Consider the following 57671-nt stretch of genomic DNA (forward strand, 5'->3'; position numbering starts at 1 on the left):
TACTTTAGCAGAACCTGTACTATCTGTATGTCCTTCAATAGAGAATTTCGCGTTTGGATAGTTTTTAAGGATTTCTTTAATAGCGTCTAATCTAGCTGGAGTTTCTTTGTCACCAGTTTTGAAAGTAGCTTTTCCTGAGTTAAAGTAGATTGCTCTAGCTTGAACTTTAAGATCTTCTAAAGCTTGAGAAGATACTTCAGGACATCCTCTGTTACTAGCTGGACCAGCAACTGTAGGACAATCGTCATCTTTATCTAAAACACCATCTTTATCAGCGTCTAAGAAAGGACAACCACCATTTTCTTTAGGACCTGCAACTGTAGGACATTTATCGTCTTTATCAGCGATTCCGTCTCCGTCAGTATCAGGACAACCTTTTAATGCAGCTAAACCAGCAACATCTGGACAAGCGTCATCTTTGTCAGCAACACCGTCTCCGTCTCTATCAGGACATCCGTTTAATGCAGCTAAACCAAATTCATTTGGACAAGCATCAGAAGCATCAACGATTCCATCTCCGTCAGTATCAGGACATCCGTTGAATTGCTTTAAACCAGCAACATCTGGACAAGCATCATCTTTATCGTAGATACCGTCACCGTCTGTGTCTTTACCACCAAATTTGAATACAAGACCAGCAGTGTGTTGGAAGTGAGATGGAGCGTCTGGAACACCAGCAGCATCTTCTCTATCTCCACTTACAGACCATTTGTATTTCGTAGCTAACTCAAGACCAATAGCATCAGTAAACCAAAAAGTAATTCCAGCACCTGGATTTACAGTTCCGTAGCTGCTATCTCCGAAGAAAGTATAACCTCCACCAACAGATAACGAAGGATCAATCACTTTAGATTTGATTAATTCTTGGAAGCTGTATTTGATAGTAGCATCAATTCCGTAGTACATTAAATCACCAGGGTTTCTAACAACTAGACCTCTTGCATCGTGATCAGCAGCAGTTGGATCAAAAACAACATATTTGTCAATTTTGTTTACAGATCCTTGTAAACCAACTGAGAAACCGCTACCTACATATCTAGACACACCAATGTAAGATAAAGAAGGAAGAATATTCCAGTTGTCTTTTACAGCAAACGGCTGAGAAAAGTGTGCTGGGAAAAAGTCAACATGATCTGGACTTGCACTAGTCCTTGTATCCACAGCATTCACCCCAAAAGAGATAGCCCATGGATTGTTACTGTCTTGTGCGTGAGAGCTTAAACCCATCACCATCATTACAGCAACTAAAAGTTTGTTAAGATGTTTCATACTTAATTTTTTTAATTACAATTTAGTTAATTACAAGCAAAAGTAACACCAAATTTTTTAAATACAAAATCAAATGTTAAAAAAAACCTACAAAAATTACACTAATGTGGTAATTATATAACTTTTAACATTTTACCTGTTAATTTAAAAGCTTCTATTGCCTTGTCTAGATGCTCTTTAGTATGAGCAGCAGAAAGCTGGACTCTAATTCTGGCTTTATCTTTCGGAACTACCGGAAAGAAAAATCCTATAACATAAATCCCTTGTTTTAAAAGTTCATTAGCCATAGTCTGCGATAATTTCGCGTCATATAACATTACAGGTACAATCGCAGAATCACCATCAATTATATCAAATCCTGCTTTTTTCATCCCTTCCTTAAAGTAATTAGTATTCCATTCTAATTTATCCCTAAGTGTTGTATCCTTTTCTAATAATTCGAAAACCTTTATTGAAGCTCCTACAATTGATGGCGCTAATGAATTAGAAAATAAATAAGGCCTAGAACGCTGACGTAAAATTTCTATTACTTCTTTTTTAGCCGTTGTGTATCCACCCATTGCTCCACCTAATGCTTTTCCTAAGGTACCTGTTATAATATCAACACGTCCCATTACTCCTTTTGCTTCAAGTGTACCTTTTCCTGTTGCACCAATAAATCCAGCAGCGTGGCATTCATCCACCATAACTAATGCATCATATTTATCAGCTAAGTCGCAAATCTTATCCAGAGGAGCAACTAATCCGTCCATAGAGAAAACCCCGTCGGTTACAATTAGTTTAAAACGAGTTCCTGCTTCGGTTGCTTTGATTAATTGCTGTTCAAGATCTTCCATGTTGCTGTTTTCATAGCGATAACGAGCTGCTTTACACAAACGAACCCCATCTATAATAGAAGCGTGATTTAAACTATCTGAAATAATTGCATCGTTTTCTCCTAATAAAGGTTCAAAAACTCCACCGTTTGCATCAAAAGCTGCAGCATATAATATGGTATCTTCTGTACCATAAAAATCTGCAATTTTTTTTTCTAATGTTTTATGAATATCCTGAGTTCCACAAATGAAACGTACAGACGACATTCCGAAACCGTGTGTATCCATTGCGTCTTTTGCAGCCTGAACTACTTCTGGATGTGACGAAAGACCTAAATAATTATTGGCACAAAAATTTAAAACTGTCTCTCCTGTCGAAATTGTGATCTCTGCACCTTGAGCAGAAGTTATAATTCGCTCCTTTTTAAAAATTCCATTTTCTTCGATTGTCTGCAGCTCACTTTGCAGATGCTCTTTAATTTTACCGTACATTTTTATCTATTTAAAACGTTAAAAATTAACAACTTAACCCGTAAAAAGAGTAGTTATTTCTTTAACATCTGATTAATATTTTCACAAATTTACCACTTCAATTTCCGATCCTATATATACCAAAACCTTTTTTAACACTTTGTATCCTAAATCTTCAATAGCATCTTGATATTCTTGAATTTGTTGCTGATATTTTGAATTAATTGCACCTGTTTTATAATCCAGCAAATAAGCTTCCTTATTATTAGTTAATACAACGCGGTCTGGTTTTAAAATTTTCCCTTCTTTTTGAACTATAGTTTGCTCATTCAAAACCTTATAATTACCATCAAAACAAATATTTAATTCGTCATGATTTACAATTTCATTAAGTGTTCTTAAAACCATTTCAGATTGATCAATCGTTATTAAACCATTTTCAAGTGCTTTTACAACGGCAAGATCAACATCTGACTTATCTTTTATGAAAGCCAAAATCTCGTGCACGATATTTCCATACGAAATCGCTTCCTGCTGGTGCGTTCCCCACATTAAGGCTTCACGCTGTGCTATTTTAATATTTTTAGGATTTAAAACTTCTTTTACTGTCGGAATTATCTTTAATGTATCAACAGATTCTTCAGATTTAGAAAGTTTAATTTTATTTCCAAATTCATATTCCAGCTTTTCAGAATCAAAAACTCCTTCATGCATCAAAAATTTAATAAAATATGAAGCCATATTATTTGGAAACTCACCATCTTTTCTTTCTTTTAAAGACTGAGAAATAATATACAATTGTTCTTCTGCACGTGTTAAGGCAACGTATAGAACATTAATATTATCTAGTAATTCTTCCTGTTTTTTTAAATTAAAAACTACCGAAGCACTTTCACCAAAACCTTCAACTGCACTGCTATTATCAATTAAAGCTTTTGGAACACCTAAATCAGATTCTTCAGTATCGAGCCATAATTTATCTTTTGGCTTTCTGTTATAATCTTCTTCTGCAAAAGGCATAATCACAACCGGAAATTCCAATCCTTTTGATTTATGGATCGTCATGATTCGAACTGCATTATTTCCTTCCGGTGATGGAATACTGAATTTCTCAGAATTTTTATCCCAGTAATTGAGGAAATCAGCAATTCCAGCTTGATTTCGAATATCTCTTTCTAAAACAATATCCAGAAAAAACTGCACATAAGCATTTCCTTCTGACGGAGGTATAAATTTTGAAATGATTATTTCTACAGCTTCATAAAGCGATTTTTTTCGAACATTTTCAAAAGACAGCGAAACATCAAATGTCAAAAGCCATTTTTCAAAATCTTCTTCAAATTTCTGCGACATTCCCTGAGCAATAAAATCATGAATTGGCATTTCGATTTCCTTATTTTCAGCTAAAAAATGAAGAAAATAGGCTTTCGATTCTAAATCGGCATTGTTGTTTAGATATCTCAGAAGATTAATTATCAAACGAACTTCTGTCGCATTTTGAATCATTAATGTTTCTGATGATAAAAGTGGGATATTTTGTTCCGTCAAGTAATTTGCAATTGCAATTCCCTGATCTCTTTTTCTAGTTAAAACAACAATGTCTTTATATTTAAAACCTTCTCGAAGTACTTTTTGAATTGTATTTAAAGTTGCTAAAACATACAAATCTGATTTTTCGACAACTTCTTCCTCATCAGCAAAATCATTTTTTTCGATTATTGGAAGAAAAGAAATATTTACATAACCGCCTTTTTTTGAATTTGTATTTTGAAAACTATGATTTTCATATAAATCTTTATAATCTTCATTTATAAATTCAGAAGAAATCAATTTAAAAAAAGCATTATTAAAATTAATAACCTCGCTATAACTTCTGTAGTTTGTATCTAAATGTTTCAGCACTTTTTCATGACTAAAAAAAGAAACTTCTTCTTTTCCTAATTCAATAAACTGCTCAGCTTTTCCTCCTCTCCATCTGTAAATAGATTGTTTAGGATCACCTACAATCATCAAAGTTCCTTTATTACCATAATCATCTTCACCAGAAAGTGAGTTATGGATTAACGGAATTAAGTTCTGCCATTGCATTTCTGAGGTATCCTGAAATTCATCAATAAAAAAATGACGATATCGCTCTCCTAAACGTTCATAGATAAATGGCGCCGGCTGATTCTGAATTTCACGATGAATAATCGCGTTGAATTCTGAAATGGACAAAACATTTTGTTCTGACTGAATTTTTGCCAATTCATTACTTACTGTATTTAGCAATGAAAGCGGCGTAATGTTTTTTAGAAATGCTTTATAAAAATCTCTTTTTTCGAAATTCTTATAAACCTTAACCAAAATTTGAAGCAATTCCGGAATTATATTTTCAATTAATGATTTGTCTTTTGCTGTTTTATTAATGGCAATATCATCGAATTCATGAAAGGTTTTATTTCGCGGATTAAATTTTCCGTCCCGAATACTTTCTAAGTGATTTGGAAATGTTCCTCTCGAAAATGATTTTAAATCAATTCCGTTTTTATCAATTAATGAAAGCGCTTCTATTGCAAATTGCTCGTTTTCTGACTCCAGATCTTTACATAATGCGAGCATTTTCTTTTTAATCTCAACAAATTCCTCGATTGTTTTATCGTTAAAATGAAGAATTTCATTTCGATTATTTTCATTTAAAACCAAGCGTCCGGTTTCAAGAATTTCTCTGGAAATATCCCAACTTTTATCGTCGTCGGTTTTTTCCATTGTAAAATCGATAAGCAATTTAGTCAGCGTTTCGTCCTGACCGGCCTGTGCAATAATAGCATCAACAGCTTCAACCAATAAATTTTCGGTATCCAGAGTGACTTCAAAAGTCATGGGAAGATTTAAATCGTGTGCAAAAGCACGAATCACTTTATGCGTAAATTTATCAATGGTAGAAATATCAAAAGCAGCATAATTGTGAATTAAATGCTTGATGATACTTTGCGCTTTTACTTTAATCTGAATAAGTGAAAGTCCGATGTCTCGAGATAAATCTTCCATTAAATCAACAGCTTTTGCGGAAGGCTCGTCTTTTGCAAATTCAGATAAACTCCCCACAATACGGCTTTTCATTTCATGAACTGCCTTATTTGTAAAAGTTATAGCTAAGATATTACGGTAAGCATCGGGTGTTTTTGATGAAAGAATAATTTTTAAATATTCTTTGACCAAAGTATACGTCTTTCCTGATCCTGCAGAAGCATCATAAATGGAAAAAGACGGACTTTGCATAGGTTTGGTTTTTTTGTATTGTAAAAATAGCACAATAATATCAAACCTCAATAATGTAAAATTTTCAAATTCTAAAAAATAAAAATTCCAAATTCCAATATCTGCGTGCAATGAACACTTCAAATATTGGAATTTCTTTTTTGAATTTTAAATATAATTTATTTAGTGTTTTGGAAATGCTCTTTTATTAAAGACTAACAAAATTCCAACTCCTGTAGAAATCGCCATATCGGCAACATTAAAAATAGCATTGAAGAACATAAAATGTTTTCCTCCAAAGATTGGTAACCAAGATGGAAGATCACCTTCCCAAATAGGAAAGTAAAACATATCTACCACTAAACCATGAAACCAAGTTCCGTATGGATGTGGCGAGAAAAGTGTTGCCAGATTATGTGTGCTGTCATCAAAAATAACTCCGTAAAAAACAGAATCAATAATATTACCTGCGGCTCCGGCAAAAATTAAAGCTATTGAAATAATCAAATAAGTGGAGTGACGTTTCTTAACGGCATCAGCAAGCCAGTATCCAATTCCGAATACGGCAAAAATTCTGAAAACGGTTAGAATCAACTTTCCGTATTCTCCCGGAATTTTTGTTCCCCAAGCCATTCCTTCATTTTCAATAAAATGAATTCTAAACCAGTCAAAAAGCACCACTTCTTCACCTAGAACGAAGTTTGTTTTTACATAGATTTTAGAAAGCTGATCGACAATTAGAACTAAAAATATAAGGAAATACGCTTTTCTTAATGACATTTTATGATTTTTTGATGCGCAAAAATAACAATTAAATCAAAAAAAACGCTCCCTTGGGAACGTTAATTGTTTCGTAATAAAACTTAAACAAAATAATTTGCTTCAATTTTAGTTTTTGGATCTATCTTTTTGCAACGGCATTTGCCGGGCTGTCTGTAAAGAATTCTGAGATAGATTTAAAAATGCCTTTACTGGGTTTTCCTGCGGCAGCTCTCTTGGCTTCTGCCTTTTTAACTTCTGCTTTAAATTTAACGCGTAATTTTTCAAATTCCTTCATTCTGTGCTCAACATCGGAATTTACATCTTTGAATTTCAATACTTTAGCCATAGTGTAAGTTTTTTAAGTAAAAAAATAAAATATTTAACGATTTGGTTCTACAATGATACATAATTTAATTTATATTTGTTAACAATAATTAACAATTGTTTAGGAATAATCACAACTATATTTGATAATAGACACCAAAAACGAATTAATTTTAACTCTTTCCTCAAATCTTACAAAACTATGAATGAAATAACTACTATTTTAAACAACTTTTTGGTCGAAACAAAAGCTAGTGCAGCTTTAATTTTAAACGGTAAAGGAAAATTGATCACTTCTCTTAACCTTGACTACAGCGACAGTATTGCGGCTATGAGTGCTGGAATTTTATCTATGAGCGAAAAATTCCTAATTGATCTGGAAAAAGGCTCTTTAAAACAACTTTACTTAAAAAGTTCCGATGGGGTTGTCGTCGGAAATAAGATCAGCGGTTCTAACTTCGTGATTGCATTTTCACGAGAAGGAAGCAACCTTGGTATCTTAATGCATTCTACCGATGAATTATCTGTAGAACTCAGCAAAAATTCTCTATTAAAATAAACATACATCTATTAACCACAAACCCCAAGAACTATGAGTAACGATTTTTTAAACGTGTTTTTAAATGAAATGAAAACTAACGTAAACGGCTTTATAGCTGTAGCTGTAACAGAAATTGAAACAGGATTAAGCTTTGGCAACATTACCGTAGATTCAGCTTTTGATCCTGAATTGGCTGCCGCTTATAACCTGGAAGTTGTAAAAGCAAAATTGAATGCCGTAAAAGCGTTAGGTTTAAATCAGGATATCGAAGATATTTTGATTACACTTTCAAACCAAATTCACATTATCGACATTTCGCCTAACAAAAAATTTATGATTTATCTTGCCGCAGATGCAACTAAAGCAAATCTTGGAATGACAAGAGCGGTGTTAAGAAAACACAAAGCAGATTTAGAAAAAAATCTGGCGTAACAATTTTACTTTAAAAACCGCACCAATAAGGGCGGTTTTTTTTGGGGTCTATTCTGAAATTTCTTAGGTAGTTATACTTGTTTTATTCTTACAAAAAAGTTTGTTTTTAAATCAATTTATTTTGACTAATTATAAATAATTTCTTTCAACCTATTGTTTCCTCAGCAAAATCGAACAGAACAAAACATTAAACAAAAAAAAACGCCCCTAAAAGGAGCGCTTTATTTATTATGTATTTTTGATTATCTCTGCAAATTTTTAGCTTCGATACTCATTGTTGCATGAGGAACGATTTTAAGCCTTTCTTTGCTGATTAATTTACCTGTTACTTTACAAATACCATATGTTTTGTTTTCAACACGGAATAATGCGTTTTTTAAATCGCGAATAAACTTCTCTTGTCTAATAGCTAACTGAGAGTTTGCTTCTTTTGACATTGTCTCGCTTCCTTCTTCAAAAGCTTTAAAAGTTGGAGAAGTATCGTCAGTTCCGTTATTCAAATCATTCATATAAGCACTTTTAATCAAATCAAGATCTGCTTGTGCTTTTTGTATTTTGTTTTGGATTATTTCTTTGAACTCTGCCAAATCAGCGTCAGAGTACCTTGTAATTTCATCTATCATGGTATTATACTTTATTTTGAAATTAATATCAATGTTTTAATATCATCAAACTCAATTTCTGTGCCGTTTTCTAAAGCGTCAACAAAAACCAAATTATCTGTTAGTGTCTCAGACTTAATATAGTCTTCATTTTTAGAAACTGCTTCCTCTAATGGGCCGTTTCTTTTTATTTGTACTTTGATCTTATCAGTAACTTCAAATCCTGAATCTTTACGGATATTCTGAATTCTGTTTACTAATTCTCTCGCGATACCTTCGTTTTTCAATTCTTCAGATATTGTAATGTCAAGCGCAACTGTAATTCCATTTGAATTTGCAACCAGCCATCCTTCGATATCCTGCGATGTTATTTCGACGTCTTCTAGTGATAAAGTTACATTATTTCCAGCAATAACAATATCTAACGTTCCCTGCTTGTCTAATTGGTTGATCTGATCTGCAGAAAAAGCTTGTATTTCCTTAGAAATCAATCCCATATCTTTTCCAAAGCGTGGTCCAAGAGCCTTAAAATTAGGCTTAATCTGTTTTACCAAAATACCCGAATCATCGTCTAAAAGTGCAATTTCTTTCACGTTTACTTCGGCTTTTACCAAGTCAGAAATCGCTTCGATTTCAGCTCTCTGATTCTCGTCAAGTACTGGAATCATTACCTTTTGCAGAGGCTGGCGTACTTTTATCATCTCTTTTTTACGTAATGATAAAACTAAAGATGAGATCGTTTGCGCCTTCTGCATTTTGCTTTCCAACGTTTTATTAACAAAGTTTTCGACAAATTTTGGAAATTGAGCCAAGTGAACACTGGCAAAATCCTCAGTTCCTGTCGAAGCTGTCAAATCTCTGTATAATTTATCCATGAAAAAAGGAGCTACTGGAGCGCTTAATTTACTGATTGTTAACAAACAAGTATAAAGCGTTTGGTAAGCTGCAATTTTATCATGAGCATATTCACCTTTCCAGAAACGACGACGACATAAACGAACGTACCAGTTACTTAAGTTTTCCTGAACGAAATCAGAAATTGCTCTTGTTGCTTTTGTTGGTTCGTAATCTTCATAACATTCATCTACAAATTTGATTAATGAATGTAATTCAGAAATGATCCATTGATCGATTTCCGGTCTTTCGTTTAACGGAATTTCTGCTTCAGCGTATTTAAACCCATCGATATTAGCATATAACGAAAAGAATGAATACGTGTTGTATAGTGTTCCGAAGAATTTACGGCGAACCTCAGCAATTCCTTCAATGTCAAACTTTAAGTTATCCCAAGGATTTGCATTTGAAATCATGTACCAACGTGTGGCATCTGGACCGTATTCTGCAATTGTTTCAAAAGGATCTGTTGCGTTTCCTAGACGTTTAGACATTTTTTGTCCGTTTTTGTCCAGAACCAAACCATTTGAAACTACGTTTTTATACGCTACTTTATCAAAAACTAATGTTCCGATTGCGTGTAAGGTATAAAACCATCCGCGAGTTTGATCTACTCCCTCGGCAATGAAATTTGCAGGGAAATCTTTATTCTCGTCAATTTTATCTTTGTTTTCAAAAGGATAATGCCATTGTGCATAAGGCATTGCTCCAGAATCAAACCAAACGTCAATTAAATCACTTTCGCGTTTCATTGGCTTACCAGAAGCCGAAACTAAAGTAATTTGATCAACTACATTTTTGTGCAAATCAATTAAATCATAATTTGATTCAGACATGTTTCCGATTTCGAAACCTTTAAATGGGTTTTCTTTTTGAAAACCAGCTTCGATCGATTTTTCGATCGCATTGTATAATTCTTCAACAGAACCAATCAGAACTTCTTCTTTTTTGTCTTCCGTTCTCCAGATTGGCAATGGAATTCCCCAATATCTAGAACGAGATAAGTTCCAGTCGTTGGCATTTTTCAACCAATTTCCAAAACGTCCTTCACCAGTAGATTTAGGTTTCCAGTTGATAGTTTCGTTCAGGTCGAACATTCTATCTTTTACATCGGTTACTTTTATGAACCAAGAATCTAGTGGATAATATAACAACGGCTCATCAGTTCTCCAACTGTGTGGATAACTATGTACGTATTTTTCAACCTTAAAGGCTTTATTTTCTTCTTTTAATCGAATAGCGATTTCAACATCTACTGATTTCTCAGGAGCTTGTCCTGCATCGTAATATTCGTTTTTAACATATTTACCAGCTAAATCACCTAAATGAGAAGTGAATTTCCCTTGTAAATCAACTAACGGAACTGCATTCCCTTCTTCATCTAAAACTAACATTGGCGGAACTTCCGGTTTTGCTTCTTTTGCTACTTTAGCATCATCTGCACCAAAAGTCGGTGCGGTATGCACCACTCCTGTTCCGTCTTCTGTAGTAACAAAATCTCCGGCAATTACTCTAAATGCATTTTCGGCATTTTCGTATGGCAAAACATAAGGCAATAATTGTTCGTAACGAATTTCTACTAAATCTGCACCTTTTGCTTCGGTTAAGATTTTATACGGAAGTTTTTTGTCGCCGTTTTTAACGTTGTCAAAATCAGCATCGTCTTCACTTAAGAAAAATCCTTTTCCAAATTGTTTTCCAACTAAGTTTTTAGCTAAAACAACATTGATTGGTTCAAAAGTATATTGATTGAATGTTTTTACTAAAACGTAATCGATTTTTGGCCCAACTGTTAAAGCTGTATTCGATGGCAGTGTCCAAGGCGTTGTCGTCCAAGCCAAGATGTGAATATCTCCAAAACCTTGTAAAAAGTTTGGCAGTGTTTCTGGCAAAGTTTTAAACTGTGCTACAATTGTAGTATCTGTAACATCTCTGTAAGCTCCCGGCTGATTTACTTCGTGAGAAGATAATCCTGTTCCTGCTTTTGGAGAGTATGGCTGAATCGTGTATCCTTTGTACAACAAACCTTTATCGTAGATTTGTTTTAAAAGCCACCAAACAGATTCCATGTATTTTGGTTTATACGTTACATATGGATCTTCCATATCTACCCAATAACCCATTTTTTCGGTCAAATCATTCCATACGTCGGTATAACGCATTACGGTTTTTTTACACGCTTCGTTATATTCTTCGATAGAAATTGTTTTACCAATATCTTCTTTTGTAATTCCTAATTCTTTTTCGGTTCCTAATTCTACAGGTAAACCGTGAGTATCCCAGCCTGCTTTTCTTTTAACCAGAAAGCCTTTTTGAGTTTTATATCTGCAAAAAATATCTTTAATCGCACGCGCCATCACGTGGTGAATTCCTGGTAATCCGTTTGCTGAAGGCGGACCTTCAAAAAATACGTAAGGCTCTGCACCTTCGCGAGTAGTTACACTCTTTTCAAATATATTTTCTTTCTTCCAAAAATCAAGAACTTCCGACGCTACAGTTGGCAAGTCAAGTCCTTTGTACTCAGTAAATTTTGTACTCATTTTATCCTTTTCTTAAACGAGGTGCGAAAGTAAGGAATTTTGAATTATTGTCCATCAATTTCTTTAAATTTCACAAACTTTTGTTGAGATAATGGGTACAAAAACAAAAGAATTGGTCAATTTTTGGCAGTAATCTCAAAATTTTGAGTCCACATTCCAAAAACTAACCAATTCTAATTATTTTCTTCAGAAGAATAAAATCTTATTTAAATCCTCCGAAATAGACTTCTTTCATGAAAATTCGGTTTCCAAAAACAGGATTTATTTCTACTTTTTCACGGACTTCCTGATAAATGGTTTCTCCGTTAAAATCTTCAATTTCGTAATTAATTTTATACGGGATTTTTCCTGAATTTAATGCTGCCGTTGGGCGGTAATCTCCATAAAGTCTTTTTTCGAAAAAGCTTTTATTTCCATTGTCAAATTCTGTTTTTTCTGTAGAAACGATATTGTAGTTTTCTTTATCAATAAAAACATGATAATCTGTTTTAGGAATTGTTCTGTTTCCTGTACTTAAGGTTTTTTCAAAATAGTTCAAATGATAACATAATTTTCCTTCGTACATTTCATCTTGCAAAACTTCAAAATTATTCCACAAATCCAGTCTTAAATCTGTAAGGAAATTAATTAAATCAACATTCTTAGATAAATTGTTGTAATCATAAGTTGTTGATTTTGCCCATTTGGCATTTAAACCGCTTTCGCGATCGTCATGACTCCAGGCTTCGGCACCATTTACAATTTCATAATAGGTTTCGGGCATTTTTTTCTTCAAAAGATAATTTGTGCTTGTTGCCCATTTTTCTTCCGTTTGAGGTATGTTATTTCCTTCTATTGAAAGTTTAGAAAAATAATGTGCTTTTTCTACTTTTTTCAAAGCCTGGCTTCCGCCTAAATTATCTACTACTTTTGCCAGTAAATTAGCATTTGACTGATATGGAATAGAATCTAAAAGATTAAATCTTTGGGTTTTTCCTTTTTCTAAATAGGCTTCACGGCGTGCTTTTTCACTTTCCCATTCGGCATCTTGCTGCTGAATTTTTTCAAAAAAGGCTAATCTTTTTTCTTCTTTTTCTTCTGCAATTTTAAGCCCTAGTTTTTGAAGATCGGCAAAACGTGTGGTGTGGCTTCTTATTTTTTTATCGACAAAAAAGCCTCTATTTACACTTTTAACGATAGAAGTTCCTCTAGAATCTTGTTTATCATTCTCAATAAGTAAATTAGCGTACAATAATGCTTTTTCTTTATTTTCAAGTAAAAAATAAGTTTCTGCTAAATTGTTTGTTACTATAAACCGGATGTTTTCGTTTGCAGGTGAAGGCGGATATTTTACTAATAAACTTTCCAGATATTGCAAATGCGGTAACAACAATTTTTCGTCTAAACCTTTTTCTAAAGTTACTTTTGCCATTTGAGCTGTAATTTCGTTCTCAAATGCCAGCATCTGGTTGTATTCTGAATGTCCTTTAGAGGTTACAAATTCAAACTTGACCTTATCTTCGCCTGTTTTGTACCTTAATGTGTAGTTAAGATATCTTTGTATTGCTTCAACAGAACTGTAAATCACTCGGTCTAATCCTAATTCTGCAACTGTATAATTATCATCTTTCTCTGCTTCAGCAAGTTTTTTATTGTTCATCTCAACTGCACCTTTCAAATTGTCTTTTTTAGAACCAAAGGCAAGTAAATAAGATTCTACAGTATTGAAATCCTGAGTTAATAGAAGTTTGTCTGCACATTTTGCTTCCACTTTTATTTTTACACTATAATTAGAAAAAGCCTGAAATACCCAACCGTTCTTTTCTTTATCAAATGTACTGTCAATTTTTGTTGCTTTATATTGTGGCAGTTCAACGGTTAAATAAATTTTTAGTTTTCCGTTTGCAGGATCTTTTATAAAGCCTTCTATATTAAAGAATTTTTTCTTCAATATAGGCTCTTCTTGTATCAACTGCTTATCCATTTGATAAAAAGTGGTCTGCGTTAACACATTATCCAGAACAGGAAATTCTGAATACTTAATTACGGGTATATAAAATTTCTTCTTTTTTGAACTTATTTTTTCTTGTGCCTGAATTGAACCAATTACAAGCAAAGTAATTAAGAGTAATATTTTTTTCATAGGCAAAAAAAAAAGCCACCAGAAATAAATCCTGATGGCTTTAGGTTTTTATTTTTCTTATTTTTTATTAAAGATCTGAATAGATTTATCTGAAACATAAAAAATGTTTTGTGTTGCAGGATCTACTTCATAAATCGGTTTATTATTGTTGAAAATAATTTTATCAACTTCAAGACCGTCAACTTTACTCACTTTTACAAGGATTTTTTCTCCAGTTTCTGCTTTTGCAAAAATATAAGAGTAGTCTCTGTTTTGTTTCATAGCATTAAAACGAGAATTAAATTTAGCAGCTACTATACCTAAAGCCGCTGATCCAGCCGCATACGTTTTTGCCTGATCCTTATTTGTCTGATCTCCTTTTGCAACTACAGTTCTCATGTTACCGTCAGTATCACGATATGTCATGGTCAAATCAGCACCTTTAACTGAACTTACTGCAGAACCAACACCTAAACCAATGCTTCCAACAATAGCAGCACTTTTAATAAGACGTCTTGTTCCTTCTCCAGGCTGTGAATAAGTAAGGTGGTATTTAACTGTACCATCCATATTAACCCCCATAACTTCAAGTGGTCCTGAAAGCACAACTCCCCAAGGGAATAATTCGATACTGTTTAATTCTTTTTCTTTTTTGATATTTACTTTAGCAAATGGTTCTGGTTTGTCGCTAATGCTTGGATCAAATTTGTACAATTTCTCGTCATTATAAACTAAGTAAGAATTTGTAGCTTCGTCATAAGTAGGCAAAACCGGACGGTCTTTGTCAAACGAGATATTACGTTTCCAAAGTTTAACTCCTGTTTTATAATCTACCATGTTTCCATAAGTTCCTGTAAGATACATTACTTTTTCTCCTACTTTACCTAAGTAATAAATTGGATCTTCTTTATCATCAGAGATTTCGATGAATTTTTTCCAAAGTTTTTCTCCGTCTTTGTTGATTAACATCATTTCGTTTTCTGCAACGTATAAGAAATCCTGATCGATAGGGATTACTCTTTTCAATCCGTCTCCACGAGCATCTTTTTTCCAGATTTTTTCTCCTGTTTTTAAATCAAAAAAGTTAAATCCACTGTAATGAGCTACTAATATTTTTGTTCCCCAATCTTCCAGATAAACAACTCTTTTTGTTTTGATAGATTCTTTCCAGATACTTTTTCCTGTTTCAGTATTCAATACATTTAAATATTGTTTATTTGAAAAAGTTCCAGTGTTATTTACTACAACAATGTTTTTATCATTTTGAGTTAAAAAGAATTTTGAATAATCTTCTTCTCCTTTCCAGTTTAACTTTCCTGTCGCTCTGTCAAAAGAATATAATTTTCCGTACAGTAAATAATAAATTACTGATCCGTGTACTGTAGCAACGTTTGTGTTTACAGATTCTTTTAAAGAAAAGCTAAATAATGATTTTGCTTTGTCTACCGTAGTAGTCCATTTTAATTCGCCAGTCGTCATATCCAATAATGCAATTGCCATGTCGCCATCTTTTTTCAAAGTAAGTAAATACTCATTTGTTTCAGGAATAAAATCTGATTGTGTTACCCAAAAAGATTCTTTTGATGAATTGTAAACCACTTTTCCAGTATCAGTATTAATGATAAGATACTTGCTATTGATGTAAGCTTCAACATAAGGACTTCCGGCAACGTTTGTTAAAGTGCTTTTATCATCAAAAAGTTTTGTAAGATCTGTGTCAGCTATGATATCCACTGCAGATTTACCTCCAAAATCCTCTTTGGTCAAAGTCCACACCACTTTTTTAGTTTCTGGATCCAAACCTTTTACAGTTCCGCCTTCTTTAAAAACAACAATTCCTGTAATTCCGTTTTGTACTAAATCCTGTACGGCATTCTCTGTGTTAACAATTTCGTCGTATTTCCTTTGAGAAATGGCCGAAACGCTGACTAATAAAAGCAAAATAATCGAAAAAGTAATTTTCTTCATAGTGATTGATTCATTAAAAAATTAATATTTGTTTGAGGCTTATCGTTCGCAAATTAACTTATTAAAATAAAAATTAAGATTATTTTAATAAAAATTCGCTGCACAAATATATAAAAATAGGAATCAGTTTTTAAGAAAATATTTCTTTCAAAACTTCTAGTGATTTTGGCTTCTTGAATCCCTCTAAATGAAAGCTGTAGTAATCAATTAGAACCTTCAATAAAATTTGTCTTTCGACTACGTGAAAGATTTTTTCAGTGTTGTCAAACTTTAAATCGATTAGCTTTTTGAGTAAACTGGTTTCGTGTTCAGAAAGTACATTTCCTTTATTGAAAAGTGTAAAAACACCATCATTCATTTCAAAATGAGGAAGATCAATTTCTGAAGTATCGGGGTAAAAACCTAGGTATTTTGTGATTTCTAAAAGTAAAATCAAATGGAAATTAGAAATTTCATCGTGATTATCAAGCCATGTCAAGGCGGTTTCTAAAAACAAAAAAAGGGATTCGTTTTTTTCTTCTTCCTGAATAGAATAATGAAGTGTCTCTGAAAGAAACATGACCATTGTACTTTTTACAATATCAGTATGAATGGTTTGAAAAGGAATTCCGTTTCTTATCTCTTTAAAATTTTCAAGAGTGCCTTTGTTTTTATGAACGGCTTCTATTTCTAAAATCGACAACGGCTGGAAATAAGCAATTTTCTGATTGGCTTTTCTGCTCGAAAAAGCATCGCGTACAAAATAAGATTTCAGTCCGCTTGAAAGTGTAAAACATTTTACAATCAAGCTTTTTTCCTGAAATTTTAAAGATGAGATTACTATTGCTTTGGTTTTAACGAGCAAAATTTTAGATTTTAGATTGTTGATTTTAGATTGAAGAAATCTAAATTAAAACTGAAAACTGTGACTGCGACTGAAAACTATCGAATAATCATAACTTTCTTGACCTTTGTTTCCCCGCCGTCTTGTGCAGAAATAAAAACCATGTATACGCCAGATGCTACTTTATATTTTCCAAAAGCGGTAGTGTCCCATTCTATAGTTCCACCTTCTGAAGTGGTTTCGTAAACTAAATTCCCTTCGATATCGGTAATTTTGATATTCGCTTTATCAATCAAACCAGCTACTTTCACGGTTCCGGAATAATTTGGACGAACCGGATTTGGATATACATAAACATTATTTAAATTATCGTTTGCTCCGGTTGCAATTCCTTTAAACGAAATCATTCCTTTATTAGTTGCTATGAAAACTTCTCCGGTTGCACTATTAATTTTGATATCGTTTATAGTATTGCTTGGTAAAGGTGAATTGTTAATTGTAAAATGATATTTGGTTTCCTGACCATTTGGCGAAACCATAAAAATACCCGAATCAGCCGTACCAATCCATTTATTATTGGCACCATCAACCACAATCGAAGTAATAAACTGTTCGTACATTAATTCCTGAGCCAGATTATCTTCCAGAATAATTATTGGATTTGCTTTTAATTGAGTCTCGGTCTGGAAATTTCCAACGTTCGATAAAACTCTTAATCCTTTTGTAGTTCCTATCCAAAGCTGGTTTTTGGTATCGATTGCAACAGACCTAACATCCGCAATTGGTAAATTTCCTGCATCGGTACCAAAAGTCATTTTTTTGAAAGTATTAGTGCTTTCGTTAAATGCAATTACGCCTTCATTACTTGTCGAAATCCACTTGATATTATTTTTATCAATAACTATATTAGCATAGCTTGTACTTTCGGCATTACTTAAAATTGTACTTGTGGAATAACTCTGCCATTGACCATCGGTTTTTAAAACTTTCAATCCGTTTTTAATTCGGCTGTTAGTTACCCATAAATTTCCTGTTCTGTCAAATGCCGTTCCGTTAATACGAACATCAATATAATTTGGACCTTCATAGGTCAAAGTTTCTAATCCGCTGTTTTTTTCATTGTATAAAAAATTCGGAATATCATCTTCAATTCGCAATAATCCAGAGAAAAAAGAGCTCGCATAAACTTGTTTTTCATTGCTTGGGTTTACAATAACACGAGTAATTGACTTTGCATCATAAACTTCTGAATATGGGATATTTAACCATTTTGAGTTATTAAGTTTACTTATGCCATAACTATCTAAGTCATAAGGATTGTAATTAAAATCATAATCTCCGTATACTGCCCAAAGAGAATTTGGTGTAACATCAAGTGAAAAAATATTATTTCGTGAAGGGCCCGCCGGAGTATTATTTTCGAAAGTTCCAATACCCGAAATTGCACCAGAAAACAATCCTTTTTCTTTTGTTCCGATGTAAATTATATCACCAACTGCCGATGCACAAGAAAAAGTCAGATTAATATCCGGAAGCTGTGTATTAACTATCGAACGAGTTAAAACCATTTGGCTGTTATATACGTAAACCGAAGTGGAAGTTGTAACAAGCAAATTGTGATTTACTGCTCGCATATCAACTGAAGGCTGCGGAAGCTGCAAGAAACTAGCAAAAGTATTCGAATTATATCGATGAATATTTCCAGTTGAATTAATTGCGATAAGTTCTGTATCTAGTGTTGCAACACTTGCCCAATTTCCTGTGTTTACCACAGTCCACTGGCTAAAATCAATTAAATTTGGATTAGTAATATCGGCTCTTCTAATTCCGCTGGAAGTGGCTGCGAAAATAAATCCATTAAAAAAAGCAGTTTGTTTTGTGCTGATTTCGGCACCATTATCTCCAATAAAATAAGTATCTCCAAATTGTGATGTTGTCAAATTAAACTGCACAATCCCAAAGTCGCAGGAAACATACAATAATCCGTTATGCTCCATTAAATGGTTAATCTTTTTAAGACTTGCCGATAATTGTTTATTAATGATATCTACTTTTTTTATGATGCTTCCGTCTGTTTCATTAATGATAATCATCAAACCATTTTCATAACCAACAATTGTTTTTTTGAAGGATTCGCTATGATATACTGCAGAAATTGTCTGTCCCGAAAGTCCGTCGACAGTTGTTGTTGTTTTTGCTGTATTTGAAGCTGCATTTTTAGAAAACAAGGCATTTTCTGAAGCAGTAAAAACTGTTGTAGAAGATTCTGAAATATCTTTTATTTCATTAAACGAAAAATAGCCTTCCCATGACAATTGACCTTGTGCAAAGCCAGATTGAAACAGTACTAAAAATAAAACGTAAAGAAACTTTCTTGTCATTGTTTACAAATATCGGATAGACAAATATACTACAAACGAAAGTATTTGATTTTTCTTCTTTAACTAAATAAAAAAATGCTCCCGATTTATCCTTATGAGACAAATGAGAGCATTCTTCAATTGTAATTAATCTTACACTACACCTTGCGCAAGCATAGCATCGGCAACTTTAACAAATCCGGCAATGTTAGCTCCTTTTACGTAGTTTACATAACCATCTTCTTCTGAACCGTATTTTTTACATTGGTTGTGAATTCCAACCATGATATCTTTTAATCTTAAGTCTACTTCTTCGCTTGTCCAGTTTAAACGAATAGAGTTTTGTGTCATCTCTAATCCAGATGCTGCAACTCCACCCGCATTTGCTGCTTTTCCTGGAGCAAATAATACTTTATTATCTAAGAAAAGTTTAATTGCATCTAAAGTTGATGGCATATTAGCCGCTTCAGTCACACATAAAACACCATTGTCAATTAATTTTCTGGCATCGTCTCCGTTCAATTCGTTTTGAGTAGCACACGGAATAGCAATATCAACTTTTACTTCCCATGGACTTTTCCCTTTATGGAAAATTGCATTTGGATATTTCTCTAAATATCTCTCCGCTCTGTTATCGCCAGTTGCTCTCATTTCAACCATATGCTCAATTTTTTCTCCAGAAATACCTTCTTCATCCAAAATATAACCATCAGGTCCCGAAATCGTAACTACTTTTCCTCCTAATTCATTTACTTTTAATGCTACACCCCAAGCAACGTTTCCGAATCCTGAAATAGCAACTCTTTTACCTTTAATTTCGTGACCAATTGTACGAAGCATTTGATCTGTAAAATAAACTACTCCATATCCAGTAGCTTCAGGTCTAATTAATGAACCACCGTAAGCAAGTCCTTTTCCGGTTAAAACTCCGGTAAATTCATTTCTAATTCTTTTATATTGACCAAATAAATAACCAATTTCTCTGGCACCAACTCCAATATCTCCTGCAGGAACGTCTAAGTCCGGACCAATATGACGGCATAATTCAGTCATAAATGATTGGCAAAAACGCATGATCTCTGCATCTGATTTTCCTTCAGGATCAAAATCTGATCCTCCTTTACCTCCACCCATTGGAAGTGTTGTTAAACTATTTTTGAAAACCTGTTCAAAAGCCAAGAATTTTAAAACTGATAGGTTTACAGTGTGATGAAATCTGATTCCGCCTTTATATGGTCCAATCGCTGAGTTCATTTGAATTCTAAAACCTCTGTTTACGATTATTTCTCCTTTGTCGTCAACCCACGGAACTCTAAAAATTATAGATCTTTCTGGTTCAGCAATTCTAAGAAGTAAATTTTTACCATCGTATTTTTTTCTTTCTGCGATAAATGGAATTACCGTTTCTGCAAATTCCCTAACGGCTTGAAGAAATTCTGGCTCGTTTGGATTTTTTGACTCAACAAGAGCCATAAATTCATTTATTTTTTGTTCCATTTTATAATAAATTATTCAAATAATAGTTTTAAACTTAATCAATTACATAAGAAAATACGTTTTAAGAAAACGTTTTCGTTATAACATACAAAGATATAGCAAAATCAACATGATTTGTTATTTTTTTTTGTTTTTGGAGAAGAATTGTGTATTTTTTAAACAATCTTAAAAATACAATTTTACACCTCCGATTTTACAGCAATTTACCGTCTTTAAAGTCAGAAAATTAAGTGTTTTGTTATTAAATTTTTAATAGAAGTATATATTATTTTGATTCGACTATGTTTTTTTTATATTTGCCAATATTTTGAAAGCCCCAAGAGATGTTTAAACACCTATATTTCACAATTTTCGCCCTATTTGGCATTACCACTATTGCCAATGCTCAGTCTAATCTAGCACAAGAAGTAGGAATTATTTTCGGCCCTGTAGCATTTCAGTCCGATTTTGGAGAAAGACATAATTTCGATACCAATGTGGGAAACACCGGTTTTGGTGTAGGAATTGTTCACTTCATTAACTTTTCTGCAAATAACAACAGAGAAAGTTTCTTCACAGAACATTTTAAAGTTAGATCAGAATTATCTTTTAATACCACAACTCTTAACCATTTTGGTGGTTATATTGAAACTGCAAAAAACAAATTGTACGTTTCGCAGCTAAAAGCAATGAGTGGTAAATCTACTTTATTAAATCTCGGAGCTCAGTTAGAATTTTCTCCATTTATGAAAATTCATGATTTCGAAAATACAGCTGGCGGTTTTAGTCCGTATTTTAGTGTCGGATTCCTGGCAACTTATTATACTTCAAAAGTAAGCTCAACAATGGGTGAATTAGGACTTCCGTCAACAACTTTCCCAAAATATTTAACTCCTTCAGATGGTCATCAATATGGTTTTGCAAGTGAAAGCGGAGTAGCTTTAGCGGCAACAGCTGGTGTTGGATTCCACCTTAAATTAACTCAAATGAGCGATGTAATGTTTGAAACTCGTTTTCAAGCTTTTAGCTCAGACTGGATTGATGGTTTAAACCCAAACAAAGATCTTTATAAAGAAAACAAAGCTAATGACTGGCAGGTTTGGTTTAATGTTGGATACATCTATTACTTAGAATTCTAATTCTGAAGAAATATCACAAATAAAAAAAATCCCAAATTCCAAGATATTAATGGAATTTGGGATTTTTTATTTGGGTTTTAATTTACGCTAAAGCCTGCTCTAAATCAGCAATTAAATCTTCTGCATCTTCAATACCAACGCTTAATCTTACTAAGTCGTCAGTAATACCAACTTCTGCTCTTTTATCAGCAGGAATCGAAGCATGTGTCATTAAAGCCGGATGATTTGCCAATGATTCTACTCCTCCTAAAGATTCAGCCAAAGTAAATACTTTCAATTTCTCTAAAAATGCAATAGAATCTTCTTTTTTACCTGATTTGAATGTAAAAGAAACCATTCCGCCAAAAGCTTTCATTTGCTTTTTTGCAATTTCATGAAATGGATGACTTTCTAATCCAGGATAATAAACTGTATTTATTTTTGGATGTTTAGTCAGGTACTCCACTACTTTTTCTCCATTTTCGCAATGTCTCTGCACTCTTAATGCCAAAGTTTTAATTCCTCTTAAAACTAAAAAACTGTCCATTGGTCCTAAAGTTGCTCCAGTTGCAAATTGTTGAAAATGTAATTGTTCTCCTAAAGCAGCATCTTTTACAATTAAAGCTCCGGCAATAACATCAGAATGTCCGCCTAAATATTTTGTAGCCGAATGCATAACGATATCTGCACCTAAATCAAGAGGTTTTTGTAAATATGGCGTTGCAAAAGTATTATCTACGGCAAACCAAATTTTATGTTCTTTAGTGATTTTTGCCACTTCTGCAATATCAGCTAATTTCATTAACGGATTTGTCGGCGTTTCTACCCAAACCAGTTTTGTATTTTCATTGATTAATGATTTCAATTTTGCAATATCCGTCATATCAACAAAATGGAATTTTATTCCCGAATCTTTATAAATTCTTGAAAACATACGGTAAGTTCCACCGTATAAATCATCCATTGCGATAACTTCGTCACCTGCTTTAAACGATCTTAAAATACAATCTGTAGCGGCTAAACCAGAAGAAAAAGCCAGTCCGCGTGTACCGTTTTCAATACTTGCTAAAGCTTCTTCAAGAGCTGTACGAGTTGGGTTCGACGCTCGGCTGTATTCATAATCTGCCAAAGGTTTTCCCGGACTTGTCTGAATATAAGTTGACGTTTGATACACCGGCGGCATAACCGCTCCTGTACTTGGATCATGATGCTGACCACCATGTATTACTTTTGTATTGAATTTCATATAGTTATAAATTTTAAATCCATAATTGTCGCACAAATTTACCGCTTAATTTATTTTATCCTGATACAACTTCTTACCTTTGTAGATAATTAACACTTTTTGATATGAAAAATTACATATTTATAATCTTTTTGTGTTTGATTTTTACAAGTTGCAACAAAGAGCTTTCATTTGAAAATGAAACGTTTGAAGAAAAATCTACTATTCCGTGCAAAAATGATTGCCCGAAAATCACAATAGAAGTCCCAATTGCCAAAAATAAAAAGATCATCGCTGACAGTATTAATAAAAAAGTTTTCAATGTAATAAAAGAAATTATTTATTTCGGCGAAGATTCAACAAAGGTCAACGATTATAAATCATTGTCAAAATCTTTTATTGCTTCTTACGAAGAAATGCATAAAAAATTTCCGCACGATACTTTTGGCTGGGAAGGAAAAATAACGGGAAATGTCGAGTTTGAATCAGAGCAGATTTTAAACATCAAAATAGATCATTATACTTTTACCGGCGGCGCACATGGCTACCAAGGTTTTAGATCTTTATTATTTAACCAAAAAACCGGAAAAGTTATTTTTAACGATCAATTGTTTAAAAACAAAAAAGAGTTTAAGGCTTTCGCCGAAAAAGAATTCAGACTTAAATATCAAATTCCCGAAAATGCCAACATAAACGCAACAGGTTTAATGTTCGAAAATGATAAATTTCAATTGCCTCAGAATATTTTCTATACTTCTGCAGGATTACTTCTTTATTACAATTCATACGAAGCCGCATCTTATGCCGATGGCCCAAAAGAGATTGTATTCCCGTATGATAAAGTAAGTAAATATTTGAAATTTCAATAAGAAAAACAATCAAACATCAAAAAGAAATCTTTTTCTTACTTTTGTGGTTGTTTAAATTTATTTTTCATGTTAACTTTTAATCATTCTGGTTTATTAGTACCAGATAATAAAATCACTTCTACAGTACAAGAGTTAGAAAATGAGTTTGTATTAAAGATTCCTTCTATAAAAAGAAAAGAAATTTTTGAAGCTTATGTTAAATATAATGAAGATTTCAAAAAAGTATGTAATTTAGACGAACTGCATCAATGGCTTAACGGATCATATGTAACAAAAAAACATAATCCCGGAGATATTGATTTAGTAACATTTTTAGATTACAAGATCGTTTCTCAATTAGGCTCAAAACTTGATGCATTCAAATACCCTAATTCAGAAATTATTTATGGTGTTGATGCCTATATTATTGAAGTTTATCCCGAAAATCATATTAATAATTTTAGATATATAAGCGACAAAGCATATTGGCTCGACCGATTTACAAAAACAAGAAGAATTAGAGGAAACAGGTTATCAAAAGGTTTCTTGGAAATAAAATTTTAATCTGCAGCAAAATGAAAGACAACAAATTATACCATATTCTAGATCTAATAGAAGAAATAAACAAAGTCAATAAAATGCTTATTTTACATAAAGATTCAGATTCTACTTTGATGTCAGACCAGTATAAAAATCAAAAGCTAAAACTAAGTAATTATTTGGTTAAAGAACTTTTAACCAATAGTGATAACAGAACTGAAGTTATGTATATTATTAAGCTTTTTATAGAGAAATTCTACAATAATGAAATAAGTCATTTACATTTTGAGGAAAATGACAGCTTAAAAAAAATTGAGAACGTTTTTATTGAAAATTACGCTTAAGAAATCTATTGAACATCATACTTCATCTTTCTCAAAATTCGTAAAGCTTCTTTAAAAGATAAATAAGCCTGCCCAAAAGGCTTTAAAAGTAATTTTGCGTCAATTAGTTTTTGCTTGGCATCATCAAAACCATTCAAATAGCAGATCATAAAAGTTGAAGGAAGATTTTCAAGATCTATTAATTCACGACCAGATAAAGAAATCCCTCTTTGCAATTTTTGGAGCAATGCAATATTTGCATTGTAAATATGAAATAACATTCGTTTATTGAATTCAGGCGGTTGAAAAAGCATTTTGCGGTCAATTTTATAATAACCATTATCGAAGAAATGAATCGTTTGTTCTTCCAGCGGATAATAACTTGTTTTATCATTTAATCCAAGTGGAACATATTCTGTAATTGTAAAAGTATCATCATCAAAGAAAATCGTAACCACATCCTGCGCCGAATAAAAAAGCTTAACTTGTTCGTTAATCAGCTCAATATCTACACGGGATAAAAAGGTTTTATCTCTTGATTTTTTTGGAACTCCTGCCCAGCAAATCACAAACAATTCTTTAAAAACATTGTATTTTGGCGACATGTCTTTATGCCTGAAATTCATAAAGTCGATTACGCCGTCCAGTGTATATTGAATACTGTTTCGGGAACTATTTTCGATCCCAATTACGGTTTCTGTATTCTGATTATTTTTTTCGACTTCTTCATGTTCTTCCACAGGAATGGAATTGCTGCCGCGCCTTATAAAAACGCTATTGGCAAGAATGGTATGAATCCCTTTTTTAAAATAGGAAATTTTGCTTTTAGGCTTTATCGTAACCAAGCCAATTACTTTATCTTTTGGAAGATTTGGAAATGGTACGTTTTCGTATTGAATTTTTGGTGGATTTTCCAGAAAAGCATTTACAAGATTTTGAATTCGGCTGTCATCGAAGAAATCATCGCCGACAATTTCATTATCCTGATCTTCTACTCCAACAACGATATAAGAATTATTTGCCGGATTTGAATTTGAAAGTGCGCAAATGTGTTTTAGAAACTTTCCTTTTCCTTCTCGCGAATGTAGATTCAACTGCCTTTTTTTATCATAAAAACTGCTCTCGTCATTGTGAGCAAGTAAATTCTTTATCAAAAGGCGTTTATTAATCATAGTCTAAGTCTTTTTGCCACTAATTGCACTAATTTACACTAATTAAAACTTGTAATCACTTTACTTTCAATTCTATTACTTTAAAACGTAAAAAAGACGCACTGCCGTGCGTCTCTACAATAAAATCTTATCAAATATTTTTCTTGACAATCGTTGATGATGCCTGCGCTGTACTCATTACGACTAAATCAGCAATATTTACATGATACGGTCTTGAAACTACAAAATGAATAATATCTGCTATATCTTCTGCCTGAAGCGGATCAAATCCTTTATACACATTTAAAGCTCTTTCGGTATCTCCTTTAAAACGTACTTCGCTGAATTCTGTTGCGACCATTCCTGGATGAATGGCTCCAACTCTAATTCCGAATGGATTTAAATCGATTCGCATTCCTGCTGTAATCGCATCAACGGCATGTTTTGTTCCGCAATATACATTTCCGTTTGGATACACTTCTTTCGCAGCAGTTGAACCAATATTAATAATATGTCCGGAATTTTTAGCTGTCATTTTCGGAATTACCGCTTTTGAAACATATAAAAGTCCTTTTACATTAATATCAATCATCGCATCCCAATCGTCTAAATTTCCCGTTTGAATCGGATCTAAACCATGCGCATTTCCGGCATTATTGATTAAAACATCAATATCTGAAAATTCAATTGGCAAAGCACCAATTTTTTCAAGAACATCATTTTTATCACGAACATCAAAAGAAAGCGAATGAACTTCGGTAAATGCCGAAAGCTCTTTTTCTAATTCTTCTAAACGATCTTTGCGTCTTCCGCAAAGAATAATTTTATAGTTATTTTTAGCTAGAATCTGAGCGGTAGCTTTTCCAATTCCGCTTGTAGCACCAGTAATTAAAACTGTTTTTTTCATTTTTAGGTTATATTTTGGTACGCGGACGACACGGATTATTACGGATTTTTCTCTTTTACTAATTAAATAAATCTGCGTCAATCTGCGTCTTTACGAAGTAAATCCGCTTCATCTGCGTTCTATTTTTACAAATATTTTAGAGTTTTAACTGAATACTGAACATTTAAAAATTAAGCCACATCGTCACCCATACTTTCTGTCCAGATGGCAAACCAATCTTCTTTGTCCATTTCTAATTCAGCCGCTTTTACTAAAGATTGAATTCTGGCAACGTTAACTGTTCCCGCAATTGGAATAACTGCTGCTGGATGTTTTAAAATCCACGCTAGTAAAAGTGTATCTGCACCAAGATGATATTTTTCAAGCAGTGTAGAAAATAACTTTTTCAAACGACGTGTTTTCTTAGTATCTTCTCTAAAAACAGTTCCAAGCGGATTCCATGATAATGGACGAATTCCGTGTGTCTGCATGTAATCTAAACTTCCATCAACCATTGGTTCAAAATGAGTTGCAGAAAATTGTACCTGATTATAGCTTACTTCTGTTTTCTGACGAATTAACTCGGTTTGAGAACTTGTAAAATTCGAAAGTCCGAAATCTAAAATTTTTCCTTCTCCTTTTAATTTTTCAACTGCTTCTGCAATTTCATCTGCCTGCATTAACGGACTTGGTCTGTGCAGTAAAAAAACATCAACATAATCTGTTTTCAGTTTCTTTAAAGATTCTTCAACAGACCAAATGATATAATCTTTAGAATAATCGTAATGTTTGATTTTGTTATTACGGCTTTCTGTTACAAGCTGAATTCCGCACTTTGTAATTAATTGTAATTTTTCACGCGAAATTTTACTAGCTTTGAATGCTTTACCAAAATCGGCTTCGGTGGTATAATCTCCGTAAATATCGGCGTGATCAAAAGTTGTGATTTTGTTTTCGATACAAATTTGTATCATGTTTTCCATTTCTTTTGGCGAAAGGTTTTTATCCCAAACACCCCAATTCATAGTGCCCGAAATTATAGGCGATAATGCTGTTTTGCTCATGGTTATATTGAGTTATTTTTGCTAATAAATATGCTTTTGTAAAACATAATCACCAAAGTTCTTAAAAATATAAAAATAGATTCACAATTCGTCCTTAAAATTAGGTGATTGGTCGAAGTTTTAACCATTCTTTAACATCTTACTTCTTAAAAAATATTCAATTTGCACTCTCAAAAATTAGGCGTAAAAATCAAGGTTTTAAAAATATTTATATGGAAGAAAATACAACGACTTTAGACATTAGAGCGATAAATGAAAAAATTGAGAGAGAAAGTGCTTTTATAGACCTTCTTACAATGGAAATGAACAAAGTTATTGTGGGCCAGAAACATATGGTCGAGCGTCTGTTAATTGGTCTTTTAGGTCAGGGACATATTTTACTTGAAGGAGTTCCTGGTTTAGCAAAAACTTTGGCCATTAATACATTGTCACAAGCGGTTCAGGGTTCTTTCAGCCGTATCCAGTTTACGCCGGATTTACTTCCTGCCGATGTTATCGGGACCATGATTTACAACATTAAAGCAAACGAATTCTCTATTAAAAAAGGGCCAATTTTTGCCAACTTCGTACTTGCCGATGAGATTAACCGTGCTCCGGCAAAGGTTCAGTCTGCGCTTTTAGAGGCGATGCAGGAAAAACAAGTTACAATTGGTGATACCACTTTCAAATTAGATCGTCCGTTTTTAGTTTTAGCAACTCAAAACCCGGTTGAACAAGAAGGAACATACCAACTTCCTGAAGCACAGGTTGACCGTTTTATGTTGAAAACCGTAATTGATTATCCAAAAATTGATGAAGAACGTTTTGTAATACGTCAAAACTTAAAAGGAAGCTACGAAAAAGTAAATGCTGTAGTTTCTGTAGAACAAATTTTACGAGCGCAAGAAGCGGTTCGTGAAGTTTATATGGATGAAAAAATCGAAAAATATATTCTGGATATCATTTTTGCTACTCGTTATCCTGAAAAATATAAATTAGCCGACTTAAAACCACTTATCAGTTTTGGAGCATCTCCACGTGGAAGTATCAACTTAGCAAACGCTGCTAAATGCTATGCTTTCATCAAGCGTCGTGGTTATGTTATTCCAGAAGATGTTCGTGCAGTTGTGCATGATGTATTACGTCACAGAGTTGGAATCACATATGAGGCTGAAGCTGAAAATATTACTTCTGTAGACATTATCAACAAAATCGTAAACGAGATTGAAGTACCTTAAAAAAATTTTAGATTTTAGATTGCAGAATTTAGATTTAAATCTGCAATCTAAAAATAATCTAAAATCTAATATCTAAAATCTACAATCCGAAAATGGATACAAAAGAGCTTTTAAAAAAAGTACGGAAAATAGAAATCAAAACCAAAAGACTGAGCAATCATATCTTTTCGGGAGAATACCATTCTTCATTTAAAGGGCGCGGGATGACTTTCAGCGAGGTGCGCCAATACCAATATGGCGATGATATTCGTAATATCGATTGGAATGTAACCGCACGCTACAACGAAGCCCACGTAAAAGTTTTTGAAGAAGAAAGAGAATTAACCATGGTTTTAATGGTTGATATTTCGGGTTCTGAAGGTTTTGGTTCAAAAAGTCAGTTTAAAAAAGACATCGTAACAGAAATTGCTGCAACGATGGCTTTTTCGGCTACACAAAATAATGATAAGATTGGATTAATCTTATTTTCTGATAATGTCGAATTATACATTCCGCCAAAAAAAGGCCGTTCACACGTTTTGAGAATTATTCGTGAATTAATCGAATTTGAACCAAAAAGCCACAAAACAGATATCTCACAAGCCTTGAAGTTTTTATCAGGAACGCAGAAAAAGAAAGCGATCGTGTTTGTGATTTCTGATTTCATGTCTCAGGATTACGAACAGACTTTAAAAATTGCTTCTAAAAAACACGACATTACAGGTGTTCGCGTGTACGATATCCGTGAAGAAAAAATCCCAAATTTAGGAATGGTAACCATGCTTGACGCCGAAACGGGAAAAATTCAATTGGTAAATACAGGCTCAAAAACCGTGAGAATGAATTACGAAAAACATTATCAGGAACGCGTAAATTATTTCAAAGATATTTTTAGTAAATCTGGTGCCGGTGTTGTAAATACAAGAGTCGATGAAAATTATGTTACTAAATTGCTTGGATATTTCAAATCACGATAAATATAATTTTAGATTGCAGATTTTAGATTTTAGAATTTTTATCTGCTCTAATTATTCAAATAAAAAATCCGCTTAAATCTGTGTCATTCGTGTTCCAATTTTAAGCATTCATTTTAGACTAAAATCTGAAATCACAAATCAAATGAAATTAAAGTTTTACATATTTTTATTTTTGCTTTCTACGGCTGTTTTTGCTCAAAAACAAGTCGAAACCAGCATTGATACCACCAAAAATAAAATTGGCGCTGAGTTTAAACTGACGCTGAAAACAGTTGTAAATGCTAATTCGAAAGTCGTTTTCCCTAAACTAAAAAGATTTGGTCCTTTAGAAGTTATTCAATCGTATCCGGTTGATACGGTAAAGAAAAACGACACTTACGAATTAATCAAAAAATATGGATTAACTCAATTTGATTCAGGAAGATATGTAATTCCGAGTGTTCAAATTTTAATTGACAAAAAACCTTATTTCTCAGACTCAATTCGTGTAGAAGTTGCTAATGTAAAAGTAGATACTTTACAGCAAAAAATGTACGACATTAAAGATGTTACCGCTGCTGATGGCGGAATTGGCGATTGGTGGAAATACGTTTTGGCGTTGGTTATTATTTTAGCCATTGGCGCAGGAATTTATTGGTATGTTAAAAAACACCAGAAAAAGAAAATTGAAGAAGAAGTTTATAAAACTCCAATAGAAAAAGCGACAAGCTTATTAAACAATTTAGAGTCAAAAGAATTGGTTCAAAAAGGAGAAATTAAAGAATACTATAGTGAACTAACGGATATTGCCCGTAATTATATTGAAGAAGCGATTCATATTCCTGCAATGGAAAGCACAACTTCTGAATTAATTGAGGCGATTAGAACAGCTTCGACTAAAAAGAAAATGACTTTAACGCCAGAAACGGTTGAAAATCTGGAACGCGTTTTACGTCAGGCCGATTTAGTAAAATTTGCAAAATCTAAACCGCTTGAATTTGAAATTACAGATGACAGAAATAAAATTCAGAAAGTAATTTTAACGCTTGACAATGCAATCCCAACTGAAGTTCCGGCTGAAGAAGAAGATCAATTGCTAAACGAAGCGCAAAGACAAAAACAAATTCAGCTACAGTTAAAAAAGCAAAGAAACAAACGAATTGCCATTACAGTAGGTTCTGTTTTGTTTTTATTATTAGCAACTACAACTTTCTTTATTGCAACAAAAGGCTTTACTTATGTAAAAGACAATCTTATCGGGCATCCTACTAAAGAATTATTAGAAGGAGAATGGGTAAAAAGTGAATACGGAAATCCGGGCGTTATCATTGAAACTCCAAAAGTTTTAAAAAGAATGGATGCGTTAAAAATCCTTCCAAAAGAAACGATGGCGTTGATTAAGGAAATGCAGATTTTTACATACGGTAGTATGATTGGTGATTTTTACGTAGCAGTTTCAACCACTAAATTTAAAACTCCAACCGATATTGATTTACCTAAAGCTTTAGAAGGCGCTTTAAAAGTAATCGAGCTTCAGGGCGGACAAAACATCATCGTTAAGCAAGAAGATTTCCAAACCAATCAAGGTATTCAGGGTATAAAAGGTTACGGAACAATGACGGTTTTAAATCCGGCAAATAAAACAAGTGTAAAAGGTTATTATGAAATCCTTCTTTTTAAACAAGATCAGGGATTACAGCAAATCATCATTTTCCATGAAGAAGGTGATACCTATGCAAACGACATCACAACCCGAATTTTAAATTCTGTTGAACTTAAAAAAGCAAGTAACTAATGAACAATCAGATCACTTTTTTAAATCCGGAATTCTTTTGGTTGTTTCTATTAATTCCAATCGCTATTGGCTGGTTTTTTTGGAAAAGAAATCAGCAGTCGGCTACATTAAAAATGAGTTCGACCGCGGGTTTTAAAAACAGCGAATCGTTATTGACCAAATTAAAGCCTTGTTTGTATGTTTTCAGGATTATCGCTTTAAGTTCACTGATTATTGCTTTAGCAAGACCAAGAACAGTCGACATTAGCAATCAGACTAAAACGACAAAAGGAATTGATATTGTAATCGCAATTGACGTTTCTGGAAGTATGCTCGCAAAAGATTTAAAGCCAAACCGTATGGAAGCTTTAAAAAGAGTTGCTGCCGATTTCGTTGAAGAAAGACCAAATGACAGAGTTGGTTTAGTTTTATACGCTTCTGAAGCTTATACAAAAACACCTGTTACAAGCGATAAACCAATTATTCTGGAAGCTATAAAAGGAATTAAATACGATACCGTTTTACAAGATGGTACGGGAATTGGAATGGGTTTAGCAACAGCAGTAAATCGTTTGAAAGACAGTAAAGCAAAAAGCAGGGTTGTTATTTTAATGACAGACGGTGTTAATAATGCCGGATTTATTGAGCCTGAAACTGCTGCTGACATTGCAAAACAATACGGAATAAAAGTATATACAATTGGTCTTGGTACAAACGGAATGGCAGAATCTCCATACGCTTATGCACCAAACGGCGGTTTTTTATTCAAAATGCAGAAAGTTGAAATTGATGAGCAGTTAATGAAAAATATTGCCCGTAAAACAGACGGAACGTACTTTAGAGCAACAAGCAACGATAAATTAGCCGAAATATACAATTCGATTAACAAATTAGAAACAACTGAAATCCAGGAATTAAAATTCTACGATTACGACGAAAAATACAGAGTTTTTGTTTTGGTCGCAGCGTTTTTATTACTACTTGAAGTTGGTTTAAGAAATACAGTTTACAGAAGCTTCATTTAATTTTGGATTTAAAAAAATCTAAAATCTAAATTCAGAAATCTAAAATTTAAAATGGAATTAGACGAAAAAAAATATTTATATCTCTTACTATTACTGCCAATTGTGGTGTGTATTTTCCTTTTCAATATGTATTGGAAAAGAAAAAAACAACGTGAATTTGGAGATTTAGACATGGTAAAAAAACTGAGTCCAGACAGATCTGTTTTTAAACCTGTATTAAAATTATCGATTTTGCTTTTGGCATTGGCCTGTTTAATTATCGGTTTAGTAAATCCGAAGATTGGAACAAAAATGGAAACTGTAAAACGTGAAGGAATTGATATCGTTTTTGCTGTCGACGTTTCTAAAAGTATGCTTGCCGAAGATGTGGCGCCAAGTCGTTTAGAGAAAAGTAAACAATTGGTTTCGCAGATTATAAATTCATTAGGAAGCGACCGAATTGGTATTGTGGCTTATGCAGGAAGTGCATTTCCGGTATTGCCAATTACATCTGATTACAGTGTTGCAAAAATGTTCCTTCAAAGCATGAATCCAGATATGGTATCATCTCAAGGAACTTCTCTTTATGAAGCTATTAGATTATCAGCTAAATATTTTGATGAAAAAAGCAAAACAAGCAAACTTATAATCTTAATTTCTGATGGTGAAGATCATTCTGAAGGAGCTTCTGTCGCAGCGGAAGAAGCCAATAAATTGGGAATGAGAATTATTACAATTGGTGTTGGAACAGAAAGAGGGGGAACAATTCCGTTAAGAGAAAATGGTATCGTTAAAAATTATCAGAAAGATCAAAACGGACAAACTGTTATCACAAAACTGAATCAGGAAGGATTAAAAACGATTGCAAAAGCGACCAAAGGAAATTATGTTTACGGCGGAAATACGAAAGAAGTTTTGGAATTCATTAAAAACGAATTAAACAAGATTCAGAAAACGGAATTTGAATCGACACAAATGGCCGATTTTCAATCGCAGTTTCAATGGTTTATTGGTTTTGGACTCTTGCTGTTATTTGTAGATATTTTCCTTTTAGAAAGAAAAACAAACTGGATTAAAGAGTTGAATTTATTCAACGAAAAGAAATAAAGATTCCGCTCAAAATTCGGAACAAAAAATAAAAAAATTAGAATGAAAAATTTACTTCTTTATATTTTACTAACGCTTCCTTTTGCAGTTTCTGCTCAGGAAAAAGACAAGACATTGCCTGATGCCAATGAAGAATATAAGCAGAATAAATTTACTGACGCTGAAGCTAATTACAGAATTTCGGCTTCAAAATTTTCAAAGCGCGCTGCCGGTTCTTACAATTTAGGAAACTCGATTTACAGACAAAATCAGGCTTCTGAAGCAAAATACGCTTACGCGAATGCTATAAAGATTGCCAAAACAAGACCTGAAAAACACAAAGCTTTTCATAATCTTGGTAACGTTTTTATGAAAGAGAAAGATTATACGCAGGCCGTTGAAGCGTACAAAGAAGCTTTACGAAACGATCCTACCGACGAAGAAACACGTTACAACTATGCTTACGCTAAACAAAAGCTAAAAGAAAATCCTCCTAAAAACAACGATAAGAACAAAGACAAAAATAAGGATAAGGACAAAGACAAGGATAAAAATAAAGATAAAGACAAGAACAAGGATAAAAACCAAGATAAGGACAAGGATAAAAAAGACGACAAAGGCGATAAGGACAAAGATAAAAATGACGGTAAAAATGATCCTAAGAAAGACGACAAGTCTGACAACAAAGGAGAACCGAAACCGCAGCCTGGAGGAATTTCAAAAGAACGTGTTCAGAATTTATTAGATGCTGTAAACAACGAAGAAAAGAAAATCCAAGATAAAGTAAACGCACAAAAAATAAAAGGAAATCCTAAAAAACCAGAAAAAGACTGGTAGGATTTTAGGTTAATCGTTTATTTGTTAATCTGTTATTCGGCAAAACTGTAACAATAAAACAGTAAAAAAAACGATTAAACAAATTAACAATTAAACAGTTAAACAAAACTGACTAACAATTAATGAAAAGATATTTAATTCTATTACTGCTCACTTTTCAAGGGCTGATGGCTCAAGTTCAATTTGAAGCCAGAGTAAGCAAAAACACGCTTGGACTTAACGAAAGACTCCGCATTGACTTCATCATGAATGTCGATGGCGATAATTTTGACCAGCCTGCATTTGAAGGATTTAAAGTTGTAGCCGGACCAAGCCAGCAAATAAGCCAGTCTTGGGTAAACGGCCGAAGCTCTTTTCAAAAAATATACTCTTATATTTTACAGCCTGAGAAAAAGGGAACTGTTATTATCAAACAGGCTGCAATAGAATATAACGGGCAGGTTTATAAAACAGCCCCTATAAAAGTTACGGTTACTAATGCTGTTGCACAGGAAAGAGATCCAAATGACCCTAGACAACAAGGCGGAGGTTCCGGAAACGAATTACTACAATTAGTTGCAGAGGTTTCTAAAACAACTCCTTATGTAAATGAGCCTATAACGGTTGTTTACAAACTGTATTTTAATGAAATTGGTGTTACTGGATTTAGAGAAATTGCTAAACCAAAATACAATGATTTCTGGAATCAAAACATTGATGTCAAACAATTGGTGATGGAAGAAGGAAGTTACCAAGGGCAAAGATGTCATTATGTTGTATTGAAAAAAGCCATTTTATATCCACAAAAATCAGGTAGATTAACAATTGAACCTTTTTCTTTAGATATTGGCGTGCAATTGCCAACAAATCGCCGCGATATGTTTGGCCAGATGATTATTGCTGAAGATAACAAAGTGGTAACGACTGGAGCCAGAACTATAAGCGTAAGACCACTTCCTGAATCAGGAAAACCAGAAGGATTTACTGGAGCAGTTGGTAACTTTAGTTTTAAAGTTGTACCATCAAGAACAACGCTAAAAAGTGGTGAAGGTTTAGATTTACTTGTGAGTGCTTCCGGAACAGGAAACATGAAATTGTTTACGCTGCCAAAACCTGTTGTACCAAATGCATTAGAAATGTATGATCCGGTTCACGATGAAAAAGTAACCACTTCATTGTCTGGAATGTCTGGAAAAATTTCAGACAAATACACTATTATTCCGCAGTACAAAGGAAAATATGCGATCAAACCAATGACGTTCTCTTATTTTGATTTGAGTACAGGCTCTTATAAAACGATAACTTCTCCAGAAATTATGGTGGATGTTTTAGATGGTCCAACTTTAGCAGAAGCGAATCCTTCGACAGCAGCTAAAAACGTAATTACTAAAACAGAACAATTCAAATATATTAAGTCAAAAACGACTTTAGCTGCGATTGCTAAAGATGATTTTTACGGTTCTGATTTGTATTATGCTTTATTGTTTTTCCCTTTTGCCATTATTCCAATTATAATTTTGGTTAAGAAGAAAAAAGAAGCAATTGACAGCGACGTAACCGGAAACAGAATTAGAATGAACAATAAACTTGCGAAGAAATATTTATCGCAGGCTAAAAAACAGCTTAATAATAAAGAGGCGTTTTATATTGCTCTGGAAAAAGCAATGCACAATTTCTTAAAAGCAAAACTGCATATTGAAACATCAGAAATGAGTAAAGACAATATTCAGGAACTGCTTTTATCAAGAAATTCAAATCCTGAAACGGTTCAGAATTTTATTAATTTGACCGAAAACTGCGAATTTGCTCGTTATGCTCCGGCATCAAGTGCTTCGATTCAGCAGGATTATGATAAAGCTGTTTTGATTATTTCAGAATTAGAAAAACAAATCGTTTAGTTTTTAACTTAAATCAAACCCGACAGGTTTTAAAAACCTGTCGGGTTTAACAAGATACTAATGAAAAATATATTATATCTCTTTTTACTAATCTCACAGGTTTTCTTTGCTCAAAGCAGCTTCGAAAAAGGAAATGCTTTGTACCAAAAGGGAGAATATCAGGAAGCTGTTCAGGTTTATGAAGATATTATTAAAGAAAACAAACAACAGTCGGCAGAGTTGTATTTTAATTTGGCAAACAGTTATTATAAACTGAATAAAGTTGCGCCTTCTATTTACAATTATGAAAAAGCTTTGGTATTAAAACCAAATGATCCTGAGACTTTAAACAACTTAAAATTTGCCAAAAAACTAACAATCGATGAAATCAAAGAAGTTCCAAAAGTGGGTTTTGCAAAGCTGATTCAGAATTTTACGGGTATTTTTGATTATAATCAATGGGCAAAAATTTCAGTTGCGATTGGTTTTGTGTTTTTACTGAGTTTTATTGGTTACTATTTTTCACAGCTTACCATTACAAAAAGAATTTATTTCATCGGAATGTTTATTCTTTTGGTTGCTTTAATTTTAAGTGTTTTTGCTGGAATGTCTGAAAAAGATCATTTTGACAACGATCGTCCGGCAATTGTTTTTGCTGAATTAAGCGAAGTTCGAAGCGAACCTCAAAAAGCAGGTTCAGCTATTATCCTGCTTCATGAAGGTGCAAAAGTTTATGTTATGGAAACGGTTGGAAAATGGAAAAAAATCGAATTAACAGACGGAACTGAAGGCTGGATTGATGCTACAACAATTAAAGAAGTAAAATAAGGTTTTAAAAATCTCAAATAAAAAATCCCAAATTCCAATGTTATCTTGGAATTTGGGATTTTCTTTTGTTGGAATTTGACTTATCTATATCGATCAACTTTGCGTAGACGCACTGCTGTGCGTCTCTACGATTTTGATTGTCGAAATATTCTTGTGCAAAATTTATTTAGAAACCTTTCTGTAATCTATATCCACCCCAGCACATTGTAGAGACGCACAGCAGTGCGTCTACGTCCAGCATATCGACAACAGTTGTATAAACACATTGTTTATTTTTCTTAAATCAATTAATATAAAAAATCTTTGTAGACAAACTTTGCGTAGACGCACTGCTGTGCGTCTCTACAGAATAAATTGTGCAAAAAATTCAAATAAAAAAATCCCAAATTCCAAGATAACAACATTGGAATTTGGGATTTTTTATTTTGGAATTTAAAATTAATTTATCGCATCAACTAATCGTACAAATTCTGCTCTGTAGCCTTCGTCATCATTTGCTAAACCAGATTTTGCTAATTTTCTAATGTCTGAAGTTGAAGAATTACTAATAAATTTAGAATCTCTCAATTTTAAACCAAACCAGGCAACAGCCGTTGTAAATTTAAAATCAGAAGAACTATTGTCTAAAGAAACTTTCCTGTTTGGAATTGTATTTACGATTTCGATACTTTTATCGCCGTCTGGCTTTTTGTAACGGAATTTTATTGTAGCCAATTCATCGCTGTAATTAGATTCATCCGTTTTTACTTTTGTGTATTTTAAATCAGATGGAACATAATCGCTTTCAACTCCCGTTGGAATAATTTCATAAAGTGCCGTTACTGTGTGTCCGCTTCCTAGTTCTCCTGCATCAACAGCATCATTTTTAAAATCTTCATCTTTTAATCTTCGGTTTTCGTAGCCAATTAATCGGTACGCCTGAACATGTTTTGGATTAAATTCAATCTGGATTTTCACATCTTTTGCAATCGCAAACATTGAACCTTTAAATTCTTTTCCTAAAAAACGATTCGCTTCCTGAATATTATCGATATAAGCATAATTTCCGTTTCCTTTATCGGCAAGAATTTCCATTTTACTGTCTTTATAATTCCCCATTCCGAAACCTAAAACGGTTAGGAACACACCAGATTTTCTTTTTTCTTCAATTAGTTTTTCCATATCATCATCTGTCGATGCGCCAACATTAAAATCACCGTCGGTTGCAATTACAACTCTGTTGTTTCCTTCTTTGATAAAATTTTCTTGAGCTAATTTGTATGCTAATTCAATTCCTTCACCGCCTGCTGTACTTCCACCCGCGCTTAGTTCATCAAAAGCATCCATAATTTCATCTTTATTATCACCAGAAGTCGGCGATAAAACAACTCCGGCAGAACCTGCATAAACCACAATCGAAACTTTATCCTGCGGACGCAGTTCTTTTACCAAAATTTTCATTGATTCTTTTAAAAGAGGAAGTTTATTGGCTTCATCCATAGAACCTGAAACATCAATTAAAAAAACAAGATTGGAGGCTGGAAGATTTGTCATTGGAACATTTTTTCCCTGCAAACCTATTTTCAATAACAGTGAATTTTTATTCCACGGACTTTCGCTTACTTCGGTATTGATAGAAAACGGATTTTGTCCTTCTGGCTGCGGATATTTATATTTAAAGAAGTTCATCATTTCTTCGATGCGAACGGCATCTTTAGGAACTGGCTGACCTTCATTTATAAAACGGCGAATATTGGTGTAAGATGCATTATCAACATCTATAGAAAAAGTAGAAAGAGGAGATTTTTGTGGAGACTCAAAAGGATTTTCTTCAAGTCCGGCGTAACTTTCAGTATTAAGTTCTGAAATATTTTCTTCAGGAATTTCATCAGAAGCAACAGCAGTTGAATCTACTGTTTCATAAGCTGCAGCATCGTATTTTTTACAACTTGTCAAAACAAGGAATAGGAATGCTAACAAATAAAATGGTTTATTTTTCATTTAAAATAAATTTTAGGAATTAATAATTTGATTTTTTCTTTCAAATAATAACTAGCATTCCGGATGTACTAAGAAAATTATCTGCAATTTCCGGCAATCCAAATTTGATGCCAAGATTCCTGACAATTAAACATGAAGATATTTCACCACATAAGTGATATAAGAGAATTTAAGTTTGTTTGTTATCGATTGGTGTTTTTATTTATAGCATAGATTCTCCATCCCAGTATATCGAAAAACGTTGCGCAAACTTATAAAATTCTGTGGCGACAAACTTTGCGTAGACGCACTGCTGTGCGTCTCTACAATTTGCATGACGAGAATAATATGTGTGAAAAATCAAAAAGTATAAACCTTCTCAGGCGTAACGCAATAATTTAATTTTACATCAGATTCAAAAACGTCATCGATTTGATTTACGGGTTCGAAGAATGAAAGACCAATTTTTAAGGTTTCCGGTTTACAACCAGCAAGAAATTTATCATAAAAACCTTTTCCGTAACCAATACGATTTCCAAAAACATCAAAAGCTAAAAGCGGTACAAAAACAACCTCAATATTTTGAGTTGGAACCGGAAGTCCGTTTACGGGTTCGGGAATATTATATTCGTTTTTTTTGATTTTGGTATTATCCGTCAATAAAAAATGAGACATTTCTCTGGTTTCAAAATCGCTTTTTGAGATCACGATTTCTTTATCTTTTCCGGAAAGTAAATGCAGAATAAATTCCGTATCAACTTCCTTTTGCTCTGTAATGGGCAAAAAAACATGATAATAAGTTTTATCCCAAATTGGCATCTGAATTAAATTATTGGCTATAGCCAGACTTTTCTCTTCAATATCACTTTCAGAAAGTGCTTTTCGAAGATTTTTATATTCCAGTCTTAATTCTTTTTTACTCGTCGGCATTTACAGGAGAATTTTTAGATATATGATAAATCGCATCGCCTTCGTAAACAATTGGCGAATGATTGGCATTAATAACATATCCGTCGTGCGGCGCTTTTACTTTTTGCTCAAACTTTCCAAACGGATCGGTAATAATCGCTAAGATAGTTCCTTTGGTTACATATTTACCCACCATATTATAATCATGAAGCAAACCGGAACATTTTGCACGCAGCCAAACGGAATATTTTATATAAATAGAAGATTCTAAAGCAGGTTCTACAATGTGCTTTGGATCAAGCATATTTAGATAATTCAATAATCGCATCACTCCTTTTATTCCTTCATTTGCAACAGCATCATTTATATCAAGCGATTTTCCTCCTTCAAAAAGCAGCATTTTTATATTGGCTTTTTCGCACGTATTTCTAAAAGAACCACCAATATTTTTTGAATACAAAGTAAACGGCGCACTAAAAATATCAGCCAGTAATTTCAATTCCATATTATTTTCGGTAATTCGAATTTGCGGAGCGTTGAATCGGCTGGCTCCTCCGGCATGAAAATCGACAGCATAATCAATAATTGGTAAAATCTGCTCAACGATATGATAGGCAAATCGGCTGGCTAGAGAACCTTTTTTACTTCCCGGAAAAACTCTATTTAAATCTCTACCGTCAGGAAACTCACGTGATTTATTCACAAAACCGTACATATTGATAATGGGAATGCAAATGATCGTTCCTCTTTGTGGACGATTTATTTTTTTGCTGATGATTTGTCGAACCACTTCAACTCCATTAATTTCGTCGCCGTGAATTCCTGCCGAAAATAAAACAACCGGGCCTTCAAGCTTGGAACGACGGACGATTACAGGAATATTAAGTTTTGTTGTAGTATGTAATCGCGCTATTTCGACGTTTATGGTTTTATGTTCTCCCGGCAAAATCGATTCACCAAAAATAACAAGGGGCTTACTATTTTTCATGTAGAATTATAAAATCTAAATATAGAAATTATTCTTTTGATTTCGTAAATTTGAAACTAAATCACTGTTAAGCTTTTTTCAGGAACTAGAATGGTTTTTGAAATCGCTTTTCAACTATCTTCAGAAATAAAACAGAATGTCAAAACCGTCCTTAGATCTACAAATTCTCACCTTGCCGGACAATCCCGGTGTGTATCAATATTACGATAAAGACGGGAAAATTTTATATGTAGGCAAAGCCAAAAATTTAAAGAAAAGGGTTTCCTCCTATTTCAATAAAATTCACGATACGGCTAAAACAAATGTTTTAGTTCGAAAAATCGTGACTATAAAACACATTGTAGTTCCCACAGAAACCGATGCGCTTTTATTAGAAAACAATTTAATCAAAACATTACAGCCAAGATATAATGTTTTGCTGCGCGATGATAAAAGTTATCCTTGGATCTGTATTAAAAAAGAACCTTTTTCGAGAATATTTTTAACTAGAAGAATGGTCAAAGACGGATCTGAATATTTTGGTCCGTATACAAATTTCAAAATGGTTCATACCATTCTCGATTTAATTAAAGAATTGTATCCGTTAAGAACCTGCAATTACGATTTAAGCAAATCAAATATCGATTCGGGGAAATTTAAAGTTTGTCTGGAATATCACATTGGCAATTGCAAAGGTCCGTGCGAAGGCTTAGAATCTCTGGAAGATTATCAAAGACAAGTCGATGCAATTCGCGAAATCTTAAAAGGAAACTTTAAAGAAAGTTTGAAAGATTTTAAGCGTTTAATGAATCAATATGCGCAGAATTTACAGTTTGAAGAAGCACAAAAAATCAAAGAAAAAATAGACGTTCTGGAGAATTATCAATCAAGATCAACGATTGTAAATCCTAAGATTACGAATGTTGATGTTTTTTCGATTGTTTCAGATGAAAGTGCTGCTTATGTCAACTTTTTACAAATTTCTCACGGTTCAATTATTCGTTCGCATACTTTAGAAATCAAGAAAAAACTGGACGAAAGCGACGAAGAATTATTAGAATTGGCGATTATCGAACTTAGAGAACGTTTTCAATTATTATCAAAAGAAATCATTGTTCCGTTTGAAATTGATTTGGGCGAAAAAATAAAAGTAACTGTTCCGCAGCTTGGAGATAAAAAACAGATTCTGGATTTATCGATTCGAAATGCCAAATTCTACCGAATCGAACAGTTGAAACAATTGCAAATTGTAGATCCTGATCGTCACGTTAATAGAATTATGGCGCAGATGCAGAAAGATTTACGTCTTCCGGTTGAGCCTCGACATATAGAATGTTTTGATAACTCGAATATTCAGGGAACAAATCCTGTTGCGGCCTGTGTCGTTTTTAAAGATGGAAAAGCCAGCAAGAAAGATTACCGACATTTTAATGTAAAAACGGTTGAAGGTCCTGACGATTTTGCTTCGATGACCGAAATTGTATATCGTCGTTACAAAAGATTATTAGATGAAAATGAACCTTTACCACAATTAATAATTATTGACGGTGGAAAAGGACAATTGTCAGCCGCTTTAAAAAGTATTGATGAATTAGGTTTGCGAGGAAAAATTGCGATTATAGGAATTGCGAAACGTCTCGAAGAACTTTTTTATCCTGGCGATTCGATTCCGTTATATCTCGATAAAAAATCAGAAACATTAAAAGTAATTCAGCAGTTACGAAATGAAGCGCATCGATTTGGAATCACTTTCCATAGAGACAAACGAAGCAAAGCAGCACTTAATTCTTCGGTAGAAAGTATTCCGGGAATTGGCGAAAAAACAATGCTCACGTTAATACAACATTTCAAGAGTGTTAAGAGATTGAAATTAGCTTCTGAAAAAGATATATCTGATGTTGTTGGTGCATCAAAAGCAAAAAAAATTGTCGAATTTTATCATCCAAAAGAAAATTAATTCATTTTGAAAAAGCTCTTTTTACCTATTTGTTTCTTCTTCGTTTTTTCTATTTCGTATAGTCAAAATGAAGTTTCGATTGTACAAAAAGACAAAAATGAATTTAAAGTAAGTTTTGAAGATGATTTTGAAACATTGAAAATAAAGAATACTAAAACGGGGCAAATTCAAGTCATAAAAAATGTTGAAGCTTCGATAACAGGAAAGCAATCCAACTTAGAAGTTAATGATTTTAATTTTGACGGTTTTACAGATTTTGCTTCTTTTCATACAGATGATGGCATGGGGGTTTATATCATTTATGAGATTTTTATTTTTAATCCGAAAACAAAACAATTTGATCGTTTAAATTTTCCGCCAAACTTTAGCCCTAAATGCGATATGTTTTGTGATGTGAAAATTGATAAAATTAAAAAGACACTTACATCAAGCTGCAGAGGCGGTGCAAGAAATCATTCGGATGTTTGGAAATACGATAAAAACAAAAAATTAATACTTTCAAAAACACAATCATATTAAGATAAATCTAGTATAAAGCCGAAAAAATTGCCGACTTTTACAAAACCAATTACTTATTTTTTATGCGCCTAAGCAAGCTGTTAATTTTAAAAACTCAGTCAACAGGATTTTCTCCCGTTCCGAAAAGTATCGGAGCCATTTGGGGTGCGGCATTGTTGTTTTTTGCATTTTTATTGCTGCCCGAAAATTCATTTTCGCAGGAAATAAAACAAGACAGTGTAAAGAAAAGACCTAAAATTGGTTTGGTTTTAAGCGGCGGCGGCGCCAAAGGTTTTGCGCATATTGGTGTTTTAAAAGTTTTAGAAGAAGCCGGAATCAAAATCGATTATATTGGAGGAACCAGTATGGGTTCTGTAATTGGCGGATTGTATGCTTCTGGCTACAATGCTTCGCAAATTGATTCTATCTTCAAAAGAACCAATTTTGACGAATTAATAAACGATTATATTCCGCGTTCCTCAAAAAACTTTTACGGTAAAAAAAATGACGAATTATATGCGATCGTTTTACCGTTTAGTAATTTCAGAGTCGGCATTCCCGAAGCACTTTCAAAAGGAATGTACAATTATAATTTGTTGAGCAGTTTAACGAGAAACGTTCGCCATGTTCGTGACTTCAATAAATTGCCAACTCCGTTTTTATGTATCGGAACCAATATTGAAACTGGTGAAGAAGTACTTTTAAATAAAGGAAATCTGGTTCAGGCCATGATGGCGAGTGCTGCTTTTCCTTCCCTGTTTACTCCGGTTGAAATCGACGGAAATTTATTGGTTGATGGTGGTGTTGTAAACAATTACCCAATTAAAGAAGTTCGTAATCTTGGTGCCGATATTATTATTGGTGTTGATGTTCAGGACGATTTAATGAAACGTAAAAACCTAAAAAATGCTACCCGAATCTTGGTTCAGATTACCAATTTGCAATCAATCGATAAAATGAAAAGCAAAATAAAGGATACCGATGTTTACATAAAACCGGACATTCGTGATTTTGGTGTAATTTCATTTGACAGAGGCGAGGAAATAATTCGAAAAGGTGAAGAAGCTGCTTTTGCCGTTTATGAAAAAATTAAATCACTCGTAAACGAAGACAATTTTTATAAAAAACCGAAATTAAAAATCGCTTCAGATACTCTTGAAATCAAGAAAATAAATAGTGATCAATTAGATAATTATACCAAAGAATACATTCGTGGTAAACTTCGATTTAAACCGGGAAGCACAATTACGTATGATGATTTGAAAACCGGAATAAACAATTTGAATGCGACTCAAAACTTTAGTACAATTTCATATTGTTTACAGCCAGACGGCAATCAGGATGATTTAGATTTGGTATTAAAAGAAAACCCAACGCAGACTTTTTTAAAACTCGGACTTCATTATGACGGACTTTACAAAAGTGCTGTTTTATTGAATCTTACTCATAAAAAAACATTTCTAAAAAATGATGTTACTTCACTGGACATTATTTTGGGAGATAATTTTAGATATGATTTGAACTATTATGTCGAAAATGGTTTTAATATCAGCTTTGGTTTCCGTTCAAGATTGAATCAGTTTAACCGAAATGTAACCACAAGTTTGAGCGGACTGGTTTCAGAAAATCCAAATTTAAAACTGATTAATGTTGACTTTTTAGATTTGACTAATCAGGCTTATTTTCAAACCATTTTTGTACAAAAGTTTTTAATGGGCGGCGGTTTAGAATATAAATACCTAAAAATAAACTCGCCTACACTTAGTAATGAAGAAAACATAATAGACAAAAGCAGTTATATCAGTGCGTTTGCTTATTTAAAATACGATTCGTTTGACGATAAACATTTTCCAAATTCGGGATTGTATTTTTCTACAGATTTGCAGACTTATTTAGCTTCATCTGATTATACCAATAAATTTAAACCTTTCTCGATTGCAAAAGCAGAAGTTTCTTTTGTTAAAACTGTATTTAGAAAAGCGACCATTAAAATTGGAGCCGATGCCGGATTTAACATTGGCAGCGACAGCGTTCCTTTTTTCGATTTTATTCTTGGAGGTTTTGGATACAACAAAATCAACAACTTCAATTATTTCTACGGATATGATTTTCTAAGTATTGCCGGAAATAGTTTTATAAAATCAGATATTACTTTAGATTATGAGATCCTAAAAAAGAATCACATCAATATTACGGCAAATTTCGCCAACATTGGAGATGATATTTTTACGACAGTCGATTGGATTTCAATGCCTAAATATTCTGGTTATTCTTTAGGTTACGGATTAGAAACTATTATTGGTCCAATCGAAGTTAAACAATCCTGGTCGCCTGAAACTTCAAAAAGCTTTACATGGTTTAGTATCGGATTTGCCTTTTAAGCTGATTTTTTAGAAATATTTTATGTTATAAATAATATAATATGTAATTTTGATCAATAAAAATTACGACATTTGTCATAATGAAAACAAATTGGACAGGTTTATTAGAGTATCTTCAATTTCTTATCAAGAGAAATCCAGAGTAATGCCTCTATCGAATTGAGATAATTAGTCAATTGAAAAAATTGAACTGATTATTCACTCTGCAATTCAAATTTTCGAATTATCTAATTTACAAATTATCTAATTGAAAAAGCCATGCCTCTATACCATAAACTTGGGGATTTCCCTCAAAAAAGACACACCCAATTCGAAAAACCAAACGGCGGATTTTATTACGAACAGTTATTTGGAACAGAAGGTTTTCACGGACATTCTTCCCTTTCTTATCATGTTCACAGACCAACGCAGGTTAAAGAAATTTTAAACTCTTATTCGGTTGAACCAAAAATTGCAATCGGAAAAAATATAAAATCCCTTCTTTTTAAAGGTTTTGAATTAAAACCGGAAAATGATTTTCTTGACAGCCGCAAAGCCATGTTAGTCAACAAAGACTGTATTATTGGTTTGGCTGCTCCAAAAGAATCGCTTCGAAATTATTTCTACAAAAATGCCGATGCCGATGAAATGCTTTTCATCCATAAAGGAAAAGGAAAATTAAGAACCATGTTAGGAAATATTCCGTTTGAATATGGTGATTATTTGATTATTCCACGCGGCATTATTTACCAAATCGAATTCGAAACAGAAGAAAACCGACTATTTTATGTAGAATCGTATTCTCCGTTTTATACTCCAAAACGATATAAAAACCAATCTGGCCAGCATCTAGAACATTCTCCATTTTGTGAGCGTGATTTTATTTTACCAAGCGAATTGGAAACACATGACGAAAAAGGTGATTTTTTAATTAAAATTAAAAAAGAAGGCATGATTCACGAAGTGGTTTATGCAACGCATCCTTTTGATGTTGTGGGCTGGGACGGATATAATTTCCCATACGGATTCTCGATTCACAATTTTGAACCTATAACGGGACGTGTTCACCAACCGCCTCCGGTACACCAAACTTTTGAAACGGCAACTTTTGTCGTTTGTTCATTCTGCCCAAGACTTTACGATTATCATCCGAAAGCAATTCCGGCGCCATACAATCACAGCAATATAGATTCTGATGAAGTGCTGTATTATGTTGATGGCGATTTTATGAGTCGTAACAATATTGAGCAAGGTCATATCACTTTACATCCAAAAGGAATTCCGCATGGTCCAGCGCCTGGCGCAATGGAACGCAGTATTGGTCATAAAGAAACTCAGGAATTAGCCGTTATGGTTGATACTTTCAGACCACTTATGGTTACGGAAGAAGCTATGGGTCTTGATGATGGACAGTATTATAAATCTTGGACGGAGTAATTTTTTAATGTGCCAATTTGATAATTAGAAAATACATTAATGCGTCAATTAGATAATTAAATATTGTAATTTTAAACCTACAAATAAATTATCTAATTAATACATACTCTAATTATCAAATTAAACAAAATGACTTTCAACGAGAAGTATAAAGACAATGCTCTTTTAATAAAAACATTCAATTTTGCATTAAATATAATTGACTACACAACCGAACTTCAAGATCAAAAGAAATTCGTAATTGCAAATCAGTTACTAAAAAGCGGAACATCAATTGGAGCTAATTCAAAAGAGTCACAAAACGCAGAAAGCAAGGCAGATTTTATTCATAAATTAAAAATTGCAATTAAAGAGGCGGACGAAACGGAATATTGGTTGTTTATATGTGACGCTCACAAAGCCTATCCAGATTGTAAAGACTTATTAAATGAATTATCAGAAATTTTAAAAATTTTAAATAAAATAATATCAACATCAAAAATGAGTGCAATTAGATAATTTTGTTAATGTGCCAATTAGAAAATTATTTTAATTATCTACATTTCAAAATTATCTCATTTTCTCATTTTCTAATTATCAAATTATGTCAAAAGAAGTAAAATCAGTAGAATACGGATTAGAAAAAATCTTTGAAGGAGCACAAGATTTCCTTCCGTTATTAGGAACAGATTATGTAGAGTTTTATGTAGGCAATGCAAAACAATCTGCACATTATTATAAAACTGCTTTCGGATATCAGTCATTAGCTTACGCTGGGTTAGAAACCGGAGTAAAAGACAGAGCATCGTATGTTTTGAAACAAGACAAAATCAGAATTGTTTTAACTACGCCTTTAACGGCAGATTCTCCAATAAACGAGCACTTAAAAAAACATGGTGACGGTGTAAAAGTTGCAGCTCTTTGGGTTGAAGATGCTACAAAATCTTACGAAGAAACTATGAAACGCGGCGCACGTTCTTTCATGGAACCAACTGTTGAGGAAGATGAATTTGGGCAAGTTGTTCGTTCGGGAATTTACACTTACGGAGAAACAGTTCACATTTTTGTAGAAAGAAAAAACTACAATGGTGTTTTCTTACCAGGTTACAAAGAATGGAAATCAGATTACAATCCAGAACCAACGGGATTAAAATATATTGATCACATGGTTGGAAATGTGGGTTGGAATGAAATGAATACTTGGGTAAAATTTTACGAAGACGTAATGGGATTTGTAAATTTCCTTTCTTTTGATGACAAACAAATTACTACAGAATACTCTGCATTGATGAGTAAAGTAATGTCAAACGGAAACGGAAGAATTAAATTCCCAATCAACGAACCAGCTGAAGGAAAGAAAAAATCTCAAATTGAAGAATATTTAGATTTCTACGGCGGACCTGGAATTCAGCATATTGCTATTGCTACAGATGATATTATTAAAACAGTATCGCAGCTAAGAGCACGCGGTGTTGAATTTTTATCAGCTCCTCCTCACACCTACTATCAGGCAATTCCTGAAAGATTAGGAGTTCATATGGATATGATGAAAGAAGATATTAATGAAATTGAAAAGCTTGCCATCATGGTCGATGCCGATGAAGATGGTTATCTTTTACAAATATTTACTAAGCCGGTTCAGGACCGACCTACCCTTTTCTTCGAAATTATTCAAAGAATGGGTGCAAAAGGATTTGGCGCAGGTAACTTTAAAGCCCTTTTTGAGTCAATTGAGAGAGAACAGGAATTGAGAGGTACATTATAAAAACGCATTATTTTTGCATTATGCAGAAAAATTCTCCGTAAAACGTTGATTTTAATGCAAATGTTATGTTAAACTTGACTTTTGCTATTTATTTTTTGAACTTTCTATCTATCTTTGCACTCGCAAATCAAGAAGGGGTGGTTTCCTTCTGAATTGATATAAATTTCATAATTTATAGTTTTTTGGTTAGTTAATAGCATAAAAACTCAGTCATCCTTGACTGAGTTTTTTTGTTTTGGTACATTTGGAATAGAATTTGCATTTATCTACCTTTATAATGAAATGTAAAAATTGTACTATGAAAAAGTTCATTCTCGCTATATTTATTCTCACCACTTTAGCTTTCGATACTCAAAAAGAAAATGCTTTTGATACTGGGGAATATTTCAAATTTAGAATTCATTACGGAATCGTAAACGCCGGTTATGCAACTCTTGAAGTTAAAGATGCCACAATAAATAATAAAAAAGTTCATCACGCTGTTGGTAAAGGATATACAACCGGAATGTCAAAATTTTTCTTCAAAGTTGAAGATTTATACGAAAGTTATTTTGACAAGGAAAACGGAAATCCTTATCGCTTTGTCAGAAAAATTGACGAAGGTGGTTACACTAAAAATCAGGAAGGTTTTTTTGACCAAAGTGACAATAGAGTTTTGGTAAAAGATTATAAACGAAAGACTGAAAAAACGATTGTAATTACTGACAATGTGCAGGATATCGTCTCGTCTTTTTACTTCTTAAGAAACCATCCAAATATTGATAAATTAAAATCGGGCGAATCGATTACGATTGACATGTTTTTTGATGATGAAATCACAAAATTTAAGTTAAAATATGTAGGCCGTCAAGATATTACAACTAAATTTGGGACGGTTTCTACGATGGTCTTTAAGCCACTTGTACAAACAGGAAGAGTTTTTAAAGAAAAAGAAAGTTTAACGCTCTGGATTACAGATGACGACAACAAAGTTCCGATTAGAATTAAAGCGGATTTGGCTGTTGGATCTCTAAAAGCAGATCTTGATGAATATAAAGGATTGAAAAATCCATTTAAAGTTAAAAAATAATGAACCCTACTGATCATTCAGAATCAATTTTAAAAGAAATTGACCTTAAATTTCAAGCAATAAACCAAAAAACTGATGTTCAGTTAGAAGGATTACTTTGGTCAAAACCAATTACGTATTGGGATTACATTCAAACAGATGCTCTTTTAAATTTACAAATACAACGCACAACACTTCCTGACGAAATGGTATTTATTATGTATCATCAGGTTAATGAATTGATATTTAAAATGATTTTGTGGGAAATCGATCAAATCGCAGACACACAAAATATTCAGGTTGATTTTTTCAGTGAAAGACTTTCCAGAATTACCCGTTATTTTGATATGCTGACAAATTCGTTCAGTATTATGGAAAACGGAATGGAAGTCGATCAATATATGAAATTCAGAAATACACTTACTCCTGCAAGCGGTTTTCAAAGTGCTCAATACAGATTAATTGAATTTGCTTCGACAGATGTTATCAATTTAACTGACCGCAGATACAAAGCAAACTTTGACGAAAATACAGATTTAGAAACTACTTTCGAACACCTTTATTGGCAAGCCGCTGGAAAAGATTATCATACTGGGGAAAAATCATATTTACTTCAGGAATTCGAAAACAAATATAAAGTTCAGTTTTTGAGACAAATGTCTACGTTTAAGACTAAAAATATTTGGCAGAAATTCACACAATTACCTATCGAAGACCAGCAAAACCAAGAATTAATTCATGCAATGCGTCATTACGACAAAACAGTGAACATTACCTGGGTTATGCAGCACCTTAATACTGCAAGAAAATACATCTTAGAAAGTGGAAAAGGTAACGGCGAAGCAACCGGTGGAAGTGACTGGCAAAAATATATGCATCCAAAATACCAAAGACGCATCTTTTTTCCTAAATTGTGGACCGAAGAAGAATTGTCCAATTGGGGAAATGAAGATCTACTTTAATTTCCTACAAAAAAATTAAGAGTTTGAAAAAAGCATTCGTAATTATAATAGTATTATTTTCAATATTTTCATGTACTAAAACAGAGGAAAAAGTTGAAATTAAAATTACAAAACCAAAAACCAAAAAAGTAGAGTTTGGTTTTAATTACGCTGATTTTAATGTTGTTAATGATACCATTTCCAAAGGAGATTCTTTTGGATCTATTTTGCAAAGTCAAAATATCGCCGACAAAAAAGTATACGATATTGTTGAACAGGTTAAAGACACTTTTGATGTAAGAACTATTCGTTACAACAAACCTTTTACATTACTTCGTTCAAAAAATAAAACAAATAATCTTCAGGTTTTTATTTATCAGCCAGATGCTTTAACTTATTATGTAATCGATTTAAGAGATAGTATTGCAAAAGCGTATAAAAAAATAAAACCGGTTACTTTAAAAAGAAAAATTATTGGCGGCGTTTTAAAAACTTCATTATCTGAAACTTTAGGAGATGAAGATGTAGAAACTGCACTTGCCAGCAGAATCACAAAAGTATTTTCTTGGTCAATTGACTTCTTCAAACTTAAAAAAGGAGATCGTTATGGTTTAATTTTTACAGAACGCTTTATAAACGGAAAAACCTACGACGGTGTTGAAGATCTTGAAGCTGCGTTTTTTGAATATAAAGGAAAAATCGTTTATGCTTTTCCTTTTGAAAAAGATACTCTTTCAGGAAAAATTGAATATTATGATGATGAGGGAAAAACGTTGAAAAACTTCTTCTTAAAAACTCCAATTAAATTCAGCCGAATCACTTCGAGATTTACCATGAACAGGTTTCATCCTGTACAACATACCTGGAAAGCACACAAAGGAACTGATTATGCAGCTCCAACCGGAACGCCAATTTCAACAACGGCATCTGGAGTGGTTGAAGCAACTGGATATACTGCAGGAAACGGAAACTTTGTAAAGGTAAAACACAACGGAACTTATTCTACTCAATATTTACACATGTCCAGAATTTTAGTGCGCCGTGGACAACGTGTTACACAAGGACAAACAATTGGTTTAGTTGGAAGTACAGGTTTAGCTTCTGGCCCTCACGTTTGTTACCGTTTCTGGAAAAATGGTGTTCAGGTAGATGCGCTTCGATTGAATTTGCCAACCGGAGAATCTTTAACCGGAAATGATAAAACCCGTTTCTTTAAACAAATCGAACCTTTGAAAAGAGAGTTAGACAGTATTGGGAATTTGTAAATATCTGTAATCAAAAGCCGAATGAAAAATTCACGTCTTAAAACAATTTACAACGATACTTTTTCAGGCTTAAAATTATATTACAGAGATACTGATTTGCCTGATAATTTAATTTCAAATTATAAAATTGGGCAAATAATTCAGGAAAAAGGTTTTACAGATATGACTTCTATTGACGGCGGACTTTCAGGCAATTTCAGATATTTAATTGCCAGCGCTCATGCCAAAGATTTATCTAAATTCAATCCAGACTCGGCAAAAATTGGTCATTTTCTTTTAGATACGATTGCTTATTTTAAAGTATTGGATATTCAGAAAATTGGTAACAAAACACAAGTTTTTCTTTTAAACATTCCAGACAATTCCATTTTGCTTTTAAAAAATTCATCGTCAAATTTGGAAGATGAGATTATAGAAAAAGCAAGAAGAAAATTTGAATCTAAAATTCATTTAGCTTTAATTCCAGAATTACAAACAGAAAGCTGGAAAGAAAGAACAAAATCTCCTCTCGGAATGAATGATGATGGAGAATTGTTTTTTGACGATTCGAAGATTAAAGTTGAATCACCTAAAAGAATCGAAATCAATATCGAGAAAAAAACTATTGAAGTTAATAAAAAGCCTTGGTGGAAGATTTGGTAATCAAAATCAACAACATCACTTGCAAAACTTCTTTCTAAACTCAGACGGATTCATTCCTTTATGTTTTCTAAAAACTTTATTTAAATGACTTTCGTCGGAAAAATTTAATTCGTCTGCAATTTCATTAATGCGCATATCGCTGTTTAAAAGTCTGGCTTCAATCAATCTTAATTTATAGTTTGCAATATATTCCTGCAGCGTTTCTCCAGTTTGTTTCTTAAAATATTTTCCTAAATAATTAAGCGAAATATTAAAATGATCGCTTACTCTTTCTGCTTTTAATTGTTTTGAATTGTAGATGTTTTCCTGAATATAATGCAGAATTTCTAAAACCATTTCTCCCGTTGTTTCTTTAATATTCTTCGGAAGTTTTAGAGCAATATTTCTCGCTACAATTGTAATTATCGTATTTACAATCTGCTCAATAATTTTTTGATGATAAATCTGCTGATTATTTAGTTCCTGAATTATACTTTCAATCAGCGAAGCAATTAAAGGTTTATCAATTGTATTTTTTAGAATACAGCCGGGACGATGACTTGCATTTTGAAGAATATATTCCATTCGTAAAACCGTTTCCGATTGTCCGTTTTGAGAATTTGCTTTGATATAATATTCATTAAACCGAAGAAAAAAGAATTTTGTTAGCGTTGTAATTTCAAACGAATGAACATCTTGTGGCGCTACCAGAAACAGATTTCCTTTTCGATATTGGAATTTATTATCATTAATAACCTGAACTCCCGTTCCATCAACCACATAAATCAATTCAAAGAAGTTGTTTTTCCGAATGGTTTTCGGAAACTGTTCCAATTCTTTAAAATCAACTTCAAACGGAAGATATAAATTCGTATTTGTCATTAGGCTAAAATACAGTTTTAGTACCAATAAGTACAATTTTCGGCGAAAGCTAACCTCTTAATTTTGTTTCAGATAACAAACTAAAATCTACAAAAATGAGAATACTTTTAATTGGAGCAAATGGAGAAATTGGCAAAATACTAAATCCGGCTCTGGCAAAAAATCATGAAATTATTACGGCAGGAAGAAACAACGGTGATTTTAAAATCGATTTATCAGATTCAAAATCAATAGAAAAATTATTCGAAGAAGTTAAAAATATTGATTCCTGTATTTGCGTTGCGGGCGATTGTTTTACGGGAGATTTATTTTCGCTTGACGAAGAAAAATTAAATATCGGCATTAAAAATAAATTACTGGGGCAGATAAATCTGGTTTTAATTGGACAAAAATATTTAAACGATAACGGATCATTTATATTGACTTCAGGAAAAATGGGTGATAAACCTGTGAAGAATAATATTAGCAAAGCAATTGTAAATGGCGGCATTAATAGTTTCGTGTTTTCGGCTTCGCTGGAATTAAAAAGAGGAATTAGAATAAACGCAATAAGTCCGGCAAAGGTTTCAGACATTCCGACTGAAGATTTAATAAATGCTTATACAAAAAGTATTGAAGAGTCTATAAATGGAGAAATTATTAAAGTAAACTATTAAAATTTTAAAGATGAAAAAAGCAGCTTTCCTATTATTACTATTCGTTTTAAATTCGGCTATTGCGCAAAAATCGAAATCTGACTTTTTAGGTTCATGGACTTTGGTTTCGGTAGAAAACAAAAATTCTGACGGAACAAAAAATTTTCCGTATGATGTAAATCCAAAAGGGACTTTGCTTTTTGATGAAAAAGGAAATTACGCCATTCAGATATATAAAAATGAAAGAGCAAAAATAGTTTCGGGCGATAAAAACAAATGCACTCCCGAAGAAAATGCGGCAATTGTGCAAGGAAGTAATTCGCATTTTGGCGAATATGAAATTGACGACACAAATAAGATTATTACTTTTAAAATAAAAACCGCTTCGTTTCCAAACTGGGAAGGAACCATCCAAAAGCGATCTTATACTTTGATAAATAACGAACTTAAATATGTTGTAACTAATACAACGCAAGGAGGAAAATCGGTCACGGCAGAAGTTGTCTGGAAAAAATTGTAGTGCAGATTCATAAAACGTTTTCGCAACTAATTGTTATATAATCATGAAGCGTTACCCTTTTAAAAGTTATTTCAGTATTTTTGTGTTTCTAAAAAAAACAATCTCAATAATAAAATAAAAATGGCTTTAAACACAACAAACCCAACCGGGACTGAAGCGTGGAAAAATCTGCAAAACCACTATAACGCAATTCACGGAACTACGATACAGGAATTATTTCAACAAGACAATGCGCGTGCTGAAAAGTTCAACTTACAATGGAATGATTTTTTAGTTGATTATTCTAAAAACAATATTACTCCAGAAACGCTTTCTCTTTTATTAGAATTAGCAAATTCTATTGGATTAAAAGATGCAATTGCACAATATTTTGGAGGAGAATTAATCAATCAAACTGAAAACAGAGCCGTTTTACACACCGCTTTGCGTGCTCCGGAATCGGCAGTAATTAAAGTTGATGGAGAAAATGTAATTCCAGAAGTTTATGAAGTAAAAAATAAAATCAAAAACTTTACAAGCGAAGTTATTTCGGGAGAGAGAAAAGGTTTTACAGGAAAAGCTTTTACTGATATTGTAAATATTGGAATTGGAGGTTCTGATCTTGGTCCGGTTATGGCGGTTGAAGCTTTACAATTTTATAAAAATCACCTGAACACGCATTTCGTTTCGAATGTTGATGGTGATCACGTAAACGAGATCATTAAAAAACTAAATCCTGAAACAACATTATTTTTAATTGTTTCTAAAACTTTTACAACTCAGGAAACTTTATCAAACTCTGAAACTATCAGAGAATGGTTTTTGAAATCAGCAAAACAGGAAGATGTGGCAAAACACTTTGTGGCGGTTTCAACTAATATTCAAAAAGTGACTGAATTCGGAATTAATCCAGACAACGTTTTCCCGATGTGGGACTGGGTTGGAGGAAGATTTTCTCTTTGGAGCGCTGTTGGTTTAAGTATTGCTTTGGCAATTGGTTTTGATAATTACAACCAATTATTAGTTGGAGCAAATGAAACAGACGAACATTTTAAATCGACTGAATTTGACCAAAACATTCCGGTAATTTTAGCTTTGTTAAGCGTTTGGTATAACAATTTCTTTGGTGCCGAAAGTGAAGCTTTGATTCCGTACACACAATATTTATCAAAATTAGCTCCGTATTTGCAGCAGGCAACTATGGAAAGTAACGGAAAAAGTGTTGGCCGCGACGGAAAACCGGTTAATTACCAAACCGGAACAATTATTTGGGGAGAGCCGGGAACAAATTCACAGCACGCTTTTTTCCAATTAATTCACCAAGGAACAAAAATAATCCCAACAGATTTTATTGGATTTGTAAAACCACTTTACGGAAACGAAGATCACCATAACAAATTAATGTCAAACTTTTTTGCTCAAACTGAAGCTTTATTAAATGGAAAAACGGAAGCTCAGGTTCAGGCAGAATTTGACAAACAAGGTTTATCTGCAGACAAAGCTTCTTATTTACGACCATTTAAAGTTTTCACCGGAAACAAACCAACCAATACAATTTTGATTCAAAAATTAACTCCTAAATCATTAGGTTCATTAATTGCTTTATACGAACACAAGATTTTTGTTCAGGGTGTTATCTGGAACATTTTTAGTTTTGACCAATGGGGAGTTGAATTAGGAAAACAATTGGCAAATTCAATTTTAGAAGAGATTAACTCTAAAACTGTTAAAAATCATGACAGCTCAACTTCATTTTTGTTAAACCACTTCTTGAAGAATAAATAAGAAGAATAGCGAACATTTTTCTTAACAATCTGAAACGCCTTGATTTATAAAAATTAAGGCGTTTTTTCGTATAAATCAACCATACATCATCTGTTTTTTACGAATAATTGCAAGTATAGCGCTACAACATCAATTGAAATATTATTATTTTAACAAAATACAAGTATTAAAATTCAATAAACTGTTGTTTTATTTAAAGAAAAAAGAAAATTTCATTTTAATGTGCAGCACAAACCGTAAAACTTATTTTTCTTAACATTTTGATAACATTATCTGATTTAATTGTTATAATTTTGCCAAAAACAATAAACTCAAGAACAAATGAAGAAAATGAAAAATTGGTTACTTACTGGACTATTTTTTATGATAGTTTCAACCGTATTTTCTCAAGGAAAAATTACTGGTACTGTTACAGATGGTACTGGTTCATTACCAGGGGCTAACGTTTTGATCAAAGGATCTAGCGCTGCCACTTCAACAGATTTTGATGGTAAATTCACTATCGAATCTGCAACAAGTACGGGAGAAATCGTTATCTCTTACTTAGGTTATCAAAGCCAAACTGTAAAATTTACTGTAAATGGTTCTACAAACTTAGGAACAATCGTTTTAGCTTCTAATTCAAACGAATTAAGTGAAATCGTTGTAAAAAGTACTACTGTAGATATTGCGAAAGACAGAAAAACACCTGTTGCAGTTTCTACAATTAAAGCAGCTGAAATTCAGGCGAAATTAGGAAATCAAGAGATTCCTGAAATGTTAAAAAGCACTCCATCTGTTTACGTAACTAAATCTGGTGGTGGTTTTGGAGATTCAAGAATTACAGTTCGTGGATTTAGCCAAAATAACGTTGC

General features: G+C 33.1%; 48 protein-coding genes (2 of these 48 running past the window's edge). 28 read left to right on the plus strand and 20 right to left on the minus strand.

Annotation, left to right across the window (positions count from 1 at the left end):
- The 5 genes from B3C18_RS12610 to B3C18_RS12630 form a co-directional block, all read right to left on the minus strand.
- Nucleotides 1-1269, minus strand: partial view of an OmpA family protein gene (locus B3C18_RS12610; RefSeq protein WP_291147233.1) — the 5' portion only. Its footprint begins 198 nt before the window's first position; the window shows 1269 of its 1467 coding nt (coding positions 1-1269); the start codon lies at nt 1267-1269; the stop codon falls past the left edge of the window.
- A 113-nt stretch (nt 1270-1382) separates the two neighbouring features.
- Complete coding sequence (kbl, locus tag B3C18_RS12615) at nt 1383-2576, minus strand: glycine C-acetyltransferase (RefSeq protein WP_291147236.1); 1194 nt, start codon at nt 2574-2576, stop codon at nt 1383-1385.
- 81 nt (nt 2577-2657) lie between these two features.
- A complete protein-coding gene (locus B3C18_RS12620; RefSeq protein ID WP_291147239.1) occupies nt 2658-5816 on the minus strand; it encodes a UvrD-helicase domain-containing protein in 3159 nt (1052 codons plus the stop codon).
- Between the two features lie 162 nt (nt 5817-5978).
- Nucleotides 5979-6575, minus strand: coding sequence for a lipoprotein signal peptidase (locus B3C18_RS12625; RefSeq protein ID WP_291147242.1), 597 nt, complete (start codon nt 6573-6575; stop codon nt 5979-5981).
- A 121-nt stretch (nt 6576-6696) separates the two neighbouring features.
- Nucleotides 6697-6903 (minus strand): hypothetical protein, encoded by a 207-nt coding sequence (locus B3C18_RS12630; RefSeq protein ID WP_073485594.1) that lies wholly within the window; start codon nt 6901-6903, stop codon nt 6697-6699.
- Nucleotides 6904-7083: 180 nt separating this feature from the next.
- Here B3C18_RS12630 and B3C18_RS12635 point away from each other — a divergent pair, with 180 nt between their 5' ends.
- Nucleotides 7084-7440 carry a roadblock/LC7 domain-containing protein gene (locus B3C18_RS12635; protein ID WP_053473352.1) on the plus strand — a complete coding sequence of 119 codons (357 nt, stop codon included), beginning with the start codon at nt 7084-7086 and terminating at the stop codon, nt 7438-7440.
- A gap of 33 nt (nt 7441-7473) precedes the next feature.
- Nucleotides 7474-7854 carry a hypothetical protein gene (locus tag B3C18_RS12640; RefSeq protein ID WP_053473353.1) on the plus strand — a complete coding sequence of 127 codons (381 nt, stop codon included), beginning with the start codon at nt 7474-7476 and terminating at the stop codon, nt 7852-7854.
- A 242-nt stretch (nt 7855-8096) separates the two neighbouring features.
- Here the strand turns inward: B3C18_RS12640 and B3C18_RS12645 are convergent, their stop codons facing one another.
- The 7 genes from B3C18_RS12645 to gdhA all read right to left on the minus strand — a co-directional run bounded on the left by B3C18_RS12645 (nt 8097) and on the right by gdhA (nt 20639).
- Nucleotides 8097-8477 carry a TraR/DksA family transcriptional regulator gene (locus tag B3C18_RS12645; RefSeq protein ID WP_026983623.1) on the minus strand — a complete coding sequence of 127 codons (381 nt, stop codon included), beginning with the start codon at nt 8475-8477 and terminating at the stop codon, nt 8097-8099.
- An 11-nt stretch (nt 8478-8488) separates the two neighbouring features.
- Nucleotides 8489-11890 carry an isoleucine--tRNA ligase gene (gene ileS / locus B3C18_RS12650; RefSeq protein ID WP_291147253.1) on the minus strand — a complete coding sequence of 1134 codons (3402 nt, stop codon included), beginning with the start codon at nt 11888-11890 and terminating at the stop codon, nt 8489-8491.
- Nucleotides 11891-12092: 202 nt separating this feature from the next.
- Nucleotides 12093-14012 carry a hypothetical protein gene (locus tag B3C18_RS12655; RefSeq protein WP_291147256.1) on the minus strand — a complete coding sequence of 640 codons (1920 nt, stop codon included), beginning with the start codon at nt 14010-14012 and terminating at the stop codon, nt 12093-12095.
- A 57-nt stretch (nt 14013-14069) separates the two neighbouring features.
- A complete protein-coding gene (locus B3C18_RS12660; protein WP_291147259.1) occupies nt 14070-15959 on the minus strand; it encodes a PQQ-binding-like beta-propeller repeat protein in 1890 nt (629 codons plus the stop codon).
- 130 nt (nt 15960-16089) lie between these two features.
- The gene (recO, locus tag B3C18_RS12665) at nt 16090-16803 is read right to left on the minus strand and encodes a DNA repair protein RecO (protein ID WP_291147262.1); all 714 of its coding nucleotides are present in this window, start codon (nt 16801-16803) and stop codon (nt 16090-16092) included.
- 77 nt (nt 16804-16880) lie between these two features.
- Complete coding sequence (locus B3C18_RS12670; protein WP_291147265.1) at nt 16881-19163, minus strand: T9SS type A sorting domain-containing protein; 2283 nt, start codon at nt 19161-19163, stop codon at nt 16881-16883.
- Nucleotides 19164-19295: 132 nt separating this feature from the next.
- Nucleotides 19296-20639, minus strand: coding sequence for an NADP-specific glutamate dehydrogenase (gene gdhA, locus B3C18_RS12675; RefSeq protein ID WP_291147268.1), 1344 nt, complete (start codon nt 20637-20639; stop codon nt 19296-19298).
- A 323-nt stretch (nt 20640-20962) separates the two neighbouring features.
- On the opposite strand from gdhA, the gene B3C18_RS12680 reads away from it, so the two are divergent.
- A complete protein-coding gene (locus B3C18_RS12680; protein WP_291147271.1) occupies nt 20963-21757 on the plus strand; it encodes a THC0290_0291 family protein in 795 nt (264 codons plus the stop codon).
- 82 nt (nt 21758-21839) lie between these two features.
- On the opposite strand, the gene B3C18_RS12685 is transcribed toward B3C18_RS12680, so the two are convergent.
- Nucleotides 21840-22982 (minus strand): cystathionine gamma-synthase, encoded by a 1143-nt coding sequence (locus tag B3C18_RS12685; RefSeq protein WP_291147274.1) that lies wholly within the window; start codon nt 22980-22982, stop codon nt 21840-21842.
- Between the two features lie 104 nt (nt 22983-23086).
- Between B3C18_RS12685 and B3C18_RS12690 the strand changes: the two genes are divergently transcribed.
- The 3 genes from B3C18_RS12690 to B3C18_RS12700 all read left to right on the plus strand — a co-directional run bounded on the left by B3C18_RS12690 (nt 23087) and on the right by B3C18_RS12700 (nt 24693).
- The gene (locus B3C18_RS12690) at nt 23087-23830 is read left to right on the plus strand and encodes a DUF3298 and DUF4163 domain-containing protein (protein WP_291147277.1); all 744 of its coding nucleotides are present in this window, start codon (nt 23087-23089) and stop codon (nt 23828-23830) included.
- Between the two features lie 66 nt (nt 23831-23896).
- Nucleotides 23897-24373, plus strand: coding sequence for a DUF6932 family protein (locus tag B3C18_RS12695; RefSeq protein ID WP_053473363.1), 477 nt, complete (start codon nt 23897-23899; stop codon nt 24371-24373).
- A gap of 11 nt (nt 24374-24384) precedes the next feature.
- On the plus strand, nt 24385-24693 hold the full coding sequence (locus B3C18_RS12700; protein ID WP_291147281.1) for a hypothetical protein: 309 nt from the start codon (nt 24385-24387) through the stop codon (nt 24691-24693).
- A 5-nt stretch (nt 24694-24698) separates the two neighbouring features.
- Here the strand turns inward: B3C18_RS12700 and B3C18_RS12705 are convergent, their stop codons facing one another.
- The 3 genes from B3C18_RS12705 to B3C18_RS12715 form a co-directional block, all read right to left on the minus strand.
- A complete protein-coding gene (locus B3C18_RS12705; protein WP_291147284.1) occupies nt 24699-25844 on the minus strand; it encodes an ATP-binding protein in 1146 nt (381 codons plus the stop codon).
- A gap of 130 nt (nt 25845-25974) precedes the next feature.
- Nucleotides 25975-26730 (minus strand): SDR family NAD(P)-dependent oxidoreductase, encoded by a 756-nt coding sequence (locus B3C18_RS12710; protein ID WP_291147287.1) that lies wholly within the window; start codon nt 26728-26730, stop codon nt 25975-25977.
- A gap of 170 nt (nt 26731-26900) precedes the next feature.
- Nucleotides 26901-27773, minus strand: coding sequence for an aldo/keto reductase (locus B3C18_RS12715; RefSeq protein WP_291147290.1), 873 nt, complete (start codon nt 27771-27773; stop codon nt 26901-26903).
- Nucleotides 27774-27985: 212 nt separating this feature from the next.
- Here B3C18_RS12715 and B3C18_RS12720 point away from each other — a divergent pair, with 212 nt between their 5' ends.
- From B3C18_RS12720 to B3C18_RS12755, 8 genes are all read left to right on the plus strand, one after another.
- Nucleotides 27986-28990: an AAA family ATPase gene (locus B3C18_RS12720; protein WP_053473368.1), complete on the plus strand. Its 1005-nt coding sequence runs from the start codon at nt 27986-27988 to the stop codon at nt 28988-28990.
- Nucleotides 28991-29082: 92 nt separating this feature from the next.
- Complete coding sequence (locus tag B3C18_RS12725) at nt 29083-29946, plus strand: DUF58 domain-containing protein (RefSeq protein ID WP_073485623.1); 864 nt, start codon at nt 29083-29085, stop codon at nt 29944-29946.
- A 142-nt stretch (nt 29947-30088) separates the two neighbouring features.
- Nucleotides 30089-31720, plus strand: coding sequence for a hypothetical protein (locus B3C18_RS12730; RefSeq protein WP_291147295.1), 1632 nt, complete (start codon nt 30089-30091; stop codon nt 31718-31720).
- Nucleotides 31720-32724 (plus strand): vWA domain-containing protein, encoded by a 1005-nt coding sequence (locus B3C18_RS12735; protein ID WP_291147298.1) that lies wholly within the window; start codon nt 31720-31722, stop codon nt 32722-32724. The genes B3C18_RS12730 and B3C18_RS12735 overlap by 1 nt, the downstream gene beginning before the upstream one ends.
- Nucleotides 32725-32775: 51 nt before the next feature.
- Nucleotides 32776-33810 carry a VWA domain-containing protein gene (locus tag B3C18_RS12740; protein ID WP_291147301.1) on the plus strand — a complete coding sequence of 345 codons (1035 nt, stop codon included), beginning with the start codon at nt 32776-32778 and terminating at the stop codon, nt 33808-33810.
- A 42-nt stretch (nt 33811-33852) separates the two neighbouring features.
- Nucleotides 33853-34626, plus strand: coding sequence for a tetratricopeptide repeat protein (locus tag B3C18_RS12745; protein WP_291147304.1), 774 nt, complete (start codon nt 33853-33855; stop codon nt 34624-34626).
- A 122-nt stretch (nt 34627-34748) separates the two neighbouring features.
- On the plus strand, nt 34749-36503 hold the full coding sequence (locus tag B3C18_RS12750) for a BatD family protein (protein WP_291147306.1): 1755 nt from the start codon (nt 34749-34751) through the stop codon (nt 36501-36503).
- A 60-nt stretch (nt 36504-36563) separates the two neighbouring features.
- On the plus strand, nt 36564-37310 hold the full coding sequence (locus tag B3C18_RS12755) for a tetratricopeptide repeat protein (RefSeq protein WP_291147309.1): 747 nt from the start codon (nt 36564-36566) through the stop codon (nt 37308-37310).
- Between the two features lie 438 nt (nt 37311-37748).
- Here B3C18_RS12755 and B3C18_RS12760 read toward each other — a convergent pair whose 3' ends face one another.
- The 3 genes from B3C18_RS12760 to B3C18_RS12770 all read right to left on the minus strand — a co-directional run bounded on the left by B3C18_RS12760 (nt 37749) and on the right by B3C18_RS12770 (nt 41166).
- Complete coding sequence (locus B3C18_RS12760) at nt 37749-39290, minus strand: VWA domain-containing protein (protein ID WP_349680580.1); 1542 nt, start codon at nt 39288-39290, stop codon at nt 37749-37751.
- A gap of 339 nt (nt 39291-39629) precedes the next feature.
- Nucleotides 39630-40199: a 5-formyltetrahydrofolate cyclo-ligase gene (locus B3C18_RS12765; RefSeq protein WP_291147312.1), complete on the minus strand. Its 570-nt coding sequence runs from the start codon at nt 40197-40199 to the stop codon at nt 39630-39632.
- The gene (locus tag B3C18_RS12770; RefSeq protein ID WP_291147315.1) at nt 40186-41166 is read right to left on the minus strand and encodes a succinylglutamate desuccinylase/aspartoacylase family protein; all 981 of its coding nucleotides are present in this window, start codon (nt 41164-41166) and stop codon (nt 40186-40188) included. Before B3C18_RS12770 ends, B3C18_RS12765 begins: the two co-directional genes overlap by 14 nt.
- Nucleotides 41167-41302: 136 nt before the next feature.
- Here B3C18_RS12770 and uvrC point away from each other — a divergent pair, with 136 nt between their 5' ends.
- From uvrC to B3C18_RS12820, 10 genes are all read left to right on the plus strand, one after another.
- The gene (gene uvrC, locus B3C18_RS12775) at nt 41303-43102 is read left to right on the plus strand and encodes an excinuclease ABC subunit UvrC (protein WP_291147318.1); all 1800 of its coding nucleotides are present in this window, start codon (nt 41303-41305) and stop codon (nt 43100-43102) included.
- Nucleotides 43103-43108: 6 nt separating this feature from the next.
- Nucleotides 43109-43621: an XAC2610-related protein gene (locus B3C18_RS12780; RefSeq protein WP_291147321.1), complete on the plus strand. Its 513-nt coding sequence runs from the start codon at nt 43109-43111 to the stop codon at nt 43619-43621.
- Nucleotides 43622-43683: 62 nt separating this feature from the next.
- Entirely contained in the window at nt 43684-45981 is a 2298-nt protein-coding gene (locus tag B3C18_RS12785) for a patatin-like phospholipase family protein (protein WP_291147324.1), read from the plus strand.
- 258 nt (nt 45982-46239) lie between these two features.
- Nucleotides 46240-47397 (plus strand): homogentisate 1,2-dioxygenase, encoded by a 1158-nt coding sequence (locus B3C18_RS12790; RefSeq protein ID WP_029270889.1) that lies wholly within the window; start codon nt 46240-46242, stop codon nt 47395-47397.
- 129 nt (nt 47398-47526) lie between these two features.
- Nucleotides 47527-47895, plus strand: coding sequence for a four helix bundle protein (locus B3C18_RS12795; protein WP_291147329.1), 369 nt, complete (start codon nt 47527-47529; stop codon nt 47893-47895).
- Between the two features lie 85 nt (nt 47896-47980).
- Nucleotides 47981-49141 (plus strand): 4-hydroxyphenylpyruvate dioxygenase, encoded by a 1161-nt coding sequence (hppD, locus tag B3C18_RS12800; RefSeq protein ID WP_291147332.1) that lies wholly within the window; start codon nt 47981-47983, stop codon nt 49139-49141.
- Nucleotides 49142-49439: 298 nt separating this feature from the next.
- Entirely contained in the window at nt 49440-50210 is a 771-nt protein-coding gene (locus B3C18_RS12805; RefSeq protein WP_291147335.1) for a DUF3108 domain-containing protein, read from the plus strand.
- Entirely contained in the window at nt 50210-51151 is a 942-nt protein-coding gene (locus tag B3C18_RS12810; RefSeq protein ID WP_053473384.1) for a tryptophan 2,3-dioxygenase family protein, read from the plus strand. Before B3C18_RS12805 ends, B3C18_RS12810 begins: the two co-directional genes overlap by 1 nt.
- Nucleotides 51152-51174: 23 nt before the next feature.
- On the plus strand, nt 51175-52395 hold the full coding sequence (locus B3C18_RS12815; protein WP_291147341.1) for a M23 family metallopeptidase: 1221 nt from the start codon (nt 51175-51177) through the stop codon (nt 52393-52395).
- A 21-nt stretch (nt 52396-52416) separates the two neighbouring features.
- Entirely contained in the window at nt 52417-53037 is a 621-nt protein-coding gene (locus B3C18_RS12820; RefSeq protein ID WP_291147344.1) for a hypothetical protein, read from the plus strand.
- Nucleotides 53038-53052: 15 nt separating this feature from the next.
- Here the strand turns inward: B3C18_RS12820 and B3C18_RS12825 are convergent, their stop codons facing one another.
- On the minus strand, nt 53053-53898 hold the full coding sequence (locus B3C18_RS12825) for an AraC family transcriptional regulator (protein WP_291147347.1): 846 nt from the start codon (nt 53896-53898) through the stop codon (nt 53053-53055).
- A gap of 95 nt (nt 53899-53993) precedes the next feature.
- Between B3C18_RS12825 and B3C18_RS12830 the strand changes: the two genes are divergently transcribed.
- The 4 genes from B3C18_RS12830 to B3C18_RS12845 all read left to right on the plus strand — a co-directional run.
- Nucleotides 53994-54554 carry a short chain dehydrogenase gene (locus tag B3C18_RS12830; RefSeq protein WP_291147350.1) on the plus strand — a complete coding sequence of 187 codons (561 nt, stop codon included), beginning with the start codon at nt 53994-53996 and terminating at the stop codon, nt 54552-54554.
- A 10-nt stretch (nt 54555-54564) separates the two neighbouring features.
- On the plus strand, nt 54565-55053 hold the full coding sequence (locus B3C18_RS12835; RefSeq protein ID WP_291147353.1) for a lipocalin-like domain-containing protein: 489 nt from the start codon (nt 54565-54567) through the stop codon (nt 55051-55053).
- A 120-nt stretch (nt 55054-55173) separates the two neighbouring features.
- Nucleotides 55174-56817: a glucose-6-phosphate isomerase gene (gene pgi, locus B3C18_RS12840; protein ID WP_291147356.1), complete on the plus strand. Its 1644-nt coding sequence runs from the start codon at nt 55174-55176 to the stop codon at nt 56815-56817.
- A gap of 321 nt (nt 56818-57138) precedes the next feature.
- Nucleotides 57139-57671: the 5' portion of a TonB-dependent receptor gene (locus tag B3C18_RS12845; RefSeq protein WP_291147359.1), read on the plus strand. It continues 2212 nt past the right edge of the window; the window shows 533 of its 2745 coding nt (coding positions 1-533); it begins with the start codon at nt 57139-57141; its stop codon lies beyond the right edge, outside the window.

This window comes from Flavobacterium sp. UBA7680 (genome assembly GCF_002482975.1).
In the GTDB taxonomy this organism is placed as follows: domain Bacteria; phylum Bacteroidota; class Bacteroidia; order Flavobacteriales; family Flavobacteriaceae; genus Flavobacterium.

What these genes read in the sequence shown, in the direction of transcription:
- kbl (WP_291147236.1), bottom strand. Translation starts at nt 2,576, where the DNA reads ATGTACGGTAAAATTAAAGAGCATCTGCAAAGTGAGCTGCAGACAATC.
- B3C18_RS12620 (WP_291147239.1), bottom strand. Translation starts at nt 5,816, where the DNA reads ATGCAAAGTCCGTCTTTTTCCATTTATGATGCTTCTGCAGGATCAGGA.
- B3C18_RS12625 (WP_291147242.1), bottom strand. Translation starts at nt 6,575, where the DNA reads ATGTCATTAAGAAAAGCGTATTTCCTTATATTTTTAGTTCTAATTGTC.
- B3C18_RS12630 (WP_073485594.1), bottom strand. Translation starts at nt 6,903, where the DNA reads ATGGCTAAAGTATTGAAATTCAAAGATGTAAATTCCGATGTTGAGCAC.
- B3C18_RS12635 (WP_053473352.1), top strand. Translation starts at nt 7,084, where the DNA reads ATGAATGAAATAACTACTATTTTAAACAACTTTTTGGTCGAAACAAAA.
- B3C18_RS12640 (WP_053473353.1), top strand. Translation starts at nt 7,474, where the DNA reads ATGAGTAACGATTTTTTAAACGTGTTTTTAAATGAAATGAAAACTAAC.
- B3C18_RS12645 (WP_026983623.1), bottom strand. Translation starts at nt 8,477, where the DNA reads ATGATAGATGAAATTACAAGGTACTCTGACGCTGATTTGGCAGAGTTC.
- ileS (WP_291147253.1), bottom strand. Translation starts at nt 11,890, where the DNA reads ATGAGTACAAAATTTACTGAGTACAAAGGACTTGACTTGCCAACTGTA.
- B3C18_RS12655 (WP_291147256.1), bottom strand. Translation starts at nt 14,012, where the DNA reads ATGAAAAAAATATTACTCTTAATTACTTTGCTTGTAATTGGTTCAATT.
- B3C18_RS12660 (WP_291147259.1), bottom strand. Translation starts at nt 15,959, where the DNA reads ATGAAGAAAATTACTTTTTCGATTATTTTGCTTTTATTAGTCAGCGTT.
- B3C18_RS12670 (WP_291147265.1), bottom strand. Translation starts at nt 19,163, where the DNA reads ATGACAAGAAAGTTTCTTTACGTTTTATTTTTAGTACTGTTTCAATCT.
- gdhA (WP_291147268.1), bottom strand. Translation starts at nt 20,639, where the DNA reads ATGGAACAAAAAATAAATGAATTTATGGCTCTTGTTGAGTCAAAAAAT.
- B3C18_RS12680 (WP_291147271.1), top strand. Translation starts at nt 20,963, where the DNA reads ATGTTTAAACACCTATATTTCACAATTTTCGCCCTATTTGGCATTACC.
- B3C18_RS12685 (WP_291147274.1), bottom strand. Translation starts at nt 22,982, where the DNA reads ATGAAATTCAATACAAAAGTAATACATGGTGGTCAGCATCATGATCCA.
- B3C18_RS12690 (WP_291147277.1), top strand. Translation starts at nt 23,087, where the DNA reads ATGAAAAATTACATATTTATAATCTTTTTGTGTTTGATTTTTACAAGT.
- B3C18_RS12695 (WP_053473363.1), top strand. Translation starts at nt 23,897, where the DNA reads ATGTTAACTTTTAATCATTCTGGTTTATTAGTACCAGATAATAAAATC.
- B3C18_RS12700 (WP_291147281.1), top strand. Translation starts at nt 24,385, where the DNA reads ATGAAAGACAACAAATTATACCATATTCTAGATCTAATAGAAGAAATA.
- B3C18_RS12705 (WP_291147284.1), bottom strand. Translation starts at nt 25,844, where the DNA reads ATGATTAATAAACGCCTTTTGATAAAGAATTTACTTGCTCACAATGAC.
- B3C18_RS12710 (WP_291147287.1), bottom strand. Translation starts at nt 26,730, where the DNA reads ATGAAAAAAACAGTTTTAATTACTGGTGCTACAAGCGGAATTGGAAAA.
- B3C18_RS12715 (WP_291147290.1), bottom strand. Translation starts at nt 27,773, where the DNA reads ATGAGCAAAACAGCATTATCGCCTATAATTTCGGGCACTATGAATTGG.
- B3C18_RS12720 (WP_053473368.1), top strand. Translation starts at nt 27,986, where the DNA reads ATGGAAGAAAATACAACGACTTTAGACATTAGAGCGATAAATGAAAAA.
- B3C18_RS12725 (WP_073485623.1), top strand. Translation starts at nt 29,083, where the DNA reads ATGGATACAAAAGAGCTTTTAAAAAAAGTACGGAAAATAGAAATCAAA.
- B3C18_RS12730 (WP_291147295.1), top strand. Translation starts at nt 30,089, where the DNA reads ATGAAATTAAAGTTTTACATATTTTTATTTTTGCTTTCTACGGCTGTT.
- B3C18_RS12735 (WP_291147298.1), top strand. Translation starts at nt 31,720, where the DNA reads ATGAACAATCAGATCACTTTTTTAAATCCGGAATTCTTTTGGTTGTTT.
- B3C18_RS12740 (WP_291147301.1), top strand. Translation starts at nt 32,776, where the DNA reads ATGGAATTAGACGAAAAAAAATATTTATATCTCTTACTATTACTGCCA.
- B3C18_RS12745 (WP_291147304.1), top strand. Translation starts at nt 33,853, where the DNA reads ATGAAAAATTTACTTCTTTATATTTTACTAACGCTTCCTTTTGCAGTT.
- B3C18_RS12750 (WP_291147306.1), top strand. Translation starts at nt 34,749, where the DNA reads ATGAAAAGATATTTAATTCTATTACTGCTCACTTTTCAAGGGCTGATG.
- B3C18_RS12755 (WP_291147309.1), top strand. Translation starts at nt 36,564, where the DNA reads ATGAAAAATATATTATATCTCTTTTTACTAATCTCACAGGTTTTCTTT.
- B3C18_RS12760 (WP_349680580.1), bottom strand. Translation starts at nt 39,290, where the DNA reads ATGAAAAATAAACCATTTTATTTGTTAGCATTCCTATTCCTTGTTTTG.
- B3C18_RS12765 (WP_291147312.1), bottom strand. Translation starts at nt 40,199, where the DNA reads ATGCCGACGAGTAAAAAAGAATTAAGACTGGAATATAAAAATCTTCGA.
- B3C18_RS12770 (WP_291147315.1), bottom strand. Translation starts at nt 41,166, where the DNA reads ATGAAAAATAGTAAGCCCCTTGTTATTTTTGGTGAATCGATTTTGCCG.
- uvrC (WP_291147318.1), top strand. Translation starts at nt 41,303, where the DNA reads ATGTCAAAACCGTCCTTAGATCTACAAATTCTCACCTTGCCGGACAAT.
- B3C18_RS12785 (WP_291147324.1), top strand. Translation starts at nt 43,684, where the DNA reads ATGCGCCTAAGCAAGCTGTTAATTTTAAAAACTCAGTCAACAGGATTT.
- B3C18_RS12790 (WP_029270889.1), top strand. Translation starts at nt 46,240, where the DNA reads ATGCCTCTATACCATAAACTTGGGGATTTCCCTCAAAAAAGACACACC.
- B3C18_RS12795 (WP_291147329.1), top strand. Translation starts at nt 47,527, where the DNA reads ATGACTTTCAACGAGAAGTATAAAGACAATGCTCTTTTAATAAAAACA.
- hppD (WP_291147332.1), top strand. Translation starts at nt 47,981, where the DNA reads ATGTCAAAAGAAGTAAAATCAGTAGAATACGGATTAGAAAAAATCTTT.
- B3C18_RS12805 (WP_291147335.1), top strand. Translation starts at nt 49,440, where the DNA reads ATGAAAAAGTTCATTCTCGCTATATTTATTCTCACCACTTTAGCTTTC.
- B3C18_RS12810 (WP_053473384.1), top strand. Translation starts at nt 50,210, where the DNA reads ATGAACCCTACTGATCATTCAGAATCAATTTTAAAAGAAATTGACCTT.
- B3C18_RS12820 (WP_291147344.1), top strand. Translation starts at nt 52,417, where the DNA reads ATGAAAAATTCACGTCTTAAAACAATTTACAACGATACTTTTTCAGGC.
- B3C18_RS12825 (WP_291147347.1), bottom strand. Translation starts at nt 53,898, where the DNA reads ATGACAAATACGAATTTATATCTTCCGTTTGAAGTTGATTTTAAAGAA.
- B3C18_RS12830 (WP_291147350.1), top strand. Translation starts at nt 53,994, where the DNA reads ATGAGAATACTTTTAATTGGAGCAAATGGAGAAATTGGCAAAATACTA.
- B3C18_RS12835 (WP_291147353.1), top strand. Translation starts at nt 54,565, where the DNA reads ATGAAAAAAGCAGCTTTCCTATTATTACTATTCGTTTTAAATTCGGCT.
- pgi (WP_291147356.1), top strand. Translation starts at nt 55,174, where the DNA reads ATGGCTTTAAACACAACAAACCCAACCGGGACTGAAGCGTGGAAAAAT.